49 protein-coding genes and 2 pseudogenes (2 of these 51 running past the window's edge) are annotated in these 57,671 nt (G+C 58.7%); 25 read left to right on the forward strand and 26 right to left on the reverse strand.

Annotation, left to right across the window (positions count from 1 at the left end; all coding sequences use genetic code 11):
- Window positions 1-243 carry the 3' portion of an SRPBCC family protein gene (locus D3Y57_RS13995; protein ID WP_121153554.1) on the forward strand. It extends 201 nt beyond the left edge of the window, so only the last 243 of its 444 coding nucleotides appear in the window; the start codon falls outside the window, past its left edge; the stop codon is at window positions 241-243.
- Window positions 230-553, forward strand: a complete 324-nt coding sequence (locus tag D3Y57_RS14000; protein WP_121153556.1) for an ArsR/SmtB family transcription factor — start codon at window positions 230-232, stop codon at window positions 551-553. Before D3Y57_RS13995 ends, D3Y57_RS14000 begins: the two co-directional genes overlap by 14 nt.
- 44 nt (window positions 554-597) lie before the next feature.
- Here D3Y57_RS14000 and clpS read toward each other — a convergent pair whose 3' ends face one another.
- The 3 genes from clpS to D3Y57_RS14015 all read right to left on the reverse strand — a co-directional run bounded on the left by clpS (window position 598) and on the right by D3Y57_RS14015 (window position 3,503).
- A complete protein-coding gene (gene clpS, locus D3Y57_RS14005) occupies window positions 598-942 on the reverse strand; it encodes an ATP-dependent Clp protease adapter ClpS (RefSeq protein ID WP_121155956.1) in 345 nt (114 codons plus the stop codon).
- A 111-nt stretch (window positions 943-1,053) separates the two neighbouring features.
- Window positions 1,054-1,863, reverse strand: coding sequence for a phasin family protein (locus D3Y57_RS14010; RefSeq protein WP_239025846.1), 810 nt, complete (start codon window positions 1,861-1,863; stop codon window positions 1,054-1,056).
- Window positions 1,864-1,973: 110 nt separating this feature from the next.
- The gene (locus D3Y57_RS14015; protein ID WP_430739047.1) at window positions 1,974-3,503 is read right to left on the reverse strand and encodes a PHA/PHB synthase family protein; all 1,530 of its coding nucleotides are present in this window, start codon (window positions 3,501-3,503) and stop codon (window positions 1,974-1,976) included.
- Window positions 3,504-3,661: 158 nt separating this feature from the next.
- Between D3Y57_RS14015 and D3Y57_RS14020 the strand changes: the two genes are divergently transcribed.
- From D3Y57_RS14020 to recF, 4 genes and pseudogenes are all read left to right on the forward strand, one after another.
- A complete protein-coding gene (locus tag D3Y57_RS14020) occupies window positions 3,662-4,867 on the forward strand; it encodes an LL-diaminopimelate aminotransferase (RefSeq protein ID WP_121153560.1) in 1,206 nt (401 codons plus the stop codon).
- 173 nt (window positions 4,868-5,040) lie between these two features.
- On the forward strand, window positions 5,041-5,796 hold the full coding sequence (locus D3Y57_RS14025; RefSeq protein ID WP_239025848.1) for a class I SAM-dependent methyltransferase: 756 nt from the start codon (window positions 5,041-5,043) through the stop codon (window positions 5,794-5,796).
- Window positions 5,793-6,272 carry a DUF2721 domain-containing protein gene (locus D3Y57_RS14030; RefSeq protein ID WP_121153562.1) on the forward strand — a complete coding sequence of 160 codons (480 nt, stop codon included), beginning with the start codon at window positions 5,793-5,795 and terminating at the stop codon, window positions 6,270-6,272. The genes D3Y57_RS14025 and D3Y57_RS14030 overlap by 4 nt, the downstream gene beginning before the upstream one ends.
- Before the next feature lie 12 nt (window positions 6,273-6,284).
- Window positions 6,285-7,366 (forward strand): annotated as a pseudogene (gene recF, locus D3Y57_RS14035) (DNA replication/repair protein RecF).
- On the opposite strand, the gene D3Y57_RS14040 reads toward recF, so the two are convergent.
- The 6 genes from D3Y57_RS14040 to msrB form a co-directional block, all read right to left on the reverse strand.
- A complete protein-coding gene (locus tag D3Y57_RS14040; protein WP_121153564.1) occupies window positions 7,346-8,056 on the reverse strand; it encodes a GIN domain-containing protein in 711 nt (236 codons plus the stop codon). The pseudogene recF and the gene D3Y57_RS14040 overlap by 21 nt on opposite strands.
- Window positions 8,057-8,122: 66 nt before the next feature.
- Window positions 8,123-8,842, reverse strand: a complete 720-nt coding sequence (locus tag D3Y57_RS14045) for a head GIN domain-containing protein (protein ID WP_121153566.1) — start codon at window positions 8,840-8,842, stop codon at window positions 8,123-8,125.
- A gap of 112 nt (window positions 8,843-8,954) precedes the next feature.
- Window positions 8,955-9,500 (reverse strand): CarD family transcriptional regulator, encoded by a 546-nt coding sequence (locus tag D3Y57_RS14050; protein ID WP_121153567.1) that lies wholly within the window; start codon window positions 9,498-9,500, stop codon window positions 8,955-8,957.
- A 205-nt stretch (window positions 9,501-9,705) separates the two neighbouring features.
- Window positions 9,706-11,094 carry an MFS transporter gene (locus D3Y57_RS14055; protein WP_121153569.1) on the reverse strand — a complete coding sequence of 463 codons (1,389 nt, stop codon included), beginning with the start codon at window positions 11,092-11,094 and terminating at the stop codon, window positions 9,706-9,708.
- 109 nt (window positions 11,095-11,203) lie between these two features.
- Entirely contained in the window at window positions 11,204-11,713 is a 510-nt protein-coding gene (gene msrA, locus D3Y57_RS14060) for a peptide-methionine (S)-S-oxide reductase MsrA (protein WP_121153571.1), read from the reverse strand.
- Window positions 11,710-12,159 carry a peptide-methionine (R)-S-oxide reductase MsrB gene (gene msrB / locus D3Y57_RS14065; protein ID WP_121153574.1) on the reverse strand — a complete coding sequence of 150 codons (450 nt, stop codon included), beginning with the start codon at window positions 12,157-12,159 and terminating at the stop codon, window positions 11,710-11,712. Before msrB ends, msrA begins: the two co-directional genes overlap by 4 nt.
- 145 nt (window positions 12,160-12,304) lie before the next feature.
- On the opposite strand from msrB, the gene D3Y57_RS14070 reads away from it, so the two are divergent.
- From D3Y57_RS14070 to D3Y57_RS14085, 4 genes are all read left to right on the forward strand, one after another.
- The gene (locus tag D3Y57_RS14070; RefSeq protein WP_121153576.1) at window positions 12,305-12,961 is read left to right on the forward strand and encodes a glutathione S-transferase family protein; all 657 of its coding nucleotides are present in this window, start codon (window positions 12,305-12,307) and stop codon (window positions 12,959-12,961) included.
- 516 nt (window positions 12,962-13,477) lie between these two features.
- Window positions 13,478-15,940, forward strand: a complete 2,463-nt coding sequence (locus D3Y57_RS14075; protein ID WP_162987125.1) for a TonB-dependent receptor — start codon at window positions 13,478-13,480, stop codon at window positions 15,938-15,940.
- A 30-nt stretch (window positions 15,941-15,970) separates the two neighbouring features.
- Window positions 15,971-17,287, forward strand: coding sequence for an amidohydrolase family protein (locus D3Y57_RS14080; RefSeq protein WP_121153580.1), 1,317 nt, complete (start codon window positions 15,971-15,973; stop codon window positions 17,285-17,287).
- 61 nt (window positions 17,288-17,348) lie between these two features.
- A complete protein-coding gene (locus D3Y57_RS14085) occupies window positions 17,349-18,641 on the forward strand; it encodes a metal-dependent hydrolase family protein (RefSeq protein ID WP_239025849.1) in 1,293 nt (430 codons plus the stop codon).
- A 45-nt stretch (window positions 18,642-18,686) separates the two neighbouring features.
- On the opposite strand, the gene D3Y57_RS14090 is transcribed toward D3Y57_RS14085, so the two are convergent.
- From D3Y57_RS14090 to D3Y57_RS14105, 4 genes are all read right to left on the reverse strand, one after another.
- A complete protein-coding gene (locus D3Y57_RS14090) occupies window positions 18,687-19,184 on the reverse strand; it encodes an Lrp/AsnC family transcriptional regulator (protein ID WP_121153584.1) in 498 nt (165 codons plus the stop codon).
- Window positions 19,177-19,650 (reverse strand): hypothetical protein, encoded by a 474-nt coding sequence (locus D3Y57_RS14095; RefSeq protein WP_121153587.1) that lies wholly within the window; start codon window positions 19,648-19,650, stop codon window positions 19,177-19,179. Before D3Y57_RS14095 ends, D3Y57_RS14090 begins: the two co-directional genes overlap by 8 nt.
- A gap of 165 nt (window positions 19,651-19,815) precedes the next feature.
- Window positions 19,816-23,937 carry a translocation/assembly module TamB domain-containing protein gene (locus D3Y57_RS14100; RefSeq protein WP_239025850.1) on the reverse strand — a complete coding sequence of 1,374 codons (4,122 nt, stop codon included), beginning with the start codon at window positions 23,935-23,937 and terminating at the stop codon, window positions 19,816-19,818.
- 23 nt (window positions 23,938-23,960) lie between these two features.
- Complete coding sequence (locus tag D3Y57_RS14105) at window positions 23,961-25,337, reverse strand: autotransporter assembly complex protein TamA (RefSeq protein WP_239025851.1); 1,377 nt, start codon at window positions 25,335-25,337, stop codon at window positions 23,961-23,963.
- 366 nt (window positions 25,338-25,703) lie between these two features.
- Here D3Y57_RS14105 and D3Y57_RS20925 point away from each other — a divergent pair, with 366 nt between their 5' ends.
- From D3Y57_RS20925 to D3Y57_RS14135, 8 genes and pseudogenes are all read left to right on the forward strand, one after another.
- Window positions 25,704-25,976: a hypothetical protein gene (locus D3Y57_RS20925; RefSeq protein WP_239025852.1), complete on the forward strand. Its 273-nt coding sequence runs from the start codon at window positions 25,704-25,706 to the stop codon at window positions 25,974-25,976.
- A 292-nt stretch (window positions 25,977-26,268) separates the two neighbouring features.
- Entirely contained in the window at window positions 26,269-28,407 is a 2,139-nt protein-coding gene (locus D3Y57_RS14110) for a TonB-dependent siderophore receptor (protein ID WP_239025853.1), read from the forward strand.
- A 4-nt stretch (window positions 28,408-28,411) separates the two neighbouring features.
- On the forward strand, window positions 28,412-28,771 hold the full coding sequence (locus D3Y57_RS14115) for a hypothetical protein (protein WP_239025854.1): 360 nt from the start codon (window positions 28,412-28,414) through the stop codon (window positions 28,769-28,771).
- Window positions 28,768-29,961 (forward strand): PepSY-associated TM helix domain-containing protein, encoded by a 1,194-nt coding sequence (locus tag D3Y57_RS14120; protein WP_239025855.1) that lies wholly within the window; start codon window positions 28,768-28,770, stop codon window positions 29,959-29,961. The genes D3Y57_RS14115 and D3Y57_RS14120 overlap by 4 nt, the downstream gene beginning before the upstream one ends.
- Window positions 29,958-30,344 (forward strand): hypothetical protein, encoded by a 387-nt coding sequence (locus D3Y57_RS20930; protein ID WP_239025856.1) that lies wholly within the window; start codon window positions 29,958-29,960, stop codon window positions 30,342-30,344. Before D3Y57_RS14120 ends, D3Y57_RS20930 begins: the two co-directional genes overlap by 4 nt.
- A complete protein-coding gene (locus D3Y57_RS14125; protein ID WP_121153591.1) occupies window positions 30,341-30,616 on the forward strand; it encodes a hypothetical protein in 276 nt (91 codons plus the stop codon). Before D3Y57_RS20930 ends, D3Y57_RS14125 begins: the two co-directional genes overlap by 4 nt.
- A 340-nt stretch (window positions 30,617-30,956) precedes the next feature.
- A pseudogene (locus tag D3Y57_RS14130) lies at window positions 30,957-32,776 on the forward strand (hybrid sensor histidine kinase/response regulator).
- A 69-nt stretch (window positions 32,777-32,845) separates the two neighbouring features.
- A complete protein-coding gene (locus tag D3Y57_RS14135) occupies window positions 32,846-34,060 on the forward strand; it encodes an SAM-dependent methyltransferase (protein ID WP_239025857.1) in 1,215 nt (404 codons plus the stop codon).
- 6 nt (window positions 34,061-34,066) lie between these two features.
- Here the strand turns inward: D3Y57_RS14135 and D3Y57_RS20935 are convergent, their stop codons facing one another.
- The 8 genes from D3Y57_RS20935 to D3Y57_RS14165 all read right to left on the reverse strand — a co-directional run bounded on the left by D3Y57_RS20935 (window position 34,067) and on the right by D3Y57_RS14165 (window position 44,058).
- Window positions 34,067-34,642 carry a Gfo/Idh/MocA family protein gene (locus D3Y57_RS20935; protein ID WP_239025858.1) on the reverse strand — a complete coding sequence of 192 codons (576 nt, stop codon included), beginning with the start codon at window positions 34,640-34,642 and terminating at the stop codon, window positions 34,067-34,069.
- Window positions 34,585-35,175, reverse strand: coding sequence for a Gfo/Idh/MocA family protein (locus tag D3Y57_RS20940; RefSeq protein WP_239025859.1), 591 nt, complete (start codon window positions 35,173-35,175; stop codon window positions 34,585-34,587). Before D3Y57_RS20940 ends, D3Y57_RS20935 begins: the two co-directional genes overlap by 58 nt.
- A 58-nt stretch (window positions 35,176-35,233) precedes the next feature.
- A complete protein-coding gene (locus tag D3Y57_RS14145; protein ID WP_205590060.1) occupies window positions 35,234-36,862 on the reverse strand; it encodes a M20/M25/M40 family metallo-hydrolase in 1,629 nt (542 codons plus the stop codon).
- Window positions 36,863-36,986: 124 nt separating this feature from the next.
- Window positions 36,987-37,910 carry a LysR family transcriptional regulator gene (locus D3Y57_RS14150; protein ID WP_121153593.1) on the reverse strand — a complete coding sequence of 308 codons (924 nt, stop codon included), beginning with the start codon at window positions 37,908-37,910 and terminating at the stop codon, window positions 36,987-36,989.
- 9 nt (window positions 37,911-37,919) lie between these two features.
- Window positions 37,920-38,591, reverse strand: coding sequence for a CocE/NonD family hydrolase (locus D3Y57_RS21170; RefSeq protein WP_205590061.1), 672 nt, complete (start codon window positions 38,589-38,591; stop codon window positions 37,920-37,922).
- Window positions 38,498-39,718, reverse strand: coding sequence for a CocE/NonD family hydrolase (locus D3Y57_RS21175; RefSeq protein ID WP_205590062.1), 1,221 nt, complete (start codon window positions 39,716-39,718; stop codon window positions 38,498-38,500). Before D3Y57_RS21175 ends, D3Y57_RS21170 begins: the two co-directional genes overlap by 94 nt.
- Window positions 39,719-39,731: 13 nt before the next feature.
- Entirely contained in the window at window positions 39,732-41,144 is a 1,413-nt protein-coding gene (locus D3Y57_RS14160; RefSeq protein ID WP_121153595.1) for a YfcC family protein, read from the reverse strand.
- A 22-nt stretch (window positions 41,145-41,166) separates the two neighbouring features.
- On the reverse strand, window positions 41,167-44,058 hold the full coding sequence (locus D3Y57_RS14165) for a TonB-dependent receptor (RefSeq protein WP_205590063.1): 2,892 nt from the start codon (window positions 44,056-44,058) through the stop codon (window positions 41,167-41,169).
- A gap of 161 nt (window positions 44,059-44,219) precedes the next feature.
- On the opposite strand from D3Y57_RS14165, the gene D3Y57_RS14170 reads away from it, so the two are divergent.
- Window positions 44,220-45,323 carry a CapA family protein gene (locus tag D3Y57_RS14170; protein WP_162987126.1) on the forward strand — a complete coding sequence of 368 codons (1,104 nt, stop codon included), beginning with the start codon at window positions 44,220-44,222 and terminating at the stop codon, window positions 45,321-45,323.
- A gap of 80 nt (window positions 45,324-45,403) precedes the next feature.
- On the opposite strand, the gene D3Y57_RS14175 is transcribed toward D3Y57_RS14170, so the two are convergent.
- A complete protein-coding gene (locus D3Y57_RS14175) occupies window positions 45,404-45,679 on the reverse strand; it encodes a TonB-dependent receptor (RefSeq protein ID WP_162987127.1) in 276 nt (91 codons plus the stop codon).
- A 14-nt stretch (window positions 45,680-45,693) separates the two neighbouring features.
- Window positions 45,694-47,712, reverse strand: coding sequence for a TonB-dependent siderophore receptor (locus D3Y57_RS14180; protein WP_162987128.1), 2,019 nt, complete (start codon window positions 47,710-47,712; stop codon window positions 45,694-45,696).
- Window positions 47,713-47,804: 92 nt separating this feature from the next.
- Between D3Y57_RS14180 and D3Y57_RS14185 the strand changes: the two genes are divergently transcribed.
- From D3Y57_RS14185 to D3Y57_RS14195, 3 genes are read left to right on the forward strand one after another with little or no spacing between them, the layout of a single operon-like run.
- Window positions 47,805-48,167, forward strand: a complete 363-nt coding sequence (locus D3Y57_RS14185; protein WP_162987129.1) for a hypothetical protein — start codon at window positions 47,805-47,807, stop codon at window positions 48,165-48,167.
- Window positions 48,164-49,759 carry a PepSY-associated TM helix domain-containing protein gene (locus tag D3Y57_RS14190; RefSeq protein WP_162987130.1) on the forward strand — a complete coding sequence of 532 codons (1,596 nt, stop codon included), beginning with the start codon at window positions 48,164-48,166 and terminating at the stop codon, window positions 49,757-49,759. The genes D3Y57_RS14185 and D3Y57_RS14190 overlap by 4 nt, the downstream gene beginning before the upstream one ends.
- Window positions 49,749-50,057 carry a DUF3325 family protein gene (locus D3Y57_RS14195; RefSeq protein ID WP_121153608.1) on the forward strand — a complete coding sequence of 103 codons (309 nt, stop codon included), beginning with the start codon at window positions 49,749-49,751 and terminating at the stop codon, window positions 50,055-50,057. Before D3Y57_RS14190 ends, D3Y57_RS14195 begins: the two co-directional genes overlap by 11 nt.
- Window positions 50,058-50,159: 102 nt before the next feature.
- Here D3Y57_RS14195 and D3Y57_RS14200 read toward each other — a convergent pair whose 3' ends face one another.
- Together D3Y57_RS14200 and D3Y57_RS14205 are read right to left on the reverse strand one after the other, a co-directional pair.
- Window positions 50,160-53,294 (reverse strand): efflux RND transporter permease subunit, encoded by a 3,135-nt coding sequence (locus tag D3Y57_RS14200; protein ID WP_121153610.1) that lies wholly within the window; start codon window positions 53,292-53,294, stop codon window positions 50,160-50,162.
- Window positions 53,291-54,436: an efflux RND transporter periplasmic adaptor subunit gene (locus D3Y57_RS14205; RefSeq protein WP_121153613.1), complete on the reverse strand. Its 1,146-nt coding sequence runs from the start codon at window positions 54,434-54,436 to the stop codon at window positions 53,291-53,293. The genes D3Y57_RS14200 and D3Y57_RS14205 overlap by 4 nt, the downstream gene beginning before the upstream one ends.
- A 143-nt stretch (window positions 54,437-54,579) precedes the next feature.
- Between D3Y57_RS14205 and D3Y57_RS14210 the strand changes: the two genes are divergently transcribed.
- Both D3Y57_RS14210 and D3Y57_RS14215 read left to right on the forward strand, forming a co-directional pair.
- A complete protein-coding gene (locus D3Y57_RS14210; protein ID WP_162987131.1) occupies window positions 54,580-54,870 on the forward strand; it encodes a hypothetical protein in 291 nt (96 codons plus the stop codon).
- A 52-nt stretch (window positions 54,871-54,922) separates the two neighbouring features.
- The gene (locus D3Y57_RS14215; RefSeq protein WP_121153617.1) at window positions 54,923-55,141 is read left to right on the forward strand and encodes a hypothetical protein; all 219 of its coding nucleotides are present in this window, start codon (window positions 54,923-54,925) and stop codon (window positions 55,139-55,141) included.
- Between the two features lie 210 nt (window positions 55,142-55,351).
- Here D3Y57_RS14215 and D3Y57_RS14220 read toward each other — a convergent pair whose 3' ends face one another.
- The gene (locus D3Y57_RS14220; protein ID WP_239025860.1) at window positions 55,352-56,098 is read right to left on the reverse strand and encodes a helix-turn-helix domain-containing protein; all 747 of its coding nucleotides are present in this window, start codon (window positions 56,096-56,098) and stop codon (window positions 55,352-55,354) included.
- 167 nt (window positions 56,099-56,265) lie between these two features.
- Here D3Y57_RS14220 and D3Y57_RS14225 point away from each other — a divergent pair, with 167 nt between their 5' ends.
- Window positions 56,266-57,671 carry the 5' portion of a marine proteobacterial sortase target protein gene (locus D3Y57_RS14225; RefSeq protein ID WP_121155971.1) on the forward strand. It continues 739 nt past the right edge of the window, so the window shows 1,406 of its 2,145 coding nt (coding positions 1-1,406); the start codon lies at window positions 56,266-56,268; the stop codon falls past the right edge of the window.

The raw sequence follows: 57,671 nt of genomic DNA on the forward strand, positions 1-57,671 counted from the left end.
GCACCGGAACATTTCGCATTCACCTGGCATCCCTATGCCGTCGGTCCGGACCGCGACTATTCGGGCGAACCCCAGACGCTCATCGAATTTACGCTGAAAGCCACCGACACGGGGACGCACCTGACAGTCGTGGAATCGGGCTTTGATTCGTTGCCTGAAGGACGTCGCGAAGAGGCTTGGCGTATGAACGATGGCGGCTGGACTCAGCAGCTCGGAAATATCCGCGACCATGTCGAGGTCTGAACTGAATCAGGCATCGGTGTTTGCCGCGTTGGGCGATCCGACGCGGCTCGCGCTGCTGGCAAAAATTTCGACCGGCGGTAACCAGTCGATCGCACGATTGGCATCGGGAAGCGCGGTCAGTCGTCAGGCGATTACTAAGCATCTGCGTGTGCTGGAGGACGTCAAGCTGGTGAAGAGCGTTCGGGCCGGGCGGGAAATGCACTTTGCATTTCAGCCCGAAGCCGTAGCCGCGTCGCGTCGGTATCTGGATGAAGTGTCGCGGCAATGGGATGCAGCGTTGGACCGGTTGCAGTTGTTCGTGGAAGAGTAATCAGGCCTTTTTCCGACGTGGTCCCAGCTTTTCCACAGCGCGGCTTAAGCTTTTTCCAGCGTACATTGCAGCGGATGTTGATTCTGGCGCGCAAAGTCCATGACCTGCGTCACCTTGGTTTCGGCAACCTCATATGTGAAAATGCCGCAGACGCCGACGCCTTTTTGATGGACGTGGAGCATTACGCGAGTCGCATCCTCGATGCTCATGCGAAAGAAAGTTTGCAGGCATTGCACGACGAATTCCATCGGCGTGTAATCGTCGTTCAGCATCAACACCTTGTAGGGCGAAGGCTTTTTGGTGCGCGTCCGCGTTCGGGTTGCGACACCAAGACCGGTCCCGTTTTCTTCGTCATTGCCGCGACGTTCGTTGGCCGATGTAATTTGCATATCGCCAGAATATGGCATCGCCGCGCACTGGGGCAATAGCGCACCGGGTTTGGCGCACAAAAAAGCCGTCCCCGCAGTTTGCGAGAACGGCCATTTCGATAGCGAATTGAATTAAGCGGAGACGGCAGTCTTCACTTTTTCGACGGCTAGCGCGTAGCGGCTCTGGATCGGCTGGGCGATTTCGCCGAGCAGCTTCATGTAGTTCTCACCGAACTTCGAAGCTTCACCAACAAACGCATCGAGCGACGATTTCGCCAGCTCCGACTGAAGCTGAAAGAATTCGGTCGGCGATTTCAGACCGGCAAACTGCTTGGCAGTCGCATTGGCTTTTTCGATCGAGGTGCGGCCGTAGTCGGTGGCGTATTTCGCGATCTCTTCGGCACCCTTGGCTGCAACGCGGCCCGATGCGACGACGGCTTCAAGATTACCCTTCGAAAACTCGACGAGTTCCTCGACGTTCTTCGAACCCTTTTCCATAACCGACTTTACGCGAGCGGTGGCATCGGCGGTGAAGTTCTGGACGCTATTTTCAATCTTAGTGAAAGTCTCAGTCACTTTGGCTTTTCCTTCGGTGATGAGCGGCGCAGAAACGGGCGTCGCGCGTTTTAACGGGGGAACGGCAGCGGTCGGGGCTTTTGGCTTGGGCTTCGTCACCGGTTTGGCTGCGACTGCCGGCTTCGGCATCTTGCGGACAGGTGGCGCGATCGACGGCTTGGCAGGAATCGATTTGGCAACAGCAGGTGCTGCCTTTGCCGTGACCGTTGGCGTCAACGATTTAGCGCCGTTCGACGGCGCTGGCTTGGCAACAAGCGCCGGTTTCGCGACGAGAGCTGGTTTCGCGAAAAGCGAGATCGCGTCGGCGGGAAGCGGCGTTTTCACGGCTGCGGCGAATGGTAATTTCAAAATAGGTTTATCGGCCAATTCGGCCTCCGAGCCGTTATGTTGCAATGCACCATATACGCCATAAAAAAGAGAATGCAAGAGAATTGGTGCGCTGCAACATAAGCGACTTGTCGTTGTAAAAGAACGAGTTATCGGGTTTTAACGTAGCGACCCGGAGCATCCTCAATTGCTTTCAGCGCACCGTCTCCGGGGATTCGTGCGCCGCTCGCGGTGACGTCCTCAGTGCCGAACGCGCGGACCCAGGAAATCCAGTCCGGCCACCAGCTTCCCTTTGTCTCGGTTGCGCCTGCGATGAAATCGTCAAGCGATCTGACCCGATTCTCGTTGGTCCAATATTGGTATTTTTGTGCGGACGGGGGATTAACGACGCCGGCGATATGACCCGATCCGGCCAGGACGAAACGCAACGGACCCGCAAAATGTTCAGTGATTTTCCATACGCTGCGCAATGGGGCAATATGGTCTTCGCGGCCGGCCTGAATATAGGCAGGGGTCTTGACGAGCGAGAGGTCGATCGGCGTGCCGCCAATGCTGAGGCTTCCCCGCTGCGCCAGGCGATTGTCACGATACAGATCGACCAGATAGCTTTTGTGCCATTTCGACGGCAGGTTCGTCGTGTCGCCGTTCCAGTGCAGCAGGTCGAACGCTGGATACTCCTGTCCCAACAGGTAATTGCTCACCACGTTGTTCCAGATCAGATCGCGACCGCGCAGCAGGTTGAATGTCATCGCCAGATACCGGCCGTCGAGGAACCCGTCCTTCGACAGCTTCTCGATCATCGCGATATTGGTATCATCGACGAAGTTCAGCAATTCCCCTGCTTCGGTAAAGTCCACTTGTGCCGTAAAGAAGGTCGCGCTCTTCACCTTTTTCGCCTGCTTGCGCGCGGCGAGGACCGCGAGCGTTGCGGCAAGTGTCGTCCCCGCGACGCAATAGCCGATGGTGTGAACGGCTTCGACCTTCAGGCTTTTACGCACCGTGTCGATTGCGTCGATCTGGGCATCGACATAATCGTCCCAGATCACGTCCTTCATCGACGCATCCGCCGATTTCCAACTGACCATGAACACCGTCAGTCCCTCTGCCACCGCCCAGCGAATAAAGCTTTTTTCGGGTGACAGGTCGAGGATGTAGAACCGATTGATCCACGGCGGAAAGATAACCAGCGGTGTTTTGCCGACCGTCGGCGTGGTCGGCGCATATTGAATCAACTGATACAGCGGGGTTTCGTAAACGACCTTGCCCGGCGTGGTCGCAATGTTGACGCCGACCTGAAAAGCGGTCGGCGATACGTGCGTGAGTTGACCGCGCTGAAGGTCGGTCATCAAATTCTGAAAGCCCGTGGCAAGACTCGCGCCGCTGGTTTCGAGCGCCTTGTTCAACGCAACCGGATTGGTGAGCGGTGAATTGGCCGGACTCATCGCCTCAACCAGCGTCCGCATCGCAAACGTCATGCGCGACTTTTGCGCGGGGTCGAGGCCGGGGACGGTGTCGACCAGCGACATCATCGCCTCCGACATCATGCCATAGCCCTGACGCACCAGATCGAAAACCGGGTGTTCCCATTCCGGTCCGGCAAACCGTTTGTCCTTCGGGTCGACGCTGTCACGCCCTGCGGCCGCGATCGGAGCCAGCAACTGACCCCATCCGTCCAGAATTGCGCGAACGCCCGCTGCTGCGTCGGCGTTCGGTATTGAAGTAGGGGCGTCTTCGCTCACAACCGAATCCTCAGCCGATGTTCCGTTGCATATACCATCAGGGCTCAAGTCTGTTACAAGCCCTCGTTCAACTTCAACCTAATTGTAGAAAGATCGAAATGTCCGACGAATTCTACCGCATGAAGCGGCTGCCGCCCTATGTCATCGCCGAAGTGAATGCGATGCGGGCAGCGGCGCGCGCGGGCGGGGAGGACATTATCGATCTGGGCATGGGCAATCCCGATCTGCCCCCTCCGCAGCACGTCATCGACAAGCTGTGCGAAGTGGCACGCAAACCCAATGCCCACGGCTATTCGGCGTCAAAAGGTATTCCGGGTCTGCGCAAGGCTCAGGCCAACTATTATCAGCGCCGCTTCGGGGTCGATGTCGATCCCGACAGCGAAGTCGTGGTGACGATGGGGTCGAAGGAGGGCCTCGCCAGCCTCGCCACCGCCATCACCGCACCCGGTGACGTCGTTCTTGCGCCGAACCCGAGCTATCCGATCCACACCTTCGGCTTCATCATCGCTGGTGCCACCATCCGCAGTGTTCCGACCACGCCCGACGAACGGTATTTCGACAGCCTCGAACGCGCGATGCAATATACCGTGCCGCGCCCGAGTGTCCTCGTCGTTAACTATCCATCGAACCCAACGGCGGAGACGGTCGATCTCGCTTTCTACGAACGCCTTGTTGCATGGGCGCGCGATGCGGGTGTGTGGATCATCAGCGATCTTGCCTATTCGGAACTCTATTATGACGGCAATCCGACCGTCTCCATCCTTCAGGTAAAGGGTGCCAAGGACGTCGCGATCGAGTTCACTTCACTGTCGAAAACCTATTCGATGGCGGGCTGGAGAATCGGCTTTGCGGTCGGCAATCAAAAACTGATCGCGGCAATGACGCGCGTGAAGTCCTATCTCGACTACGGTGCGTTCACGCCGATACAGGCCGCCGCCTGTGCCGCGCTGAACGGCCCGCAGGATATCGTCGCCACCAACCGCGAGCTTTATCATAAACGCCGCGATGTGCTGGTCGACAGTTTTGCCCGTGCCGGGTGGGACATCCCGCCGCCACGGGCCTCGATGTTCTGCTGGGCACCTCTGCCGCCCGCGCTCGCGCATCTGGGCTCGCTGGAATTCACCAAGCAGTTGCTGACCCATGCCGGCGTCGCGGTCGCTCCGGGCGTCGGTTACGGCGAGGATGGCGAGGGCTTTGTCCGCATCGCGATGGTCGAGAACGAACAGCGTATCCGACAGGCGGCGCGAAACGTGAAGAAATATCTGACGAGCATGGGCGTCAATACCGGCGCAAAAACAGGCTGACCCGCTGCTGCCCAAAGCAGTGGTACCTTACGTTGGAAAGACGGGCGCTTCACCAGTTGGAGCGCCCGTTTTTGCAGGAGCGCCGACCGCCACTCCCGAACGCCCAACTGCCCCTTGAACGCACGCGTCCGCCGGTTCAGATACGGGGCATAATCGAACAAGGGAGATATGTGATGCGCCATACCATTTTCCTATCGTTGTTGCTTGCCACGGCAACGACCGCAGTAACAACCACGGCGATGGCCGCCCCGCGTGACTATGCGGCGGCCGTTGCGTTCAAGGGACGCCCGGCGGAAGCCATGGCAATGGATGCCGGCCGAAAGCCTGCCGAAATTCTCGACTTCATGCAGCTAAAGCCCGGAATGAAGGCGATCGATGTGCTGACGGGCACGGGCTATTATGCTGAAATCATGGCTCAGGTCGTGGGTGCCGGGGGCAGCGTCGTCGCCTTCGAACCACAGGCAATGATCGATGCCAAGGCAAAGACCGATCTGGATGCACTCGCCGCGCGTGAGCCGAATTTCCGGCTGACGACCAGTCTGCCAGCCGCGCTGACCCCCAACACTTATGATTTCGCGATGATCCATCTGAATTATCACGACTTTTACTGGGAGAGCGAGAAATATCATTTCCCGCGCATCGACCCGAATATGGTGCTCGCCAGCCTGTTCCGCGCCATGAAGCCGGGCGGGATCGTGAGCATCGTCGATCATGTCGGTCCCGCAGGCGACACGCGGGCGATCGTTGAGAAATTGCACAGGATCGACCCCGAAACAGTGAAGGCCGATTTCAAACGCGCAGGCTTCATATTGGAAGCGCAGAGCGATCTGCTGAAAACACCCTCCGACGATCATACGAAAATCGTGTTCGATCCCGCAGTACGCGGCAAGACCGACCGGTTCGCGTTCAGGTTTCGCAAGCCTGCATGATAGCAGCCACGCCCGCCGTTTCGGACATTGCCCATACTATCGCGCTGTCGGTTGCGCCGGTGTTCCTGCTTGCGGGTATCGGCAGCATCATCAACGTCATCGCCGGACGGCTGAATCGTGTCGTGGATCGTTCGCGATTGCTCGAAACGCTCCATCCGGCATCGAGCGGCGAAGAACATGAACGCCACGTCTGGGAATTGCGCCTGCTCGACCGGCGGATCGGCCTGGCGTCGAATGCGATATTCCTGTGCGTGGCGAGTGCAGTGGCGGTTTGTGCGGTGGTGACATTGCTGTTCGTTGCTGAACTGGCGAGCCTGAAATACGGGAACAGTGTGTCGCTGCTATTCGTGCTGGCGATGATCCTGCTCGCGGCCGGGCTGATCCTTTTCCTCATCGAGACGCGCGTTGCCGTGCAGGGAATCCGGGTGCGCGAACATCTCCTTGAGCGTGAGCGGCGTGGGCGCTTCCGGCTTTGACTTGCTGAAATAATGGCCATCGTGCGCCTCTCACTGGGCGATTTCCGTTCCTATCCCGATGCCCTGATCGAAGTGGGGCAGGGCATTGTCGTGCTGACCGGCGACAATGGCGCGGGCAAGACCAACATATTGGAGGCGGTGTCGCTGTTCGCTCCGGGGCGCGGGCTGCGCGGCGCTCCATTTCGCGAAATGGCGCGGAGCGGTGGCGGCGGCGGATTTTCGGTTGCCGCGCGGCTGATTCCACGGGGGGAGAGGCTCCCGTTGATCTCGGTACGGGTAGCGAGGGGGCGACACCCGACAGGCGTATCGTGCGGATCAATGGCGCGGCGTCGCCCTCGACGGGGCTGGGCGAATGGCTGTCACTGGTCTGGCTGACACCCGCGATGGACCGGCTGTTTGCCGATGCGGCGGGTGATCGGCGCAGATTCCTCGATCGGTTGGTGCTGGCCCGTAACCCGTCTCACGCGCACCATGCCACGCGGTACGACGCTGCAATGCGACAGCGCAATCGGCTGTTGAGCGGAGAAGCGCCCGACGGCGATTGGCTCGGTGCGCTTGAATCGGCGATGGTCGAACATGGCATTGCGCTGGCGGCGTCGCGGCAGGCGCTGGTCGATGAACTCGGCGCGCGCATCGCCGATGAGGCGGCAGGTCCGTTTGCGCGGGCTGGATTGACGCTCGAAGGGTGGAGCGGGGGCGATTTCGCGCGCGATTTACGAGAAGGGCGAGTGCGTGACACAGCCGCCGGACGCACGCTCACTGGCCCGCACCGGCAGGATTTGATCGTGACTCACATCGACAAGCGGCAGGCTGCGGCGCGCTGTTCAACGGGCGAGCAAAAGGCATTGCTCATCGGGATCGTACTGGCCCATGCCGATCTGGTCGCGCACGCGGTCGGACGCGCGCCGATATTACTGCTGGACGAAGTGGCGGCGCACCTTGACCCGGTGCGAAGGGCGGCGTTGTTCGAACGGATTGCGGGTGCGGGATATCAGGCGTGGCTGACGGGCACCGAAGCGGTCCTGTTCGACGCTGTGCCGCGACCCGCTACCATGTTGAAGGTTGAGGGCGGATCAGTGACCGCAACTGACTGAACCGCTGCCCTTGTTGACGACGGTGCAGGCGGGTTTGCCCGCGACCGTGACTGTTCCCGTGCCGGTGGCGACAATATTGGCCGATCGTTTGGCGGCAACCTTGACGACCGCAGAGCCATCGGAGCTGAGCCGAAGATCACTGATAGCAAGTGCGCTGGCGTCGAGGATGCCCGCGCCCCGGACGGCGATATGGGTTTCGGCGCCCTTGCCCGCGATGGTCAGGCTACCCGCCCCGGCCATGCCGATATCGAGCGTGTCGGCTTCTACCGACCCGATGGAGAGCGACCCCGACCCGTCCTGAGCGATGGTAACCGAAGCGCCGCGCATATGGTCGATTTTGACCGTCGATGCGCCGCTGGACCCGATGGTCCTTAATTCGGCGGTCGTCAGCCGGATTGTGGCCGGACCGACGTCTTCGTCCTGCCAACCGCCCCAGGCATTGTGGCTGGCCTTGATAATCAGCATCTCACCCTGATTCTGGATGCTGGTGCGCTCGATCGCCTGTTCGGAACCGGAAATACGTGCAGAGGCACCGTGTCCGGTGACGATCTCAACGACGAAAGCCCCCTCGATCCGCACGCGGTTGAACGCGGTCACCGTCACCGATCGTTCCTTCGCAAAGGCCGGCCTGGCAATCAGCGTGACGGGCAGCGTAATGGGCAGCGCAAGGAGAAGGGCCAGATATTTCATGCCTTCATCCTGCACTGCCAGAACAGCTTAGGGAACCCAGAACGGCTTAGGGGGAGCCAGCGCGGTTCAGGGAAGGCAGCGGGCATCACCCGATCCGGTTTTTGAAATTGCGCAATTGGCTGTGCCCTTGACGGTGATATTGCCCGATCCGGCAATAGAAAGCGACGCATGACCTCGCGCCGCCGCCTGTGCATTCCCAGATCCGCTGATCGAGATGTCGGCAGTCTGACTGACAAGACCGGCGGCCGAAAGATTGCCCGATCCGCCAACGGCCATTTTGGCGTTTTGTACGGCTCCAGACGCTGACAGATCGCCCGACCCGGCAAGGTCGAGCGCAACATTGGTAACGCGAACGTCTGTAAGGATCAGCTTGCCCGACCCGGCCAGCGATCCCTTGAAGCTTTCACCAGACGCGCGGTCGACCGTCAGATTTCCCGACCCGGCCAAAGCGGCGGCGTCGATACCGGGTGTGGTTACCGTAACGACCGCGCCGCGCGAACTGCCCCAGCTCATGTTCCAGCCGCCGCGCTTGCGGTTGATTTTAAGAGTATTTCCCTCGACGCGAATGTCGAGCCGGTCGATGACGCTGGCGGGGCCGGATGCCACCACGCCGACCCGATCGCCGCGCACGACATGAACATTGTCCGATCCGGCAAGCTCCACCGATCGAAAGCTGCCGATCGGAAAATTGCGTGTGATTTGCGAACCGTCGTCATGGGCCGCGCTGGCATTGCTACCGCAAGCGGCGATGGCGAGGGCTGGGGCAAGGATGACGAAATGGCGCATATTCACTCTCCGACTGTATTGCCTTAGTAATACACTGAATCGAGCGGGGCCGCAAACGAAAAAGGGCGAGCCTTTCGACCCGCCCTTTCGATTTCGATACTGACGCCCGCGTTTATGCAGACGCAGCGGTCTTGTTATAAATCGCCGCCGAAGCCCGCAGGATTTCAAGCAGCTTTTCGAGCGCCTTTGGCTCGTCGAGCTGTTCCATCGCCGCCAGTTCGCGCGCGAGACGGCTTGCCGCCGCTTCGAAAATCTGACGCTCGGAATAGCTCTGCTCGGGCTGGTCGTCTGCACGGAACAGATCGCGGACCACTTCGGCGATCGACACCAGGTCGCCCGAATTGATCTTGGCTTCATATTCCTGCGCACGGCGCGACCACATCGTCCGCTTGACGCGTGGCTTGCCCTTCAGGGTTTCGAGTGCTTCTTCCATCTGCTTGTTCGACGAAAGTTTGCGCATCCCGACGCCTTCGGCCTTGTTGGTCGGTACGCGCAGGGTCATGCGTTCTTTTTCAAAGCGCAGGACGTAGAGTTCGAGCGCCATTCCGGCGATTTCGGATTTCTGAAGTTCGATTACGCGACCGACGCCGTGCTTTGGGTAAACGACATAATCGCCGACATCGAAAATCAGGACAGTGGCGGGGGCATTGGCAGCCATGTATTGCGACCTTTCTAGCGGAAACAGCGCGGCGATTCGTCGAGGATGCTGCGTGAGGGGCGCGGCATGAAATCGACGATGGGCTGATCCTATTGTGACACTCCGAAGGCTGGCGCAGCAGTTATGCCGCGCCGCTTGCGATGTCTTTTAACAGATTCGCCACAAAAATGCCAGCGCTGGGTAGAATGTTGCGCGGATAACGCCCCTAATTCAACGGGGCGACGGTTTTTACGGTGTCGACTTCACGCGTGTTCGGTTTGCGAATGGCCGGATTCAAACGCGCGATACTGCACAGTCCGGCAATGACCGCCAACCCACATGCGACCAGCGCGGGGACTGAGCCGCCACCAAGGCCCAGCGCCAGCAATGCCGCTACCAGCGTCGCTCCGATCGTCTGTCCGCACAGACGGATCGTGGAGATCAGTCCACCGGCAGATGCCGCACGCTCACGCGGGGCAGACCCGATGATAAGCCGGGCATTGGGTGACATGAACAGGCCAAAACCGGCCCCACACAGGGACATGCGCCATGCCACGTCGAAATAGGTCGGATGCCCCGGCATGAAAGCGATCAGCACGAGAGCGACGATGGCGATGCTCATGCCGATGCCGCCAAGTATGCCCGCCGGATATTTGTCCGACAGCGTCCCGGCCAGTGGAGCGACGAACAATGTCGTCAGGGGCCACGGAGCCATCATCGCACCGACATGTTGAGGGGTGAAGCCAAAGCTGTGTTCCAGCCGAAACGGCATAGAGATAAGCAGCGTCATCGACGCGATAAACACGGTAAAACCGCCAATTGCTGATAGGGCAAGGACCGGCCGCGCCAATAAATCGACCGGCAGGACAGGGCGCGGCTCCCTTTTCTGGTTGCGGACCAGTGCTACGGCGAACCCGACCCCGATGGCGGTTATGAATGCCGACACCATCGGTGAACTGCCATGCACAGCACTCTCAAGCCCACCGATCAGCAACCCGAACGTCGCCGCACACAGTAAAGCTCCAGCAAAATCAAAGGGTTCGACCCGAGGAGGCGGGTTCGGCAGGAACGTCCCCAGCGCCAGAGACCCCAGCGCAAACGGAACAGCAGCGGCAAAAAGCCAGGGCCAGCTTGCAAAAGCCAGCAGAAAACCCCCGGCAGTAGGCGCCAGTGCGGCAGCACTCGACACCACCACACTATTAAATCCCAATCCCCGCCCCAGTTTCTCCGGAGAGTACAATGTCCGCAACATCGCCGACGTAACACTAAGCACAGCCGCCGCGCCGAGCGCCTGAAGCGCGCGGACAACCAGCAGGAAGGGCAGGGTATTGGCAAAAAACGCGAGCAGGCTCGCTGCCGCAAACAGGATCTGGCCGTATTGATACAGTCGCCGCAGCCCGATGCGGTCGCCGATTGCCGACAGCGGTAGCAATGTCATCACCAGCACAAGCTGATAGACCGTCACGATCAAAACCGCCGCCGATGAATCGACGTGGAGGTCGTGGGCAATTGTCGGCAAAGCTACGTTGGCGATACCGCCATCCAGGATTACCAGCGCCGTCCCGAACGAAATACCCGCTATGCCCGCGACGGTTCGAAGACGTTCGTGATTCATCGCGTGGGCTTTCAACGTGAGCGGGCACCTCTGCAAGCCCTGTTCGCTTGCGACAACGGTATATATTATTTCAAGCCCGTACCCCCTTCCGCCCCCGCTAATCGTTTCGTCAGCCCGCAAGCGTCCGATGGGGGAGTTTCCAGTTCGGACGCACAAAATGGCAAGTATAGCCATTCGGAATACGCTCGAGATAATCCTGATGCTCGGGCTCTGCGGCCCAAAACTCACCAACCGCAGCAACTTCGGTCACAACCTTTCCAGGCCAGAGACTCGACGCTTCCACATCGGCAATCGTATCCTCCGCTACCGTTTTTTGCGTGTCGTTGGTGTAATAGATCGCCGACCGATAGCTCGCACCAACGTCATTCCCCTGCCGGTTTTTGGTCGTCGGATCATGGATCTGGAAAAAAAATTCCAGGATCGCCCGGAAGCTAGTGATCGCAGGATCGAAGATAATCTCGATCGCTTCGGCGTGGTTCCCGTGATTGCGATAAGTCGCGTTCGGCACTTCGCCGCCCGAATACCCAACGCGGGTCGAAATCACGCCCGGTTGTCGACGCACCAAATCCTGAACGCCCCAAAAGCAACCACCTGCAAGAACGGCACGTTCGGTACTCACTTCACGCGCTCCACTTGAGGCAAATAGTCGCCGTAACCTTTGGCCTCCATGTCGTCGCGATCGACAAAGCGCAGCGATGCCGAGTTGATGCAGTAACGCAGCCCACCGCGGTCGCGTGGTCCGTCATCGAAGACATGGCCGAGGTGGCTGTCGCCATTCGCAGAGCGCACTTCGGTGCGGACCATGCCGAGCGACACATCACGAATCTCATTCACGTGCGCAGGCTCGATGGGTTTGGTAAAACTGGGCCAGCCGCAACCGGAATCATATTTGTCGGCAGACGCGAACAATGGCTCGCCCGATACGATATCGACATAGATGCCGTGTTTCTTGTTGCCGAGATATTCGCCCGTACCGGGCCTCTCGGTCCCGCTTTCCTGTGTCACGCGATATTGTTCCGGGGAAAGTGCGGCAACGGCTTCATCAGTCTTGCGATAGTCTGTCATCTATGCCTCCATTAGTGGCAGATATGGGGACACGTTTCGGGCATTTCTACCGGGCAAGGACAGAAAGCCGTGGTCTCATGGCCTTCTGCACGATCATTGCGGATGATGTATCGGGTTAACGTCCGCATAATAGGAATGCTTTGAAATGACATTAACCCTCTATGCCCACCCCTTCGCCTCTTACTGCTGGAAAGCGTTGATCGCGCTTTACGAGAGTGGCACGCCGTTTACGTTTCGCTTGATCGACCTTGGAGATGCAGCCTCGGCATCTGAGCTGGAGCGCCTTTGGCCGTTCAAGAAGTTCCCGGTGTTAATCAACGGAGAAAAGTCGGTGATCGAATCTACGATCATCATTGAGTATCTCGACCTGCATTATCCGGGTCCGGCTCGACTGGTTCCGGTCGATGCAACGGACGCGCTCGACGTGCGGTTCGCCGATCGGTTTTTCGACAATTATGTTCAAACGCCCATGCAGGCGATTGTCTCCGATGCGCTGCGAGGCGACAGGCGCGATCCCGATACCGTAGCTCATGCTCGCGCTAACCTCGACACAGCTTATGCCTGGCTGGAGGGCCGCATGGCGAACCGTGAATGGGTGTCTGGCGATCACTTCAGCCTTGCCGATTGTTCGGCAGCGCCCGCCTTGTTTTACGCGGACTGGGCCCACCCGATTGGCAATGCTTTCCCCAGCGTGCGGGCCTATCGCGCCCGTCTTAATGCGCGACCGTCGGTCGCACGAACTATCGACGAGGCACGTCCCTACCGCCATTTCTTTCCCCTAGGTGCTCCCGATTGCGACTAATAACACCTGTTTGCAAAGGGGGGTGATCATGGAAGATGCGAATGTGATCGCGATTACGGGATTCCGCTTTTTGTCTGACTGTATCGAGCGACGGTTGCAGAGCTAAATCGGCCCACAACGGAGAACACCGTGCTGATAGCCGTAGCCAGAGAAATGCTGAGCGAAGATCGGGATCCGTCATGCACATCCATCTCATCAGCTATATCGCGATCATGAAACAAACAAAAATGCCTAAAGTTATGAAAATTTTGGGTGATATAACCTAAATTCACCCAAATTTTTCGCAATTTTTGGGATTGCACGCTCTATTGAAATGTATCACACTTCCACTCGGGAGTAGATAAAGCAGTGGCATCGGGTTAGTTGCCAATAAACGGGGCATTTGGAAAGAGTTGGTTAAGTCCAAAGGTATCTGAAATATGATGCTGGATTTATCAATACAATAAAACTTTAATTATGTGACCATTTATTGGATTGCCGACTGCTGTCTACAATAGTTTGCTTGGGGGCAGAGTTGTGATTCGACGCGTCTATTTTTCGAGCCGCTTTAAGTTTATCCGAATTACGTTGCTAGTTTCCGCGAGTTTACTTGGCTCATCAACTGCTATCGCTCAAGAAGCGGCAGCTTCAATCGGGCTGAAAGGTGCCGATGCCGAAACCATAGCCGAACGGGCAAATCAATCTTCTGAAGCGAGCGGCGGCAACGAGGGTGAGATTGTCGTCACTGCCTTGAAACGCGCAACGAATATCCAGGACACGCCACTCTCCATCTCTGCCATCGGAGCTAAAACCCTCACTAACATGGGCATAACGGATAGCACCCAACTGGCACGATCAACCCCTAGCCTGGTGTTCCGTGAAAACGGCAATGGCCCTGGCACGCGCGTCATTATTCGCAACATTCAGAGCTCGGGCGAGCCAGTGGTCGGCGTTTATTATGATGAGACTCCGGTCGTTGGATCAGCCGGTGTCAGCAACGATGCGGGTGGCAGTTCGCCGGAAATTCGCTTGTTCGACGTCGAACGGGTGGAGGTACTGCGTGGTCCGCAAGGCACACTTTACGGATCGGGATCGATGGCAGGCACGCTTCGACTGATCTTTAACAAGCCGAATATGAACGAGACTCAGGGTGGGGTCGCGGGTCAGGTTAGCACTACGGCGCACGGTGGCCCCGGCTATGAAACCCAAGGATTCATCAACCTTCCGCTTATCGAGGACAAGTTGGCGGTTCGCGCCGTCGGGTTTTATCGCGACCGCGACGGTTATCTCGATAACAGTCGGCTTGGACTGAAGAACTTTAACGACACGACGAGCAAGGGCGGTCGTTTGATGGTTCGGTTCAAGCCGACCTCGGATATCACTTTCGATGGGCTTGCTGTAATTCAGGATACAGATACTTTTCATTCCAACTGGTTTTTTCCAACCTACGCCAGCGGTGGTCAGCCGTATGACGCCAGCTACGAATCTGTACAGCCGCAGAAAGACAATCTTCACCTCTACAGCGGCACGTTGAACTGGGATCTTGGTGGCGCGATTTTAACCGGTGTTGCTTCGTATTCGAAACGTGCCCTTGAGTATAATTACGACACATCGCAATATTTTCGGAATGCCTCAGCTAACGCTACAGTCAATTCCGCAGGATGTCGCAACTATGCTGGGAGCGGAACTGCTGCCTGTTCTTCTGCTCAATTAGGGCAATACCGTCAATACGCACTTTCAATGGCGCCATCGACAGCATATTCGCCGCAAGACACCAAAAACTCGACCCAGGAATTGCGCCTGTCGTCGAGCGGGAAAAGCGCGCTGAACTGGACCGTTGGAGCTTTCCACGCCGTGCGCAAGACCGGGATCGTCAGCGACGTTAACGCCGTCGATCCTGCGACCGGACAGATGATTGTTCCGTTGACGACAGTGCCAACTGTCGCAGGCAACGTAACCCGTCCGGCAACAGTCTTATTCCGTCGGGTGATCGAGGACGAATTGAAGCAAGTCGCTTTTTTTGGAGAGGTTGGCTACGCAATTACCAGTCGATTGAATGTAACCGCAGGCGGACGGTATTTCGATTATTCGAAGACCGTGACGGGATCGGTTACCGTTCCGAACATCGTTATTGGCAATGGTCTGGAACCGCCGACGACGTCCAAAGCGTCCGAAAATGGATGGGTGTTCAAGTTCAGCGCCGATTATCATCTGACGGACGACGTGATGCTTTATGCTCAGGCCGCCCAGGGTTTCCGTCCGGGCGGCGTCAACCAGGTAATCGGGCTGCCGTCGGCGCTTGGGCCATATACGTCGGACAGCCTGTGGAACTATGAAGGTGGCATCAAGTCATCGTGGTTCGACCGCGGTCTGATATTGAACGTAGACGTTTTTCAGGTTGACTGGTCCGACATTCAATCGTCGGCGCAAACTTCTAATGCTCAGGCAAACGGCAGCACATTTTCGTTTATTACCAATGCCGGAAATGTTCGCATTAGGGGAATCGAGCTTGAGTCCACAATTCGGCCTCTGCGCGGACTGATTCTACAGGCATCGGGTTCGTATATCGAGGCGAAACTTACTGAAGATCAGCGCCCGGTTAATGGCATTACCATCGCGGGTGCGGGGCTAAAAGGTGACTTCGTTCCCAACACGCCAAAAATCACGGCTCAGGCATCCGCGCAATATACTTATCTACTTGCTGATAACATTGAGCTGCTGACCCGTGCGGACATGAATTACGTCAGCTCTGCCTGGAACCTGTACCAGCGAACCAATGCGTTTCAGCAGCGGCTACCCGGGTACGCTACAGTTGGCTTGCGTGCTGGGGTCCAGGCGGAAAACGGTGACTGGGGAATTTCCCTGTTTGCGAACAACCTGTTCGACAAGGTCGGTCTTTCCACAAAGGGCAACGGTGCCTTGTTCGGCGGCGGCAACAACGTCCGCACGGTTAGCATCGCGCCACGTACGATTGGCATCGATTTCCGAAAGAATTTCTGAGGTTTGTCAGTTTCATCTGAAAGGATCATAATGGTTTACGTTTCGACAAAACTTCGTGCTTCGGCGGCAATGGCCCTGGCACTCACAATGGCGGCAACACCGGCATTTGCAAAAGATGTGGTTATTCACGCCGGAACTTTGATCGACGGCATTTCCGCTACGCCAAAGACCAAGGTGTCTATTATCATCAAGGACGAACGGATCGTGGGCGTCCAGAACGGCTTCGTAACGCCGACGGGGGCTGAAATTATCGACCTGTCCGGTTCGACCGTCTTGCCGGGTTTCATTGAATCGCACGATCATATTTCTTCGTCTGGCGACCGTCGGCCAATGAATCGCTTTACCCAAACCGAGGGTGATGCAGTGGTGGCGGGCGTATTGAACGCGCGCCGGGAAATCGAGGAAGGATTCACCACCGTCCGCGATCTGGGATCGGGTCCGCTGACCGCGCCGGCGCTCATTCGGGGGATCACTGCGGGGCAACTGGTTGGTCCACGCCTCTGGACGGCGCTCGAACCCCTTGGCCCAACGGGCGGCCATTCTGATCGGGCCAACGGTATGCGCCCCGACATAACTTTCGGTGGCCGGGATGCCTCGATCGTGGATAGTCCCGAAGAAGGTCGCATCAAAGTGCGCGAGCATCAGCGGCGAGGGGCAACGGTTATCAAGATTATGCCTAGCGGTGGTGTTGCCTCCATCGGCGATGATCCCAATCATATGACGATGACCAAGGACGAAATGGTCGCGATCATCGATACGGCGCATGAACTGGGCTTGAAGGTTGCGGCGCACGCTCATGGCAAGAAAGCTATCGATACAGCCATTTTGGCTGGCGTGGATTCAATCGAGCACGGCACTTATGCCGACGCCGAAAGCTACAAATTGATGAAATCGCACGGAACGTTTCTTGTCCCGACGTTGCTGGTGGCCGACGAAATCTACCAGACTGCGACCAAAACACCTGATTTGCTGCCACCGACGGTCGCAGCAAAAGCGATCGCAGTAACTCCGACGATGATCGGCAATGCCGGTCGGGCTTATCGGGCAGGCGTAAAGATCGCGTTCGGTACAGATCAGGGCGCGACTTCTCGGCGAAACAAAGCCGAGGAATTCGGCCTTTTGGTAAAGGCGGGGCTTACTCCAACCGATGCAATCTATACGGCAACCCGTAACGCTGCCGAATTGCTTGGCGCAGCGCAGGATGTCGGATCGGTACAGGCCGGTCGTTATGCAGACATTGTGGCCGTCAGCGGCGATCCCCTGGCCGATATCACGCTGCTGGAGCGGGTCCAGTTCGTGATGAAGGGCGGCGAGGTATTGAAGGCCGAAGGCAAGCTCCTCCGTTGAGATAACGAACATACCGCCGACAGATTGGGAGAGAGTAATGTTCAGCAAAAATAGATGGTTCATGACCATTGCAATAGCTGTCGTGGCAATGGCCGCGTCACCTGGCCTGGCGAACGATGTCGTCATTCATGCGGGTACGATGTTCGACGGTGTGTCGAAAAAGCCCCGCACAAAGGTCAGCATTCTCGTCAAGAACGACCGTATCCTGGCCGTCCAGGAAGGTTTTGTGACGCCAGCGGGCGCTGAAGTGATCGACCTGTCCACATCGACCGTGCTTCCGGGTTTCATCGACGTTCACAATCACCTGACAGGTGGCGGGCAACGACGTGATCGACTTCGGGGTACACAGGAGCAGCAATCGTTCCAGTCGGTTTGGAACATGCGCGAAATCCTGAAGGGTGGCTTCACGAGCGTGCGAGATCTCGGCGGTAACATAGATGTCCTTGCCGCGCTGACGGGCGCGATTAACGACGGCTTGATCCCCGGCCCAAGGATCATTTTCGCGGGCTCCGGGCTTGGGCCAACCGGCGGCCATTCAGATCCGAGCAACGGCATCGACCCGCGTTGGCAACGCAGCGATAACTGGAAACTGTCGGTTGTCGATGGCCCGACTGAGGCCACTCGCGCCGTTCGCGAGCTTCGCAAGCGCGGCGCAAGAGTGATCAAGATTCACTCATCGGGCGGCGTCGCCAGCGTTGGCGACGATCCCAACCTTCAACTGTTGAGCAATGATGAGTTGAAAGCCATCGTGGACACGGCGCATTCGCTCGGAATGAAGGTCGCGTCACACGCGCATGGCAAGGCGGGCATCGATGCAGCGATCCGGGCAGGCGTCGATTCCATTGAACATGGCACATATGCTGATGCCGAGACTTACCGACTGATGAAGGAACGGGGAACTTTCATGGTTCCGACGTTGTTCGCCGGGCGCGAAATTTATGAAGTTGCAATGACGAAGCCGGATAGTTTGCCGCCTACGGTCGCGGATAAGGCCATTGCCGTGACGCCAACGATGCGGGCCAATGCAGTTAATGCATACCGTGCCGGGGTGAAGATAGCTCTTGGCACCGATCAGCTAGGATATCGCCCTCTGGGCCAAAATGCCCATGAGTTTGAATATATGGTGGAGGCAGGAATCCCGCCGATAGATGCTATTCTGGCTGGCACCGGCAATGCTGCCGAACTGCTGGGTCAGGAAGGAGATGTAGGATCGATCCGCACGGGTCGATATGCAGACATTGTCGCTGTCAGCGGCGATCCCCTGAATGACATAAAGGAACTGGAGCGTGTTCAGTTCGTGATGAAGGGCGGAAAAGTCTATAAAGCAGAAGGAAAGATGCTTGCTCAGGACTGAACTGGAAGTGGGGCCGTGGTCATGGAGAGCACGCTCCGCTCAGGTTTATGTAGCCGTCGTCATGTTCAGCACGCGCGAGCTTCGTTGAATGAGTGCCTTTAGGGCAAAGCTCGTCTGAACATGGGCGACATGGGGTAAAGCCGTAAGCTTGCGTAGCAGCAGTTGGAAATGATCCAGATCCCGGACGACAACCTGAATGAGATAATCGGCCGTCCCGGTCATCATGTAGCAGCCCATGACCTCGTGAAACGTCGTGATCTCTGTCTCGAATAGTGAAAGTGCGCTGTCGGACTGTCGTTCGAGCGTTACCGAGACGAACGCGTTGACCGAACCGGTCAAGCGATGTTCGTTGAGGATGGCTGTATAGCCCTCGATATACCCTTCGGACTCCAGTCGACGGACGCGCCTCAGTGTCGGCGTCAGGGACAGACCTATCGTATCGGCAAGGTCGCGCCACCCAATCCGTCCTTGCTTCGTTAATGTTTGCAGAATGCGGATATCCAGCGCGTCCAGGGTGCCATCACCGGCGGCTGAACTACTCACGAATTGAAACTGGAGCCGCCCCGACCAGTCGGTAGAAAACTCCGCCGCGATCGGCTTTTACGAGTTCGAATCTGCCCGCCAGCAGCATTGGTTTGTCGCCGATTGCTAGTGGCTTGGCAACCTCCACTTCGACAAAACCGTTAGGGCCAGAGTTCATGTGAAATAAACAGTCGGGTGCCTGGGCGAATATCAGGAACTTCCTGTGCTTAGAGCCTTCTTCGAGCTGCATGGGAAAGCCGGAGATGGTCACCTGGGTGCCATCCAGCGCGTTTGCATCGGGCGAAAAGCCGGGCCGCAAGTAAGCGCGCCCGCTGACTTCATCCTGCCACTCGATCGCTTGTGTCTGGGCCAGAACGTCCCACGAAAGTGCGCCTTCGACCTTTGGGGCACGGGTGCCCTCATGTGCTGCTGCTGGTACAGCCGCCAAAAGAAGCAGAACGGACGCGATCGACGCACTGGGTTTCATGTATCATCCTTGTTGACCCGAGTATCCAGCGCCATCGATAGACTGTCAAAGACTTACTGAGTATTAGGACGGCGGTGCGTTAAACATTGTAGACCACCCGTTGACGTGCCGGATCGCAACCATGGCAGATTTGTGAAATGCCCACGGAGTATCTAAAAACTGTCTCTAAAAATCCTTCGAGTAGCGGATCGTTGCATTGGTTCCGCCTGAACCACCCGCCTGTGACAGGATACTCAGCGCTTTTGACAGAGAGATCTGGAGCTGGGTGGCGGTAAAGCCTTTCGCATCGGTCACGATCTCTATGTAGATGTTGTTCGAGATATATTTGCCCGCCGCGACCGCGGTGCCGCGGCCTGTCGAAGCATCGGCACCAAGCACGCGCAGCCGGTCGATGCCGGTCGCCGAACGCAGCTTGCCAAGTGGATTCAGGCCACCACCAGACCCACGCAGTGAATTCAGGGCGGCAGCAAGCTGGAGTGCCTGTGTCGCCGAAAGCGACGTGACGGATGTTCCGAACAACAGGCGCGACAGAATTTCGTCCTGTGGCAGCGTCGGTGTCGATCCGAATACGATCTGCGGACGTTGAGCGGTCCCAGTAATATTGATTGTCGCTGTTACGCCGTTGACCGTCGTGGACGCCGCGATCGCAAGTTCGGGATTGATAACCGGGCTGCCAAGGAATGTGATCTTGCTCGACGTATCAAGGTCGAACCGTCGCCCTGCAAAACTATATGTTCCGCGCACCAGCTTGACATCGCCGGTCACGACCGGCGCCGAAGATGTTCCCCCAACGCGCAGGTCGGTTGCCCATTCAGCCTCCAGTCCCATGCCGCTGACGAAAACGCTGTGATCGGCATGAACGCGCAGGTCGAGCTTGAACAGGCCCGGGACGCTCGACGTGGCGTCCGCAGGCTTTACAGGAACAGCCCCGCGCCGACGCACCCCCGACAGTTCGGAGATTTCGGCTGCACCCTGTCGGATAACTTCATAGCGGGCTTCGGGAAGCCGCAAATCGCCACGGATCAACGCGCCGTTGGCCTTGTCATTGGTAACCGCCAGCGTTCCTGAAACGGTCGCGCCCAGCGCATCGCTGCGCGCCAGTTGTGCATTGGTAAAGGTCGCACTGACGTTGATTGGAAAGCCGCTGTCGGCTGCAAAACCGACGTTGCCCTTTGCCTGCACGGTACCTTCGCCAGCTTTTCCGCTGAAATCGCTAATCTCGAACCGATCGTTGGTGAAGCGCCCACTGAGCTTTATCGCACGAATACGCGTTCCGTAGGTCTCGTTGTTATAGGTGAGGTCATTGGCTCGAACGACACCTGTCAGTTGCGGCGCGGAAATGCGGCCTGCAAAATCAGCGGCGATTCCGATCTGGCCGGAAAGTTGCTGATCGGCGATGCCGGACAGAGACCAAAGTACGTCGGCGGGACCGTTGTAGCGGATGCCGCCACCAAGGCCTGCATTCATCAGGCGCGCGCTCAGGCTGGTATCTGACCCGAGCGGTTGCAAGCGAGCCTGCACCCGACCGATCATAGCCCCGTTGCGACGGACAAGCGCGTTGAGCACTGCATCCTGCGCACGAAGCTGGCCGATGGCGGCGATGTTGACCGGTGCCGATACCGCAGTAGCGCCGGATCGGGTGAACCCGGCAACGTCGAGGCGAAGGTCGGCAATAGGGAGAGCGCCCGCCGATGCCTGTGCATAATCGAGCGAGCCGGTCGCTTTACCGCCAACACCGGCTCCGGCGGCAAAGCTGTTCAACAGGCTGAGATCGAGGTTCTGGAACCGGGCGTGTGCATCCATGCCGTTGCCATAACGACCCGACACGACGATCTGCCCCTGTTGCAGGGTGATAGTCGCAGGTTCCAGCGTGTAGATGCCGCGGTTGGCGCGGATCGTGGCGGGCTGAGCAAGGCGGAAGGTGATGGCGTTGATCCGCCCCTGCGCCGCTACGGTGTAGAGATCGGGTGACAAGCGAGTGTTGATTGCGGCCTGAAAAGGAGCGCCGTTCGATCCAGTGGCAACCAGTTGAGCCGATCCGCGCCCACCGCGATAGTCGATCTTCGCGCGGGCGGTCTGGATGACGAACGCGCCCTGTCGCAACCCGGCGACCTGGGCATCGCCGACTATTGAAGGTGCGTTTGGATAAAGGATCGCGACCGCTTTTATGATGGCGCGGTCGATCGTGATCGGGCTTGCGCCGGGAATGCGGGCGTTGTTCGCCGTGGCGTCGATGTCGGCGCGCTGGACTTTGCCCTGTGCAGCGAGTGTCACGATGCCCGCAACTCCCGCGCCGTTGGCGGTCAATCGCCCGGCAAATGGTCCTGGGGCAGTTTGAACGATGCGCCCGGCAAAGTCGATATTCGCAAAGCGAGCACGGTTGATGTCGATGGCAAGTGGCCCCTTGCCCGAGTGGATCAGGACGTCGGCATTGAAAGGGCCATAAGGCGATCCGCCGGTTGCTTTTACCGAATAGCCGGTCCCGGTCCCCCGCACGACGGCATCGACGTTGGTAAGCTGGACGCCGACGTTGGGACGGGCGGCTTTCAGATGGATCAGTGGTTGGGTGGCGGTGCCGGTGATCGCAAGGACGAGTGGGCCATATTGTTTCGAGGTGGCCGCACTATTGAAGGCGATGCGACCGTCTGAACGGTATGTGCCTTCGCCCGACAGGATGCGGAACGAAGGTGCGTTGAGTCGCAGATTGCGGACGGCGATCGTGCCTTGCGGATCGAAGCCAACGTCCGCGCCGACAATTGCCGGACCGCCGAGAAAGTCGCTCGCCGATTTGTTGAAGATGCGGACGGTCTGCGCGACAACATGGCCGGTCATGCCGAAGCCGCCCGAGGGGACGGTGACAAGCTTGACGTCGGTGTTCAGGTTTATCCGGCCGATGCCGTCGATCAAATAATCGTTGACCCGACCTTTCAATGCTCCCCGATAAATGCCTTTGGTCAGGTCAGTGACGACGAGTGCTGTCGCATCGACCTTGTCCGAGTGGATTTTGAGATTGTCGGACAGGATCGATTTGCCGGTGACGGCGAGCTGGCCGTTGATCGTCAGGTTGGTGAGCAGACCGCCGGCGGCTGGGTTGAGGCCGGTGACCCGGCGGGCGCGGGCGTTGAGGGGGATTAATATGTGGTCGGTATCGACCGTTGCGCGACCTTCGGCGTGGAGGCCCTCTACGATGGTAGTACCGAAGCCGATGGCGGCAGCATCCAGCCGGTAATCGATGAGCGGACGGGCGAATGCACCATCGAGCAGCAATGCGATCCCTACGTCGCGGCCATTGAGATTGGGGGCGATCGCGCCGGGGGTTAGCAGGCGGGCATCGACTTTCAGATTGTCGAACCGGGATTTGGCAAGGTCGATTGCCCCGGAGGACACGACGACAAGAGCATTGGATTTCAATGTGATGCGCGTATCAGCGCGTCGGTTTGCGACGGTCGCCGAGGCATCGACGTAAAGGTTAGGCGCGGTCAGGCGTTCGACAGGGCCGGTCAGGATCAGGCCGGGCCGGGTCGGCCCCTTGACCGTAAACGCGCCCGAATGTGCAGTTATGGCGAGGTCGGTAAGCGACTGCCCACCCAACAGGGCATTGGCGTTGCCCTGCCAGTTGGCCCAGCTTCCGCGTCCGGTGACGGTCGCGACCAGCGGCGCTTTCAGACCAGCAAGTTGCGTGACGACGCCACCTGACGGAGCCTGAAGCCGGGCGTCGATGATGAGGCGATTGTCGTCGGGAACTGCGTCCAGTTTCAGGGCAAGGTGATCGCCAGCGGTCGAGGCGGCGGTGCCGGTGATCTGGGCGCGGCGGTCGGCGATCTTTGCACGCGCGTCGATGGCGACGATGCGTTGCGCCCCGGTTACGGGAGCGGCAAGGACGAGGCGGTCGATTTTCAGACGGCCGATGTCGATGTCGAGATCGGGCAACGTCGGTGCGTTGGGGTCAGACGGGACCGGTTTCAGTTGCGGCAGGCGGCTGACTTCGATCAGTGGCGCGATCGCCGAACGCACATCGACATGGTTCGAGATAAACGCGAATGGCCGCCAGTCGAGACGTATTTCGGGGGCGGTAGCGAACACTCCCTTCGCATCATGAACGCGCAGATTGCGGATAATCAGATTGCCATAGAGCGAGCCGTCGAGTTGGCCGACTTCGAATCCGAGACCGGATGCCAGCGTATAACCGGCGATCTGGTTAGCAACGAACTTACGGCCCGGCGCAGTGTTAAGACCCAGCACGGCCAGTCCCGCCAGGACCAGCAAGCCGAAGAGTGTGAAACCCACCCATTTGGTGACCCGGCGAGCGGTCAAAATGCCTGACCGATCGAAATATACAGAGTGATGACTGATTCACCGGGGCGGCGCGCGATGGGGGTGGCGACATCGACGCGCAGGGGGCCGAAGTTCGTGTAGAGCCGCCCGCCGATGCCAGCCCCGTAACGCAGGTTGGAAAAGCTTGGTATCGAACTGTTCGTGACCTGTCCCCCGTCGAAGAACGGTACGATCCCGTAATCGCCAAAGCGATAGCGCGCCTCGATCGCAAATTCGGTCAAGCCACGTCCGCCCAGTGGATTGTTGCTGGCGTCGCGTGGGCCGAGTTCCTGATAACCATAGCCGCGAACCGAGCCGCCGCCGCCTGCATAAAGCCGCCGTGATGGAGCAATGGCGTCGCTGCTGGCCCCTGTGATCGTGGCAAAGCGTACGCGACCTGCAAGGACGATGCTGTCGCTGAAGGGATAATATGCGCTGCCGTCGATCTGGGCGCGCACATAGGTAGCGGTGCCCCCGCCCGCATTGGCGCGTTGCGAAAATTCCGGACTGATCCGGCCGAGAAGTCGGAAGCCCTTGGTTGGATTGAGAATATTGTCCGACCGGTCATAGCCGATCTGGCCGGGCAGCGCGGCAATGAAATAGGTGCCGTCGTCTTGCAGGCGGGCCGGGTCGGCGCGCTTTTCCTTCGAGGCGATCAGTTCGAAACCGTAAGCATAGGTCCAGCGTTTTTGCCAGATCGGCGTGGAGTCACTTGAAATGCGCCCGCTCAATGTTGCGGTAGTCGCTTCATAAGCATCGAAATTGTCATGTTCGGCACGCAGGGTCGCTTGAACCGTCTTGTCCCGTTTGCCTGCGTTCGACCGGCGAAACGTTACTCCTGCACCCTGTTGCTGTGTACCGGCGATGGCATCGAGAATCAGAGCGCCTTCGGGTGGGAACAGGTTGCGAGGGGTGTAGCTGGCTTGCAGCTTGAACCCTTCGCCGGTCCCATAGCCTGCGCTGCCAGCGAGCGTTTTCGATGGGCCAGCCTGCTGCAGGACGAGAAGATCGACGATCTCTGTGCCGTCCGCGCCGGTACGGCCGGTTTTGACCGGTTCGACGGCAACCGACGACAATAGTCCGGTTGCGACCATTGCCTCACGCAGATCCTCGACGCGGCGATTGTCGTAAAGCTCGCCGGGTTTGAACCGCGACAGGACGGCGACGTGGTGGGCGTCGAAGGCTGTTTTGCCGGTCGTGGACAGCGTGCCAAAGGACGATCGCGGTCCGGGATCGACGGGCAAAGTATAATCGCCGACGGGTTGGCGATCGTCGAGCAAGATGTCGCGCGGGCCGACGACGACGAAGGGATAGCCCTGTTGGGGAAGGCGCAGGCTGACGGCGGCCTCTGCGCCCTCGATCGCTGCTGCCACGATATCGTCGCCGGTTTTAAGCTGGAGCGCCTTTCGGGCGAGGCCGGGGGCAGGGTGTCTGTTCCGGTAACGGCGACATTGCGTAATTTGTAACGCGCACCGGGGACGACCGTGACCGTTGCCGTCACGCGGTCGGACTGGTTCGGCACAGGCGCTACGTTCGATGTTGCGCTGGCGTCGTAATAGCCTTCTGATTTCAACAGGCGGATGGCGAGGGCTTCGTCTTCGCGTGCGCGTGCGGCGATGACTGCGCCATTTGCTCCCTTGCCATCGCCCTTGTCGAGCGCGGACAGGCTGCGAAAGCGGCCTTCGAGATCGATTGCTTTCAGTCCCTCTACGACCACCGAGTAACGAACCAGAACGGGTTTGTCGGCAGTTGCAGTCGCGGTCTCGGCGGGCGGCGTCGTGACGTCAAACGAGGCAAGCGGCGTCAGGGGCTGCGACAGGCTGGGGTCCGGCGATACGGGTGTCGTAACTTCGGACGGCATCGGTGCCTGTTCGATCGGCGTCAAAGGAGCGTTCAGCGCGGGATCGACAGGGGGCAAAGCGGCATCGAATTGCGCATCGGGGACGATGGCGGTGGGCGCAGCGGTATCGGCGGGGGACGCGTCGCGTTGCTGCGCGTTGGCAGGACCATAGCCCAGCAGCGCTGCAACACCGACCAAATATAAATACTTCTTCACCGCCACCCTGGCAGGCTCCCCCGTTGTCCGCATCAAAACCCAATGGTTTTGAGATGGTTCCCTATCGAGCGGCCTATAAGCGCCGAATGTGAGCCTGGCGACGGCCAACCACTGTCTATTCCTCATCCTCGGCCCCTGAGTAACCGATAATCCGAGTAATCGATTACCCAACGTCGTTCAAAATCTTACTATTGCGAATCGTTATCATTATTATTATGCGGCGCCGCGACCAACAGGGAAAACCGTTCATGAAGATCAAAATGCGAGTGTTGCTCGCTTGCTCCAGTCTTATGCCGCTTTCGGCAGCTCACGCCGCGGATGTGATGGACGCTGCAGAGGATATTCTTGTTACGGGGCAGCGCCCGGTGAGCGAAGCAACCAGCGGCACCAAGACCGCTACGCCACTTGTTGAGACGCCACAGTCGATATCTATCATCTCTCGCGCCGATCTGGACGTGCGCGGAATTCAAAGCCTTAACTCAGCCCTTCAGCTAACCGCAGGTATCACCCCCGATACGCGTGGAGCCGACGCAGAGGTTTATGACCAGTTCAAGCTGCGCGGCTTCGATGCGCCGCAATATCTGGACGGCCTGAAACTGTTTGGCAGCCCGACCGGTTATGCCGTGCCGCAGGTTGACGTTTCGCGCATCGACCGGATCGAAGTGATCAAGGGGCCGGCATCGGTTCTTTACGGTCAGTCGAGCCCCGGCGGCCTTATCGCGATCGGCAGCAAACTACCCGGTTCAGCCGCCAGTTACGGGAGCGTCGAGGCGACCTATGGCACCTACAACCTCTATCGCGTCGATGGCGACGTCGGGGGTGCGCTTTCGGCCGACGGCAAGACGCTCTATCGGGTGTATGGATCGGTAAACGGTGCCGATACCCAGCAAAGCTTTGGCAAACGCCGCCGCTACACAGCCAGTGCTGCTGTCACTTTCGGGGCGGGAACCGATACGACGCTAACTCTGCTTGGCAATTATTCACATGATCCGTTCAACGGTAACTATGGCTCGGTGCCGCGACTGGGCTCGCTCGACCCTAACCCCAACGGAAACATCCCGCGCGACTTTGCCGATGGCGATCCCGCGACGACGGTTATCCGGCGTAATCAGGGGGCCGCGACATATTTGTTTGAACAAAAACTGGGTGATGCCTGGGTATTTAAATCGCGCGGCCGTTATACCGACATCACGACGCGCATCAGCGGCCCGTACAGCACCGGCGTGCCTACCGATGCGACCCTTACGACGTTCGAGCGCGGTTCGTATCAGACAAGCGAGCGTTTGAAGAACGGCACCTTCGACAACCAGATTTCGGGTAAAATCAAGACTGGGGCACTGACGCATAATCTGCTGTTCGGTGTCGATGTTCAGGTTGCGCACGCGGTCGAAACCGGCGGGTTCGGGGTCGCTCCGCCGATCAATGTTTATCAGCCCGACTATAGCATCCCGATCACGCTGCCGGACGACCAGTTCACATACAATGTCCATCAGCGGCAAATCGGCATTTACGCGCAGGATCAGATCGAGCTGGGCGGACTTCGACTGACGGCAAGCGGACGTTATGACTGGGCTTATGGTCATGTGGCAGTTGCCGCTTTTGGTCAGGACGACGTGAAGCGGGACGAAAAGTTCACTTATCGCGTCGGCGGCCTGTATTTGTTGAACAACGGCTTTGCGCCCTATGTCAGCTACTCCACGTCGTTCGAACCGCAGGCAACTCGGCTTGTTACCGGCAATATCGCCGATCCATCGACCGGGCGTCAGTTCGAGGCAGGGATCAAATATCAGCCGCCGGGCTCGACGATCCTCCTGACCGCGGCCTATTTCAACGTCACACAGGCGAACGTCGTTGTCAGCAACCCGATCACCTTTGCGGCAACGCAAAGCGGCAAGGTGCGCTCAAAAGGCATTGAACTGGAAGCCAAGGTACCGGTCTTCGAAGGTTTCAGCCTCACCGCGAGCTACAGCCGCCAGAAGATCCGTAATCTCAAGGATGATGATCCCCTTAACGTCGGTCATCCGCTGATCGGCACAGCCAAGGAGAATGGTGGACTGTTCGGCCTTTACTCGCTGACCAACGGCCAGCTTGCAGGCTTTGGCATCGGCGGCGGCGTGCGATATGTCGGCAAGGGTTATGGCGGATATTACTTCGACGCCGCAGGTGCCGCGCAATATGTCACAACACCGTCCTATGCGCTGGTCGATGCAGTGATGAGCTATGATCTGGGTCGCGCCAGCCCAAGCCTCAAAGGGTTCGAGGCAAGGATCAATGCCGCGAACATCTTTGACAAGCGCCATATAACGAGTTGCTACGTCAACGGCGTTGAATGGTGCTGGTACGGATCGCGCCGGACGGTAACAGGCACGATCGGTTTCCGCTGGTAATAGAATGCGTGCCGTAACGTCGGTCGCAATCGCTTTGAATAAGGACATCCCGGTTATCATGCCTGGCACTATGACGAAATGGATCAGGATCGGTTTTGCCGGCCCCGGTGCGGTGATCGTTGCGCTGGTTGTGATGGCGGGAATGGCCCTTTGGCTTCCTCGTGGGGCGGCGGGAATCGATAATCTAGTCCTGCCGCTGATCCTCGTCCCGCTGATATGGGCTGCGCTGTTCTTTCATGCCTGCCTGGACAGGCGGATCGGGCGTGTGGCGTTGATCGCGATCAGTCTGTTCGCAGTGCACGCTACGTTGATTGCCGCCAAATTCATCGACCGACCGGCCGTAGCCGTGGAGCCGCGTTCATGATTCACCTGCCCAAGCGTGAGACAAAGCTGCTCGTCGCGATCCACGGATGGTCGGGCATCGTGCTAGGCTTGCTGCTGTACGCGGTTGTCATCACCGGGATGACGGCGGTATTTGCGACCGAAATCGGCGTCTGGTCGGCGGGAATCGTTGAGTCACGGTCGGCGTTCGAGCGGCCTGTCGACAAATCTGTCCGCGACCTCAGCGCCCGAACCCCGGCAAAATATCGCAATGACATCAGCCTTTTCGAGGTGGGCGACCACGGTCTCGGTGCGTTCTTTCACCATGATGAAATCGCGCCCAGCGGACAGCCCATCAGCCGCGGCATCTATTATCAACTAAATCGTGCGGGAAAGATTATCAGCGCGCATGAAGGCACCGGCGAAGAAGTGTTCGGACCGCGCAACGACGATGCGCTGAGCAGCTTCCTAGTGGACACCCACGTCCGCCTGCATCTTCCAAATCCGTGGGGACTGTTGCTGACAGGGATACTCGGTCTCACGATGCTGGTCGCCGCGATCTCTGGCCTGTTGATCCACCGGCACTTGTTCAAGGATATCTTCACACTGCGCCGGAACGCCAATCCAGTGCTGGTCAACCGCGACCGTCACAGTGTTGCGGGCACTTGGAGCCTGCCGTTTGCGTTCGTTCTCGCCTTCACCGGCAGCTTCTTTTCATTTTTTGGCACGATCGGTGTGCCGATTGTTGCGATGGCGGCTTTCGGTGGTGATCAACAAGCGTTTAGCGAGGCGGTTTTCGGCAACCCAGCAAAGCCTAATCCGAGCGTGACTCCGATGGGCAATCTCGATCTTATTACTCAGGATGCGATCCGGCGGACGGGAGCCGCTCCGACGTTCATGAGCATCGAGAAATACGGTCGCGCGGATGCGGCTGTCACAACCTTCCACCCACCGCACCAAGGTGGCATCGCACCCATGTCCTTGGGCTATCATGGTGCCAACGCGAGTTTCGACCGCGTGAAGCCGTTGATCGGTCCCAAGCCATCGATGGGCGGAACTGCCGCGGCAATCATGCAGCCGCTTCACTTTGGTAACTTTGCCGGGCTTTTTTCCAAGGCTGTCTGGTTCGGGCTGGGGTTTGCGATGTGCTATGTCACGCTGACGGGCCTCCGCCTCTGGCTGGTACGCCGCCGCGAGCGTCAGAGGTCGCTTGATTGGCTCGAGCGGGGGTGACCGTCGTTGGCTTCGGCCTGCCGTTCGCACTCGCATTTTCGGCTGTCGGGTTTCTTGTTGCAATGCCACGGGAAACCGCCGTTTTCTGGACCCCGGCAGCATTCATCATTGCATCGGCCCTAGCCATTGTTGGGGGCCTTGCGGCGCGATCGAATGCGCAACTGGATTACGGACTTAAGGCGATAACGGGCGTAACCCTGCTGGTGCTCCCGTTCGTCCGCCTTGTCTCTGGCGGCCCCGGCTGGCCGCTCGCGGCCGGTCAGCCAATCATCATAGCCATCGATATCGCAATGGCGGCGGCGGGCGGCTGGATGCTCTGGTCGTTGCGGGCCAATTCACCCGGCAACGTCGCACCTGCACCGGTATTGCAGTTCGCCGAATGACCTATGCTCCGCTCGTCACAATTGGCTTTTCGACAATCTTAATCATCTGCCTGTGCCTTGGAGACCCCAAGCGGCGTCGGGCGGCGCGGATCGGCGGCGCGGCACAGCGCAACACTGTCCGGCGAACAATCGCCGCAATTGCCTGTCTTCCCGGAGTTTATTTCGCTTTGAACGGCGATCCCGCCGCTTTCCTCAACTGGCTCGGCGGCTGTGGGGTGCTGGGTTGGTTCGTGACACTGGCGGCTGGAACTTTCGGTCGGGACGGTCGGTAAGGGAATAGCCGAAGCGCCGTTGCAACTGGTTGAAAGCTAACAGATCGCTTTTTGATGGAAATTTGCAGCAACAGGCGAACTTTTCGCCTGTTGCTGCGTTTACGGATAAGATCCGCCAATTCCATTATGAGCAAAGATATTGACTCACATTGCTCCCGCCCCTGCTCTGGCTCGAATAGTTCAGGGGTCAGGTGAGCTTGCAACGATGATCCGCGCCTTTGACTGGTCAACAACACCATTGGGCGCGATCGAAAGCTGGCCGCAAAGTCTTCGCAGTGCCGTCAATTTCGTGGTCGGCTCACAGACAGCGATCGTCATGCTGTGGGGTGAAGATGGCGTAATGATCTATAATGACGCCTATTCCGCCTTTGCGGGAAAGCGGCATCCAAAACTACTTGGTTCTCATGTGCGCGAAGGTTGGCCCGAGGTCGCGGACTTCAACGACAATGTGATGAAAGTTGGCCTAGCCGGCAAATCGCTGTTTTATAAAGATCAGGAACTGACGCTGTATCGGCATGGAGAGCCAGCGCAGGTTTGGATGAATTTATCCTATTCGCCGCTTTATGACGAAGCCGGAAAGGCTGTGGGCGTTATTGCGATTGTCGTCGAAACGACCGAACGCGTGATGGCAGATCGCTTAGCGGAGGCTGAAAGAGAGCAGCTCTGGACCCTGTCACAGGATATGCTTGGCCGCGCCGGGTACGATGGCAAGATGAAGGCTGTAAATCCGGCCTGGACCACGATCCTCGGGTGGTCCGAAGAAAAGGTGCTTGCCGACCCTTATGCCGACATAACGCATCCCGACGATGCCAATACGACGTCTGCTGCCCTGCAACAGATGGCGCAATCGTACCAGCCGACAAGGTTTGAAAATAGGATTATGACGTCCGAAGGGGGCTGGAAACCCATCGGCTGGACTTTGACCCCTGCCCCTGATGGCGTGCATTTCATCGCCGTTGGCCGCGATCTGACCGACGACAAGCTGCGCGAGCAGCAACTGAGAGAGGCTCAGGACGCCCTGCGGCAATCGCAGAAAATGGAAGCGGTGGGCCAGCTAACCGGCGGCATTGCGCATGATTTCAACAATCTGCTGGCAGGTGTCAGCGGCAATCTCGAGCTTCTGGAGTTGCGGCTCAGCCAGGGACGGACGACGGGGCTCGAGCGTTATATCAATGCAGCGCAAGAAGCTTCGCGGCGCGCGGCGGCTTTAACCCAGCGTCTTCTTGCCTTTTCGCGTCGACAGACCCTCGATCCCCGGCCAACCGATGTGAACAGGCTCATTGCTGGAATAGAAGAGCTGATACGGCGAACCGTGGGTCCGGCGATCGAGCTGGAAGTCGTGGGTGCCGGCGGTCTGTGGATGACACGCGTCGACCCATCCCAGCTTGAAAACGCGCTTCTGAATCTGGTGATCAATGCCCGCGACGCGATGACGACAGGTGGTCGTATCACGATCGAGACAGCCAACAAATGGCTGGATGAGCGCACCGCAAAGGATCGTGAACTTACGCCCGGACAATATATCTCCCTCTGCGTCACCGACACCGGGTCCGGTATGGCCCCGGATGTCATCGCCAAAGCCTTTGACCCATTTTTCACGACAAAGCCGCTGGGGCACGGCACCGGTCTGGGCCTGTCGATGATACATGGATTTGTGCGGCAGTCGGGGGACAGGTCAGCATATATTCGGAAGTGGGCGCGGGTTCGACATTGTGCCTTTATCTGCCGCGATATGCCGGAACGCTTGAAGCCCCGAACGAGAAGGAAGAGATGGTTTCGTTCGATCACGGCCATGGCGAAACCGTACTGGTGATCGACGACGAGGAGGCCGTACGGAACCTCGTGACAGAGGTGCTCGCAGACACCGGCTATGCGCTCATCGAAGCAAATGATGGGCCGTCAGGTCTTAAAATTCTCCAGTCCGGCCAGCATATAGATTTGCTCGTGACCGATGTCGGGCTGCCCGGCGGCCTCAATGGCCGTCAGATTGCCGACGCGGCGCGAGTTTCGCGGCCTGATCTCAAGGTGCTATTCATTACGGGTTATGCCGAAAACGCCGCCGTCGGAAACGGTCTGCTCGACAGGGGGATGGAGGTTATCACAAAGCCGTTCAACGTCGTCGCACTCGGTAACAAAGTCAGGGAGATGCTGGATCGTTAAGACCGTGAGTTGACCCGATGCAGGCGCGCTCTGGCGTTATCTGACTCGCGAGAGTGAACGGAGAAGATCTTGATTTTGTTCAATCGACTCTTTCGCGCGCTGATTGTGGACGGCCCGTTGACCGTGATCGATGCACGTGGGCGCGCATGGCACTATGGACGAGTGTCGTCGGCTATCAAGCCAGTGACAATACGGTTTCACGATTCCTCCACGCCCCTTCGGATCGCGCGCAACCCCGCCAAAGGCACGGGTGAAGCGTATATGGATGGGCGCATGACGGTCGAAGTTGGCGACATTCGCGATCTGATCGACCTCATCGGATATAATACCCGATGGGGCGTGGACAATCCGACGCGTGTTATCCTGTGGCGGCCGCAGCAGCTTGCTTCGATGTTCGATACTTTTAACTGGCAACGACGGTCCAAACGCAATGTGGCGCATCATTATGACCTGTCCGACAGGCTCTATGACCTTTTTCTGGACGCTGACCGCCAATATAGCTGTGCTTATTTCACCGACCCGCTGAACTCTCTGGATGAGGCGCAGGAAGACAAAAAGGCTCATATCGCGGCAAAGCTTTTGTTGAAACCGGGCCAGCGGGTTCTCGACATAGGCTGCGGCTGGGGCGGTATGGCACTCTATCTCAATCGCGTAGCGGACGTTGATGTGCTTGGCATAACCCTGAGTGAAGAACAGCTAAAAATTGCCCGTGCCCGTGCGGAAGCTGCCGGTGTTGCCGAGCGCGTGAAGTTCGAGTTGATGGATTATCGGAGCGTCGCAGGGACGTTCGACCGCATTGTTTCGGTGGGTATGTTCGAACACGTCGGGCCACCGCATTACGTGACATTCTTCAAACAATGTTGTGAACGCCTGTCTCCCGATGGTGTTATGTTGCTGCATACGATCGGTCGCGCAGATGGACCCGGAGCAACCGACGCGTGGCTGGCTAAATATATCTTTCCAGGAGGCTATGTTCCCGCTCTCAGCCAGATGATGCCTGCAATCGAACGGTCTTATCTCTGGCTCAACGATCTCGAAGTGCTGCGGCTCCATTATGCCTATACTCTCGAACGATGGTACGATCGGGTCGCGGCAGCGCGGGCCGAAATTATAGCTCTGTACGACGAGCGTTTCTTTCGGATGTGGCAATTTTACCTTGCCGGAGCGATCAGCGCATTTCGAAACGACGCTCATGTCGTGTTCCAGCTTCAACTGACTCGCAAGCGCGACACGGTGCCTATTGTGCGTGATTATATCGGGGTATCGGAAGCCAAATTGCATTAGGGCCGATCAGGCAATATCTGACATCTCGACCCACGTCCTTCGTTCCGCCGATTGCCGGGCCGCTTCTAAAATACGTTCAACGGTCCACGCCTGGTCGAAATCGGGTGCGGCTTTGCCATTGCCGTCGATGGCGTGTTTCATGCTGAGCATTGCCAAAGACATTGGGTGCGATGCCTGCGGTTCGGCGTTTGCATTGAGGCCGGTTTCGGGTGTGTCTAAAAACATGGAGGGAATTTCGACCGGTTCGAGAATGGTCGAGCCGATCTTGGCGGCATGTAGGGTCGTGTCGCGGCTCGTCGGAAACTGAGCCGTCGATGCGATAACGATGCGACCCTCGCTGCCAAAAGCTTCCAGAGACCAGCCGGATCCGACCGTCGCGCTCCAGGAAACCTGGAGTTGCAGGATCATGCCACTGCGAAAACGCAGCGTGAGATTCGCAAAATCGTTGGTTTCTGGTTTGATGCTGCTGCCATCGGGGAATCGCCATTCACTTAGCAACTGACGGTCGTCCGCCATTACCTCAACTATTTCACCGAACAGATGCACAAGCACGTGAAGCGAATGGCTGCCCAGATTGCGCATCGCGGATACGCCAAGCCCTGCTTCCCAGAACCAATTGAACGGGAAGTGAGGGTCGGGTTCGTTGAACAGCGATATGTTGAAGCGACAGGTGCCCCGAAGGGTTGCCCAAGATACCCTTCGTCGATCATCTTTTTGGCGAGCCTGTGGGCCGGAATCCATTGGGCGAAGGCATCGACCACCGCTATTGATTTGCTCCCGAGCCATGCATCATGGATCTCGCGCGCACGATCGATATCGGCCGCAAACGGAATTCCGTTATAGACGTGCTTGCCATGTCGCAGCGCGGCGAGAACCATGGCGTGGCGAATGTTCGGACGCGTGCCGCAATCGATCACATCTATATCAGGATCGGCGATCATTTCCCCGGCATTCCAGAAAGGTCGCGCGATGCCGTGCGTCGCAGCGGCAGCCTCGGCAGTTTCGCGCCGGGACGTGCAAATCGCAGTCACCTCGAAACCGGGAGTGGCACGCCATGCTGGCAGATGGGCATAAGCGCCCCAATTCGCGCTGATAATGCCCACTCTTAACGTCATCAATTATCCTCGAAATTAAGTGGGGTACGGGCGAGCGGCTTTCAGACTTTCAGAACAGTTATTGTATTCCGCGGCTGCGCGCACGTATCGCTGTAAACTCGGAATCGGCAGACCATTTCGGCCAGCGGGAGGATGTCGCAAGGCCGCGACCGACATCCAACGCAAGATCAACGTCAGCCGCTGCCCCGCGCAGATCCCAGTCGCTGCTCCAACTGTCGCACGCCTGATGATAGCAGGCCATATACGCTTGCAGCCATGTGTTACCCTTCGCGCGGCCACCATCGATCAGATCGGGTGCGCCGCTGATCGCCATGAAAAGCAGTGTAGGCACGCCGCGCTTGGCAAGCGAGAAGTGATCGGCGCGGTAGAACAGCCCTCGCTCCGGCAGAGCCTCGGGCGTCACAGTGCGACCCTGACGCGATGCCGCAGCGGCGAGACTTTGTTCAAGGTCGTTTTGCCCCTGCCCAACCAGCATTACATCCCTGGCGGGTCCGGCAGTCTGGAGAATGTCGAGCGTGATATTGGCAACAGTCTTGGCAACGGGAAAGACCGGATTGGTCGCATAGGTTTCCGATCCCAACAGCCCGCGTTCTTCGGCAGACCAGAAACCGAACACTACGGTACGCTCGGGGCGCGGCGCTGCCTTGAACGCTCGAGCTATCTCAAGCAGACCAGCGACACCAAGCCCGTCGTCATTAGCACCGGGCCGGATCGCATATGGGACTGCGGTTTCTCGTCCGTAGGCGTCCCAATGGGCACCATACATGACGACTTCGTCGGGGCGTTTGGCACCCGTTATCTTTGCAAGCACGTTCTGGCTGGCAACCGAACTGTGGCTTACGGCCAAACTGGCTGAAAATGTCAGGTTGTTCAGCGCGACGGGTTTGAACTTTGTGCTGCGTGCCTCGACACGAAGTTTGTCCAGATCCAGCCCCGCGCTTGCAAAAAGCCTGTTGGCAGCTTCGTTGCTTAGCCAGCCCTGTAGCGGTACGCGCGCATTTTCGCCGCGCTGAACGATATCATAGTTTTCGCCGTGCGGAGCGGTGACCGTTTCCCAGCCATATCCTGCACCGGCGGTGTTATGGATGATGAGCGCGCCTATTGCTCCCCGGCGCGCTGCTTCTTCGTATTTGTAGGTCCAGCGGCCATAAAAGGTCATGCGCCGTCCGCCGAATTTGCCGAACGCATCGTCACCTGCGGTCGCTTCGAAATCGGGGTCGTTAACAAGGAAGATCGCGACCTTTCCATGAAGGTCGACGTTTTTGAAATCATCCCATCCACGTTCAGGCGCTGTGACACCGTAACCGACGAAAACCATGGGGGCCTTGGTGATGGCGACGCTATCGACTGGCTTTAGCGTGCTGACATAGATGTCGCGTTCCTGCACCAGCGCTGTAGTCGTGCTGGGCTTTTCGATCTGCATCGTTGCCGACCCTATCTGGGTGCGAACCAGTGGCACCGGCTGTGTCCAGCTACCGCCCGGCCCACCGGGTTCGAGGCCAAGCGACTTTAACTGTTCGACAAGCCACGCAATGGTCATCTGTTCGCCCTTGGTCCCTGGCGCGCGCCCTTCAAATGCGTCGGATGCCAACACGCGGACAGCATCTGACATCCGTTGAGGTGAGGCGTGCTGAGTAGCCGGGGTTATCGTAGAGGCCATGGCCAGAAAGAACAGTGAGGCGTGCATTGCATCATCCTGAAAAGTCGATCTCGAGTCACGACCTGCGCAGTCACACTAAAGGTTAGTTTATGATATTTACCAGATACTATTATGCGCGCAGGGATAAATAGATACGAATTGATCTGCGAATTCAAAGATTAAGGTCGCTCAGAAAACGGCGAGCTTCGTCCTTGAAGTCCAGGGTTAAGCGGGACGGTCGCGATAACGACGATGTCACAAACGCGTATTCGTGGATGATGGGTGGCTCAAACGGTCGCTGGATAAGAGGCGGTCGGATATAGCTTTTGGCGAGGAGGCTGTTGACGATCGCGATACCCATGCCGAGCGCAGCTAGCGCGCAGGCCGAGCCGTGGGTATGAGTCTCGATTGCGACTGTGGGACGCAGACCATATTGAGAAAATGCATGATCGATCTGGGCACGCCACTGTCGACCCGACCCCAGCAAAACGAGCGGATGTTTGTGCAATAACGGCGGCGTCAGAACTTCATGTTTCGCCAGAGGATGACCGTCGGGCAGGACACAGACCGAACCGCTGGCGACGAGCGTTTCGGCATTGAGGTCCACGCCCACGATCGGCAGCTTCATAAAACCGCAATCGACGGCGCGCGTGGCGATCATTGTTTTGGTCGTCTCTATACCGCGAGAATCGAGATTGAAGCGGACGCCGGGATAACGTTCGGAAAAGCTTGCCACCATGTCGGGCAGCAAGCCTTCGGAAAAGCTGGGCGGGGCGACGACACGAAGTTCGCCGGTGGCAGAGACTGAAATATCGCGGATCAGGCTGTTGACGCGCTCTAGTCCAGCCAGCGCCAGTTCGACTTCCTCGGCGAGGGTGATGGCGTCCTTAGTTGGCACCAATCGTCCACGGTCGCGATAGAAAAGCTCGAAACCGACCGAGCTTTCGAGTTGCGCGATGATCCGGCTTACAGCCGACTGTGTCATGCCAAGGTTACGCCCGGCCGCAGTCGCTGATCCGGTGCGGATGATTTCGACGAAGCTGCGCAACGCGCGCACGCCGATGGTATCGCGCGCAATCTGCGCGACCTGCTTCACGCGCCAGGCTCAGTTGCGTGGTGGAACCACTGGCAGAACAATATGCGAAGGGTACGCGGCGTCGATATGGACCGCATTGTGAGCGATCTGTGGAACGGCCGCAGGGTCGCGCCAGTCGACGTTCGGGTTGACGTCGAAATGCGGGAAGTTGCTGCTGGATACCTCGACGCGGATGCGATGGCCCCGCGCGAACAGGTTGCTCGTCGGGAAGGCCGGAATGGTAAGGGCGTGGACAGCGTTTGGCTCCATCGGCTCGGGGTTCTCGAAGGAATGTCGGAACCGCGTGCGCAGGATGCCATGTGCGAGGTTCATCGCAAAGCCCTGTGGATAATCGTCGCTGGGAGGATAGACGTCGAGCAGCTTGATCGTGAAGTCCGTGTCGACCGCCGATGAACTGACATAGAGATGCGCTACCACCGTACCCGTCAATTCGACATCGGTGGAAAGCGGCAGCGTGTCGAAGACGAGTACGTCCGCACGATGCGCGCTGGCGCTCTGATCGAAAGCTCCGGCAACCATGACCGGCGCACCGGATGCAATGGCCCCGCCGACTGTGAGGACCGGGTTTGCCGGGTCGAAATCGAAAGTCAGGGGGCGAGATTCCCGCCGGGCATATACCTCGACAATTCTCCAGTTTCGTTGAGATAGAGCGTCGTTGGAACCACGTCTTCTGGTGGCCATGCCAGTTCGTCGCGCCACGACCCGCCATGCTCAAGCCGACCTTCTGGCGATCGCTTTCCGCTTCCTCCGCCCATGACGAACAGGCGGACCGGGGCCGGTAATGGCTCAGGCACGTCGAGTCCGCGCAAATGGCGATTGAACCAGTCGCGACGCAAGGTGAAATAGTCCGCCGCTAAATTTCCGTCCAACGGCGCATTCGGTCCGAAATCGACATCGCCCGCATGAGATACCGAACGCTGGCCGTGCGTCCACGGACCAAGGATCAATTTGACCGGCCCGCGCTTGATCGGCGCGAGTCCCAGAAAATTGTCGATCGCAGTCTGGGAATAGGGATCGTACCAGCTCGACATATGGACCATCGGCACGTCCGCATATTGGTCGTACCAGCCACGTGCATAGATGCCCAGTCGCCGCCAGAACGGTGAGAAACTGTCATTGTCCCATTGTTCCAGAATATAGCTTTCATATTCTGGCGCAGCGACGAGAGGGGAGACACCCTTGCGCCAGCGCCGCCCGATCCAGTCGTGAATGTCCTCGGCTTTTAGCGCGGCCTTGCGCACCGGATCGGCTTCGCTTTCGGGCGCAAGCAACGCGTGCTTGCGCGCCCAGGTGAGTTGTTTCAGTTCGAACGCGCCACCCTGTCGAGCGCCGCTGTGATAGGCGCTGGAAAATCCCCCGGAGTCCAGAAACATCGCACCCAGTCCGGGTGGATCGAGGCAGGCGAGGGCGCTTTGCACATGGGCACCATAGGACAGGCCAAGCGTACCAATGCGACCGTCGCACCACGGCTGGCTCAATATCCAGGCGAGCGTATCGGCTCCGTCCTCCGCTTCGTCGAGGTATTTGGTGAAGCTGCCTTCCGAACCGTAGCGGCCCCGGCAATCCTGAATGACAAAGATATAACCGGCAGCGGTAAAGTCGCGGGCAATTTCGGGTTTCGATCGAGGTGTTAGGTCGGCGACGGTGAAGTCGCCATGATTGGTTCCGGCCTTGTCGTAAGGGGTTCGTTCGAGAAGCACCGGCAATCGAGTGCCAGCGGTAAAACCATCGGGCATATAGACGTCGGTTGCCAGTTGGATGCCGTCGCGCATCGTCACGCGAACATCGTGCAACATTGTGGAATTCATGTCCGTTACCCGATCAATAACCGATGACGACGGCGAGCATCATCACAAGGACCGACAAACCGGTCAGCAACAGGAACAGCGGAAAGGCAAAACGAAACCATTGATTATAGGGGATGCCCGCCGCCGCGAGATAAGCGAGCAGCATACCGGAGGTCGGGGCGAGCATGTTGACCAGCCCGTTGCCGAGCAAAAAGGCGAGAACCGTCGACTGACCCGACACGCCTGCCGAAGCGGCGATTGGTCCAAGCACTGGAATGCTCAGTGCAGCCTTTGCCGAAGTGGAAGGGATGAGCAGGGTCAGCACCATTTCCACGCCCATGACGATCGGCGCGACGATGATCGGCGAAAGTCCCTTAATCTGTACCGAGACGGCCTCGATGATCGTGTCGAGTATCTGTCCCTCGCGAAGGATCACCTCGACCGCGCGGCCCATGCCCACCAGCAACGCGGCGAGCATCATCATCCGCATACCATCGACGAAGATATGCGCGGCGGCGGCGGGTTTTAGCCGGGCCACGGCGGCCATCGCCGCCGATGAAGCGAGGAACAGCGCGGAAAACTCTCCGTCGTCCCAGCCAAGCTTGATCGAGCCATAGACAAGCGCCGCGATTGCTGTGCCCGCGATCAACAGGATTGCGAGGTGGCGATGCGAAAGAGGCTCGGTTTCAATCGGTTCGGGGGCAGTCTTTACGCGACCGGCGCGCAATACGACGAAGATCGCGATGGCGAGGAAGGAAAGCCAGATTGCGAGCCGAAAGCCAAGGCCGCTGAATACGGGGACGCCGACGATCGGCTGGGCGATCAGCAACGCCACAGGGCTTGTCACCGATGCAAGATAGCCGATCTTGGCAGCGAGGGTCACGAGCGCGAACCCGAACATCCGACTGCGCCCAAGTTTTTCGGCGATGGCGATCACGATTGGGATCAGCAAAAGATATTCGGATATCAGGCCCAGAAACGTGCTGCCCGCAGACAGCGCGACCATCAGAACCGGAACCAGGATGCGGATATCGCCCCGACTGATGCCGATCAGCCGCTGTATGCCTGCGTCGAGGGCTCCGGTCGCACGCAGGACGCCGAACATGCCGCCCAGCATCAGGATCATGAAGATCAGCGGTGCGGAGCGTTTCAGCCCTTCGGGGATCGCGGTCGCCAGAGCCACCGGACTGACCGGCCGGGCGACATTGGGTCGCGCTTCACGCGGGATCAGTCCGTCAATGCCGAGCGACTTCGGCAATTCGCGATACGTCCCCGCGACGACCGGCGCATTTTCCTTTTCGGAAGTACGGTCGTGGCGGCCCGACGGGATGATCCAGGTCAGCGCGATTGCCAGCAGCATCGCCGCGAGCATCATCAACACGGGATCGAGTGCGCCGTGGCGCTGGGGGCGACTGGCCGGAATTACCGGTTTGTGTGCTTCCGACATGTCGCCCCCCGATCCCGATCGACTACATCTTCACCGAAAACCGGGCGTAGAGATAGCGACCGCGCGCGTCGTAAGTGTAGATGTCGTAGTTGATCGGCGCGTTTGCATAAGAGGCTGGCGGCATCACATCGAACACGTTGTTCATGCCGATGCTGAAGCGCGCACGATCCTTGTCCACCGAAAAGCCGACTTCGGCATCGGTGTAGATGACCGCAGCAGTCCGCGAATCCTTGACTGGATTGGCGACGTCGGTTGACGATCCGATGTAGCGTGCACGCACGACGGTATCGACCGCTTCTCCGGTCCAGCTAAGCGAAGCCTGACCCTTCCAGCGTGGATAGGTCGAGCGTGGCTGATCGCCCTTGCCAGCGCGGTCGTCGATGATGTCTGCACCACCCGCGGGATTTGGCGAAATGGTACGAAACTGACCGAGATAACTCGTATCCAGCACCGCGCCGATCCGGCCAAAGCTTGTCGAGAAGTCATAGCGCAGCGTCGCATCCACGCCGCTCGTCTTGATCGACGCGAGATTTTGCGCGCCCTGCAACAACTGCAGGATGGCACCCGTGCTGGCATCGCGTGTCACGAGATCGCAGAAAACACCGCCGCGCTGCGCACACAGTGTCAGGATCTGGGTGGCGCTTTGCGAGGCGATAGCATCGTGAATGACGATGTTGTAATAATCGACAGTCAGCGCGAGGCCCGGAACCTGACGCGGCGTGATGGCAATGCCCAGGCTGATGCTGTCCGACGTCTCAGGCTTCAGATTCTGGTTGCCACTGATTACACCGGCAATCAGCCCGTTGAGGTTGTAGTTTGCCTGATTATAGCCGGTTGGTACGCCCGCACAGCCTGTAAGCCCCGCGCCGCCACCGTTGCATGGATCGTTGCCCTGAAAGCTGGTCTGACGCGCCCCCTGATAGAGTTCGAGGATCGACGGTGCGCGGAAACCCTGAGCATAGGTGCCCCGCAACAACAGTCCTTCGAATGGGCGATAACCTGCGCCAGCCTTGAACGTCATCTTGCCGCCCACGGTCGAATAGCGGGAATAACGTGCTGCCAGATCGAGATCGAGGCTCTTGGCGAACGCCTTGTCGGCAAAGATCGGAATGGCAAGCTCGCCATAGACTTCGTGTAGATCGTAACTGCCCGAGGTCGCCGTGCGCGTCTGGCCGGTCGTCTTGGTATAAGCCGACGTCAGATAGGTCGAAGCCGCGTTGACCGTGGTGTCGGGGTTGTCGACGCCACGGTTGCGGCGATATTCATAGCCAACGGCGAGAGCGAGTGGACCGGCAGGCAGGTCAAACAGTGTGCCGGTGGCGTTGACTGTGCCGTTATAAAGCTCGGTGAAGTTGGAGTCGCGACTGGTGAAGCGGATATAATCCGCCTGCGCCGCCGTCATTGGTCCGAACAGGTTGATCGGAACGCAGCCCGCAGCGGCTGCGCAAGCGGCTGGCGATCCCAGAGCCAGGAAAAGATTGTCGTAGTTCACGCCATTCAGCGCGACCGCGTTGATCTTGTTCTTGGAATAGGCCCCATAGGCATCCCAGTTCCAGCGATTGCCGAACAGGGAGAAATGCCCGTCCAGACCACTTGCCACGCGCATCGTTTCCACGCTCTGCTGGTTGTCGCGATTACCGACTGCCGTCAGCACTGTGCGGATGCGCCAAGCGGAGTTCGCAGCGAAGCCGAGCGCGTTCGCCGTGGGGACGCCATTGGCAGTACCGAACGGGTTAAAAGCCTGGTTTGCAGGAATTGCGAAGCCGCGCACGGTGCCCGCTGTGCCGCCGATGTCGAGCAGGACTGGCGAGAAAAGCTGATCCGAAGTGCGCTTGTTATACGTTGCTTCGATGTGCAGATTGATGTCGTTGGTGACTTCGTAACCGAACCGGCCGTAAAAGCCGAAACGCTCTGACGGACCTGCGCTGTAGATACCCTGCGCCTGAGTGTTGTACGCGTCGCCCGGCAACGATGCGACATGGTAGCTATTATCGGCCGCCGATCCCGCACCGTAACCAGCGCCGCCGTTGAACGCGATCGGGGAGTTCGTGCCGGCAAAGCCTGCTGCTGTCCCGAAATAGCCGTTGTTGGCAAGACCCGGCAGGATGAACAGCCCGTTGGGACTGGTGCCCACCGCCGTCTGTGGCACCAGCGTGTTGGCGGTCAGTGCGCGATCCGATGTCAGGATCGGGTTCGACTTGTAATAGCTGCCAGTCACGATCAGCGACGCGCGACCCATGCGCTTGCCGACAGCCAGATTGGCCGAATATTCGCCGCCATCGCCCTTGTCCGTGATCCCGGTCTTTACGTTGGCCCGGATGCCGTCGAACGGCTGGATGGTCTTGATATTGATGACACCGGCGATTGCATCGGCACCGTAAATGGCCGACGCGCCGTCTTTCAATACTTCAATGCCGTCGATCATTGCGGCGGGGATCGTGTTCAGATCGACGAAGTCGCGAAAGCCGCGCTGTCCGACCGCATCGACCCAGCGATGGCCGTCGACCAGCACCAGCACGCGGTTGCCGCTGCCTTCGCCGCCGCCAAGATAGCGCAGATTGATCGACGATGCGCCGTAGGATGTGCCCTGCGTGCCGTTCGAGTTGAGGCTGACGCCCGCCGATGGCAGCTTTTGCAGCAAGTCACCGACCGATGTCGCACCCGATTTTACGATTTCGTCAGAAGTGATGGTGAGCAGCGGTCCGAGGTTATCGGCATCGTGGCGCTGAATGCGCGATCCGGTGACCGTGATTTCCTGCACGCTGTCATCTTCAGCAGGGGCCGCAGTGTCGACCACCGGCTGGCCCTGTTGGGCATAAGAAGGCATCGCCGCGGTAAGCGCCAGAAAGCTGGCTCCCATCATCGCGCCACGAATGGCCATAAGTTCACGACGTGTCTTGGATAGCTGCTGCATGATCGTTGGTTCCCCCCGATGATCGATTCGCACGAGGGATAAGGAACCGGCACGCAACCGGAAACCTGATGGCGACATTTCATCGGCCCATTACATTTTTGGTATGGCCTATCCCGCAAACGACAGAAAAGGATATGCAGCCGAATAATGAGGGACGCCCTATGACCGATTTCCTGCTGCATCGCCGCGCTTTGCTTGGGGCTGCCGCGCTTTTGCCGGTCGGCCCCGCACTCGCGCGTGTGGCAAGGCGCCCGTTGCGCGTGACGCTGCTCGGTCAGTCATTAATCCAGCAGAACCTATGCGCGACGGGTTGGTCCGGTCAGGCGGCCCTTCTGGCCCGGCTGAAGATTGCCGACGCTGTATTCACCGATGTCGAAACCGCGATTGCCAGTCCTGGGGCCGGGGCGGCGACACGGGACGGCGAAGTCCTTCATGCAGCGCCACCTGTGGTGCTCGATTGTTTGCACCGTTTGGGCGTGACGCTCGTCACAACCGCAAACAACCATGCCTGGGATTTGGGGAGCGACGGGATCATCGGGGCTTTGGCCGAGCTTGACGCGCGGGGCATCATTCATGCCGGTAGTGGTCACGATCTTGCTACCGCTTCCAAAGCGGGATGGCAGCGTACCCCATATGGCGATGTTGCGCTCGTGGCGGCGGCAGCGGGGGCAATCCGTGACGGCGCGGCTGCTACGCCGCTTAGACCGGGCGTCAATGAGTTGCGTCGCAGTCCTTCCGGTATGCTCGACCCTGATGACGTTGCTCGCAATCTGGACTCGATCCGAAGCGCGCGAAAGCAGGGGGCGACGGTGATCGCGTGCCTCCACAATCATTACTGGGAACCCGATCCGGCGACCACCGCAGAGTGGCAGCGCAGCTATGCCCGGCAATGCGTCGACGCCGGTGCAGCAATCTTCGTCGCGCACGGCCCCCCGCTGCTTCAGGGGATCGAGCGATATAAAGGGGCACCGCTGTTGCACGGTCTTGGCAGTTTTATCTTCCAGACGCGGAAAGCGAGTTATGCGCCCCGGAACTGGCAATCGTTAATGGTGGAAGCGCATTTTCGCGATGGGCATTTTATTGATGCCCACCTGACGCCGCTGTTGCTCGACTCTAACCGGGCAACGCCGGAGGCGGAGTTCACGCAAGGAACGCCGTCGATCGCCACCGGCACAAACGGCCACGAAGTTTGCGCCAACGTCGCCAAGCTAAGTGCTGCGCTCGGCATGACCGTCGCTATAGAGCGGGGCTCGATCAAACTTTGATGCTCGAGTTGGCCCGCTCGAAACCCTAAATACCGTCGCGGATCTGGCGAAAGCAAATTCTTCACCAGGTCGGCCATGGCTCACCAACGATATCTGAGTGAACCGGTCACAGTACGTGGTGCGCCATAATAGCAACTGTTGTTGAGCGGGCATGCGCTGATGTGCGTTTTATCGAACAGGTTCGCCGCGTTGACGGCCACCGTCCAGCCTTCGAGCGCACGCGACGCCTGGCCTATATCGTAGCTAAGCAGGGCATCGATCAGGACAAAGCCTTTGGTATGGAAACGCTGGAAAGTGGTCACGTTGTTGATCACCGCATAGTTCGTGGTCCCGTCGGAGCCTGCGACGTAGCGCACGCCCCCACCAAAGCTCAGTCCCGATAGCGGTCCTGCAATCTTGCCCCCTTGCCCAGATCATAGGAGAGGAAAGTTGATGCCATATATTTGGGCGTGGCGAGCTGACGAGTACCTGTCGTGGTCGGCGTCCCGCTGTTGATAGGCGTTGGCGCGACCGCCGGTGTGCCCAGTGTAATGATAGCATCGGTATAGCTTGCGGCTCCGATGACATCGAAACCGGGAAGAACCTCACCGCGCGCCTCAAACTCCACTCCGCGCACGCGGACCTCGCCGATCTGAATTTGTGCGTTCGTGGGAATGCCTCCAGTCCCGGCGGCCGGGTCGGTTACTGGCACGTTCTGGCGGCGCAGATCATATGCGGACAGGGTGAATATGGCGTTGGTTCCCTTTGGCTGGAATTTTACGCCGCCTTCATATTGCCGCCCGGTCACTGGACTGAACGGCACCCCCAAATAAGTTGTGCCTGCCTGTGGTTCAAAGGATTCCGAATAGCTGAAATAGGGAGAGACGCCGAAGGGCAGTTCATAAAGAGCGCCCAGTCGCATCGTGAACGCCGTTTGCGCAAACGACGTCTGCGTGTTGTTCTTTTTGTTGACGGTGATCTGATTATACCAGTCATAGCGACCGCTCGCGATCAACTGTAGCCGGCCGATCGAAATCTGATCCTGGATATAGGCACCCGTCTGATCGCGTTTGCCATATGTATTGACATAGGCGCTCGACAATTTGGTCAGGTCAAAGCTGGGCAGCGTTCCGCCATAGGTTGGCGCATATAGTTTAAGGTTCGGGATGCTGGTCAGTGGGTTGGTCGTCTGACCTGTGTTGAACTGCTGAACATTCTCGCCGGTGATGTGCTGATAGTCGATGCCGACGAGCAAATTATGCTTGATGCCTGCCGTTTCGAACTTCGCGTTCAGATGGTTGTCCATCGTCAGCGTATCATAATCCTCGTCGGCCCCGCCGCCACCGCGCGTAATGGTGGAAAAGTCGGTATTCCGGTTCACTCCTATACCCGTTGTCGCGAAGCCGGCGATATAGAGCTGGCGATACGACAGCTTGTTGTTCTGAAATCGAAAGTTCGAACGAAAGGTCAGATGCTCATCGAAATCGTGGCGAAAGAACGCTGCGATCGACTTCGCCTTGTGATTGTAGCGTTCGTACCCCGGATCGCCGGTGTTGACCTTGCGCGGCAAAGTGCCGTTGGCATTGAACAGCACCGTTCCATAAGCGGGAACCCCCGAGTAGCCGCCGCCACTCGGCGCGTGCTGATAGGTTGCGATCACGGTCAGATCGGTGCTCGCGTCGGGCGCAAAGGTCAGCATCGGGCTGATATGATAACGCTCGCTGAAGGTGCCGGATGTCAGGCCATCACCCTTTTGCCAGCCGCCGACGACGCGGGCGAGAAGCTTTCCGTCACCGGTAAGAGGCTGGTTGATATCGACCGCGCCGCGCCGCGTGTTGTAATTGCCCAACTGGCCTTCGATCTGGCCGAACGCCGTTGGCTCGGGCATCTTGCTGGTCAGGTTGACGAGGCCGCCCGGCGTAGAGTTACCGTAAAGGACCGATGCCGGCCCCTTCACGACGTCGATGTGATCGACCCGGTTGAAATCGATCTGCGGTGTGGAATAGGGGCCAGCGATCAGCCGCATTCCATCGAGGAACACCCCCGGCGTAAAGCCGCGAAGGATCAGTTGATCATAGCGCGTAACCATCCCGCCGCGCTGATTGGGGGAAACGCCGGCGACATAACCCAAAGCCTGATTGATCGACAGCGCGTTGCGGCGGGTCAGTTCCTCATTGTCGATTACCGTGATGCTTTGCGGCGTCTCCATCAGCGGCGTTTCGGTTTTGGTTCCGGAGCCGGCCTGCTTTTCCTTCAGGCCGGTCACGACGATCGTATCGTGCGCTTCGTCAACTTCGCTATCCGCTGCATTTTCGGCGCGACCCATAGTCGGAGCGCAGGCGAGTATTGCGACAGACGCCGCCAGATAAAAACGAAACTTACTGGATGGCCGAAGCCCCTGAACGATCAATTTATGCCCCCTAAATGCTAATGCGAACGATTCGTAATTGCAACTAAGGGGCCTCGCAGCTAAGGGCAAGCCGGGATTTCAGGAAGTATCGAATGTCAGCAAACAGACCATCGAACAGTGGGACGGCGAACAGCGGGACGGGCAGGGACACCGGGGTTTCGAATTTCAAAACGCCCCAACGGAAAATGGCGAAACTGAAAATGACATTGCGGTGCGCCACCGCGCTGCTCGGTAGCTATTTCGCTGCCGCCGGACTGGCGTCTCTGATGGCGCGGCTCCTGCCCATTGCACGCGCTGAAGCAACCGCGTGGGGCCTGATTCTGTCCTTCCTGTTCTACGCTCTGTTCGGCTTGTGGGCTTTTTTTGAGCAGCGTCTGTTGCGTGTGACCGGCGTGATCTGGGGGACTGCCGTCGCGACCATTACATGGGCTTTCCTGCTGGGCGTTCGCGCGTGAAGGCAGATGCTCCCGAAGCAAAGGGCCTGCGCCGGGCGATGGCGTGGATCCATACCTGGCTGGGATTACTCGCGGGCTGGATTTTATTCGCGATGTTCCTGACCGGAACCGCGAGCTATTTTCGTCCGGAAATCACCCGCTGGATGCAGCCGGAACTCAACCTTCGGACGGTTTCGCCGACGCGTGCTGCCCAGACGGCGGTCGCCCATATGCAGGCGTCATCGCCGAACGACGAACAATGGACGATCTACCTGCCCGACGAGCGGATGACCGACACCCGGATTCTTTCACGCGCGCGACCTGATCCCGATCCAAAGGCACCAACAGCGCCCCGGCGGCCCGAACTGAAACTCGACCCCGCGACCGGGAACGTGCTTGCCGCCCGTGAAACAAAGGGTGGCGAGCAGTTCTATCGCTTTCATTTCCAGTTGCAATTGCCACACCCCTGGGGGCGCTGGCTGGCGGGATTGTGCGCCATTTTCATGTTAGCGGCGATCATATCGGGTGTCGTTACGCACAAGCGGATTTTTGTTGATTTCTTCACGCTGCGTTGGGGAAAGGGTCAGCGTAGCTGGCTCGATGCACATAATGTATCTGCGGTTCTGGCGCTGCCATTTCACGCCATGATTACTTACACGGGCCTCATCACCTTGGTCGTGATGTACATGCCCTGGCCTATCGCCGCCAAATACAAGGCGCCTGCCATGTTCGGCACCGAAGCTTATGGCGCGGAACCTGTGCAAAAGGCATTGGGTCGTCCGGCACCACTGATACCCATCGCTCCGCTGGTGGATGCCGCTGAGCGCGAATGGCAGGGTGGCCAGGCCGACCGTATCGTTATTCGCAATCCCAATGATGCCGCCGCGACCGTTACCATCTTTCGCAATGGTGCCGAACGCCTGAACGCGCGTAGTGCGTCGATCAGTTATTCCGGCGCGGATGGCAGGCGATTGTCGTCGTCGCCAGAACCGGGGGCCGCGATCACCACCGCCGGTGTAATGCTGGGCCTGCATCTGGGGTGGTTCGCCGGGCCGGTTCTGCGCTGGACATATTTCCTGCTCGGTCTGACGGGTGCCGCCATGGTTGGGACCGGGCTGGTGCTCTGGACCGCGAAGCGACGGAAGCCGGGCACAAAACCGTTCTTTGGATTCAGGTTGGTCGAGCGGTTGAATATCGGCGCTATCGCCTGCCTGCCTGCGGGGATGGCGGCTTATCTACTTGCCAATCGGCTCATTCCACCGAACTTGCCGAAACGTGCGGATATGGAAGTCGCGGCGATGTTCTGGGTATGGTTCGGGCTTGCTGCACTGTCGCTGGTGCGCCCAATCCATCGTGCGTGGCCCGAGACGCTGGGCGTTGCCGCTCTCGCCTTTGCGGCGATTCCACTGGCGAACAGTCTCACGACCGACCGTGGATTTATTCATAGCATTGTTGTTGGCGACACGCTGTTTCTCGCGTTTGATCTTGTGGTTCTCGTGATTGCGCTGTTGCTCGGGTTTGCCGCGTGGCGCGCTGGTCGGCCCAAAACCATACCAACGCGACGGCGATTGTCATCCGCGCCGGTTGGCGGGGGAGCGACCCATGCCGGTTGATCCCGGCTTGATTGCCTATGCCGCGCTCGCCAGTTTCGCGGCAGGTCGAGTCAGGCATCGCGCGGCTGTTGCTCTGCCGCTGAAAATGTCGCCGTCCGTGGCTCGAATTGTTGGCACCCTGTTGCTGCTATTTTCGGCATGGGTTGCAACCTTGCGTTTCGGCGCAGGACTGGGGGCGGTGGCGTGGACGGGGCAGCTTTGCCTGGCAGGCGTGATCTTTGTGCTGCTCTTATCTTGGCGTCCGCGCGTTGCCCTGCTGCTTGCGGTGCCGGCACTGTTGGTCGGGTTTGCGCAATGATGCGGCAGTTGGACCAGCGTGGCGTTGGCGGAGTTTCACCATTGAACTCATCGGTGTCCGCGCAAATGGCGAAAGGCCAGAGTGCCTGTCGCTCTTGAAAGATCAACTCTGACTGGCGGGAACATCCGTAACCAAACCTGTTTCCGGGCGACGACGGCGACGCAGCCGATCGAGATAGATATAGACGACCGGCGTGCTGAACAGGGTGAGTGCCTGAGAGACGACCAGGCCGCCGACAATGGCCCAGCCCAGCGGTTGGCGGAATTCTGACCCGGTACCTTGCATCAGGATCATGGGAACGCCGCCCAGCGCGGCACAGGCTGTCGTCATCAGGATGGGGCGCAGTCGCTGATGCGATGCCTGCCTTGCGGCATCTTCGGCGGAAAACCCGTGTTCGCGCTGGAGACGAAGCGCGACATCGACGATCATAATGCCGTTCTTTTTGACGATGCCGATGAGCAAAATGATGGCGATAATGCCGATCACGTTGAGATCCTGCCCTACAGCTCTCAGCGTCAGTAAGGCACCAAGTCCTGCTGACGGCAGTGTCGAGAGGATCGTGAGCGGATGAATAAAGCTCTCATACAGCACTCCCAGAATGACATATACTGCCACCAACGCTCCAAGGATCAGCAGGGGTTCGGAGGATAGCGACTGCTGGAACGCCTGAGCGGTTCCCTGGAAGGCACCGGTGAGCGCCACGGGCGCCCCCAGCTTATTGCGGGCGTCCTGAACGAGCTGCGTCGCTTCGCCCAGCGATACGCCCGGCGCAAGGTTGAAAGACAGGGTGGCGGCCGGGAACTGGCTCTGGTGGCTGATTGTCAGATTACTGGTGCCGGACGGATCGATCGTCACGAACTGCGTCAGCGGCACTGTCTTTCCGGTGATGGGTGACAGGAGGCGTACGGTGTTGAACAGTTCAGGCGTGGCCTGCAACGTCGGCGGGCCTTCCACGACGATATGGTAGCTGTTGAGCTGGGTGAAATATTGGGCGACCTGATGCTGCCCGATCAGATTGTAGATCGCCGTATCTATATCGGTGGGAGAGATACCGAACCGCGCGGCGGCATCGCGATCGATAATCATGTTGACCGCGCCCGCCTGGGTTTGCTGATCGGAGCTTACATCCTTCAGTTGGGGCTGGCCTTGCAGCGCTGCGAGCAGCTTGGGTGCCCAGATATTCAATTCGCCGAGGTTGGCATCGGAAAGCGTATATTGATATTGTGCCCGTCCGGCCCGACCGCCGACATTGATATCCTGCGCCGCCTGAAGAAAGGTCTGCACGCCGACCAGATCGGCCAGCTTCGGCCGGAGCCGAGCGATGATCTGATCCACCGTTGCGGTCCGGCCACTGTCCTTGGGTCTCAGCGCGATGCTGATATTCGCCTGATTGGCGCTCGATGAGCCAATGAACATCCCAAAAGCGGCGATCCCCCGGTCCTGTTGCAGGACGGACGCAACGTCGTGCAGCTTCCGGGTCATCTTCGTGAACGAGGCATCCTGTGATGTGACCACGACGCCATTGATGAAACCGGTATCCTGTTGAGGGAAAAAGCCGGTGGGCACGGTGAGGTAGAGCACGACGGTCGCCGCCATCGTCGTCAGGAAGATACCGAGCATAAGGGGCATATGGCGCAGGACGACGTCGAGCGCGCGCGCATAGCCGGATTCCAGCTTCGTAAAGCCCCGCTCCAGCATCTTGGTGAAGCGGTTCGACGGCGGAGACGGTGCGCGGAGGAACTGGCCGCACAGCATCGGCGTCAGGCTCAGCGACAGTAGAAGCGAGAGGATGACCGCCGCGCTCAGCGTAATAGCGAATTCGCGCATCAACCGGCCCACTACACCGCCCATGAACATCAACGGCGTGAATACCGCGATCAGCGAGATCGAGATCGTCAATATGGTGAAACTGATTTCACCCGCACCAGCCAGTGCGGCGGCAAAGGGTGGTTCGCCCTGCTCGATGCGTTGCCAGATCACCTCCACCATGACGATCGCGTCGTCGACTACAAAGCCCACAGCAATAGTGAGCGCCATCAGCGACAGATTATCGAGACTGAAACCCAGCGCCAGCATGACAGCGGCCGTCCCGAGCAGCGCCAGCGGAATGACGACGCTCGGGATCAGGGTCGCGCGCAGATTACGCAGGAACAGAAAGATGACGGCGACCACAAGTGCGATGCTGATGAGAAGCGTCGTCTGCACGTCCCTGACCGACGCGCGGATCGTCTGGGTGCGATCCGACAAAACATGAATGGAAATGGCCGGTGGGATATCCGCCTGCAGACCGGGCAAAGCCTGATTGATCCGGTCCACCGTGTCGATGACGTTGGCGCCGGGTTGCTTGTACACGATCAGGAGAATGCTTTGCCCGGCCTTCAGACCCGGATCGGCATTGGCCTTGCCGGGAAAAGCCCAGGCACCGATCTGGTTGTTCTCCACACTCTGAACGGCACCGCCCACGTCTTTGACCCGAACCGGCGCGCCATTGTGATAGCCCACGATCAACTGTTGCCACTCCGCGGCATCGAGGATCTGGTCGTTGGCATAAACTGTCAGATTCTGGCTGGGACCGGTGATTGCGCCCTTTGGTGCATTGACCGTTGCGGCGGCGATCTGGGTACGGACGCCATCGATTTGTAGCCCAAGTGCGGCGACCTTTCGGGGGTCGATCTGGATACGCATGGCGGGCTTCTGCTGGCCGCCAATGTTGACGAGACCAACGCCGTCGATCCGCGAAATCTGCTGTGCCAGGATATTGTCGGCATAATCGCTTATTTGGGGAAGCGTTATCGTGTCTGAACTGAGCGAAAGGATCATGACCGGCGCATCGGCCGGGTTCACCTTTCGAAAGCTGGGCGCGCTGGGCAGGTTGGTGGGAAGCTGGCCACTCGCTGCGTTGATCGCCGACTGGACGTCCTGGGCAGCGGCGTCGATGTTACGCGAAAGCTCGAACTGGAGAGTGATGCTGGTTGTGCCCAGCGAGCTGACCGATGTCATCTGGCTGACGCCGGGTATGAGTGAGAATTGGCGTTCGAGCGGCGTGGCGACATTCGACGCCATCGTGTCGGGACTCGCGCCGGGAAGGCTTGCGCTGACCTGCAGCGTGGGAAAATCGACCTGAGGCAAAGCCGCCACCGGCAGGCTGATATAGGCGATGATGCCGATAAGCAGGAGCGCGATCGCGACAAGCGATGTCGCAACCGGGCGTTGGATGAAGGGACTGGATAGGCTCAACTAACCCGGCCTGCCTGTGGCGGCTGTCCGATAACGCGCACAGGCAGGCCGGGCATCAGCGTCATTTGTCCGTCGGTCACGACAGTTTCGCCCGCTTTTATGCCCGCTTCGATGACTGCGGTCCCGCCCTGGTTCCAGCCTACCTTGATCATCCGAACCACGGCCTTGCCCGCCACAACGACGTAAGCGAACGCGCCATTGGGGCCCTGGCTGACTGCGCCAGACGGGATCGTTACTTTTTGTTCCAGCGTCTGGAGCGTCAGCATGACATTGACGAACTGCCCCGGCCAGAGGCGCCGGCCCGCATTGTTAAAACGCGCTTTCAATTGCACCGTCCCGGTCGCGGGATCGACCTTGTTATCGGCAATACTCAGTTCGCCTGAGCCCAGCGAGGCGTTTGTGTCCTGGCTGAGCGCGACAGTGGTTAAGGGCTTCTGGAACCCTTCGGAAAGATCCGAAAGGTGTTGGAAATCGCCCTGGGGAACCGTGAAGGTTACTGCAATCGGCTCGATTTGATTGACGATGACGATCCCGGTCGTGTCACTCGTACTTACCAGATTGCCCGGATCGACCAGGCGCACGCCGGTTCTACCAGAGACAGGTGAAAGGATGCGACACCAGCGAAGATTGATTTGTGCGGCGGCCGCCACGCCCTCGTCGATATGGACAAGCCCTTCGTCCTGCTGGACCAGAGTAGCTTGAGTCGAAACCTGCTGGAGTGCGATCGAATCCTGTTTCGCAAGAGTCTTATACCGTCCCAGATCCAGGCGAGCATCGCGAAGCAAAGCCCTGTCACGTTCCAACGCCCCTCGGGCCTGAAGAAGCACCGCAACATAGGGCGCTGGATCGATCTGGGCCAAAAGCTGCCCGGCCCGCACATTGGTGCCTTCGACGAATGAGGCGCGGAGCAACTTGCCGTTGACTTGGGTACGAACGAGAACACTGTTCCAGGCTTGCGCCGCGCCCAGTGCGGTGAGGGAAACCGGCACATCCTTTACCGTTGCGACGGCAACCGACACCGGAACGGGGTGGGCTTTCGCGACGTCAGCTGGTTTTTTGTGAAGTATGAACCATGCGATCAGGACGATGGCGGCAAGGCCCAGTGCGGCGAAACCCCAATAAGATTTCCGAGGCAACGTCATAGTGCGTCGTATCCGGCGCGGGACAATTGATGATGCCCGTCGCCAGCTATAAAAGAGTTCAGAGCAGATTTAGTTCCTGTGCTGCCAATGGCGAGTGGCAGCGCTGTGCGTTTTGGTGCGGTTAAGCCAGTGCGGTGCAGCGGGTGGCTATGCCTCGATCAAGCCATATCCTGAATGCCGCGTCGAATCTGCTCGGCATCTCTCTGCTGATAATCGCTGGCCTCAAAATTGCGAATGCAGCTCAAAAAACCCTTGCCGATGAAATCGCGTGGGGCGCAACGCTGCTATTCGCACTGAGTTGCCTACTTTCTTATATTTCGCTGCGTACTGATTCACCCAAGCACAAGATGGCGACTTGGGCAGATCGGGCATTCCTTACGGGCTTGCTTGTTTTGATAAGTGCGGTTCTAGTGTTGGCGTTCACCGCAATCTAACGTTCATACTGGTGAACTAACAATAGCCTTTCCAACAGAGGAGCATTGGAAGATGAATATTACGAAGATCACTGGAATGGCGATGGCCGCCGTCGCAGCTATGGTCCTGACGACCGCGCCAGCCGCCGCCCAATCCCATCAACGCCCGACGCACGCGCAGAATTCGCACCATGCGGCGGCGAAGCACCATCGTGTACAAAAGCGGAAGGTCTGCAAGACCGAGCGTCACCACGGCAAGCGCGTTAAGGTCTGCCGCTGGGTTCGTCGCTAAAAGATCGGGGGCGACCGCTTGTCGGTCGCCCCATGAATCTGCTTGGCAGATCAGGCCGACCCGATCCGATTTCGCTGCAATTTTATCGGTATTAACTTTTCGATTCGCTAGAGCGTTTTCGAACCGGATGGAATCATCCGGTGACTCGGAAAACGCGTAAAATCAAAAGACTAGAGCAGCCGAACCGATGCAATCGGATCGGATACTGCTCTAAGTCACCGGATAAAAGCGTGCGAAATCGTCTGCCGTCGATCTGCGCAATCTGTCGCGATAAGCTGTATAAATTGCAGACTCCGGCATGATGAGCCCCATTGAGGCATCGTCGCTGGCCGAAAGTTTGGACAAAGACACCGGACAGGCAGCAGGCACCAGCTGAGAGCCGGGACCAACCTGCAAAGTCGTCAACACACCGTACAACACCCCGTCTATTGTTGGGCGACCAAGGATCATCAGCCGATGCTGGCCCGTCGTGTTGGTAACAAGATAGATATGGCCCGAAAGGTTGGGCATGGAAACGTGACCGCCTTGCTCGAAACGGGCATCGAGCCGTTCGGATTCTGCAAAACCAAGATGGCCGTCGTCAGGAAGCCAGCGGATTGTCGTTAGATAGGCGTAAATCGCGTTCGGCGTGCCAAAGCTTGGGCGCAACGTCAGATATCGGCCCTCGATCCAGCCGACTGCGGATCGGGCGTAAGCGCCCATGTCTTCTGGTGCGGTATCGGACCCTGTTGTTGCCTTTCCCCCGTGACGAAGCTTTACGCCAAGTGACTCCTCGATCCGCAACGTCGACGCCAAGGTGAAGGGACGCGTCCCGGCCAGCGCTTTTTCGAGCGTCGAGAGGCTTATTCTTGCCATGTCGGCGAGCGCCTGTCGTGAGATGCGGCGGCGTGCGATTTCCTCGCGCACAAGCACGCCAAACTCGTGGCTCTCGCTCTCGATCAGATTCTGGTCCTGCATGTCGCTCCTTGCCCGGACATATCCGCACATTTCCGGACTTATCGTCAACGGCCCGTAACACACCTCCGCGCTGGGCGCATGATGGCAGAAACAGGCCGAGACTGCTCGTGGTTGTCCGGCATGTCGTCATCATAGGGGAATGGCTCCCAACCGATGGAGTCCTGAAAATGCCCCGCTTCTTTCATTGCAGCCGCGCCCTGATCCCCGCGATCACGCTTATCGTCGCAGCACCCGTCGCCCTGATCGCATATACTTCGACCGCTGCGGCAGAGGCCAGCGACAGCGCAGTGGACGACGAGGGACCGGGCGCTGGCACATTGATGTTGCGCGGTTTGAAATCGACCGAAACGCTGCCTGCCGTCCGTTTGGGCACCAACATGGACGTTACCGTAAGCGGTTCGATTGCGCGGGTTCGTGTGACCCAGGTATTCCGCAACACGTCCGACAAATGGATGGAGGCGACCTATCTTTACCCTTTGCCAGAAGATGGCGCGGTCGACAGTCTGAAAATGGTCATTGGCCAGCGCGTTATCGTCGGCCAGATCGAAAAGCGCGCCGTCGCCCGCGCCCTTTATGAAAAGGCGAAGGCCAGCGGGCAGAAGGCCGGACTGGTTGAACAGCAGCGTCCGAATATGTTTACGAACAGCGTCGCAAACATCGGACCCGGCGAAACCGTGCTGGTCTCGATCGAGTATCAGATGCCGGTCAAACAGAGTCGGGGCAGCTTCTCGCTAAGACTGCCGCTGGTCGTTGGGCCGCGCTACACACCGCCGCACACGCTGACATCGGCAACGGCGGTCGCTGATGCGAATGCAGTGACATCTGCTCCCGTGCTTAATCCGAAAGCTGGGCAGACGCTAAACCCGGTTTCGATCACCGTGCGTTTGGCGCCGGGCTTTCGGCTCGCCAACGTTATCAGCCCCTATCACCGTGTCGCCATCACCGGCCACGGCGATGAACGCACGATCAAACTGGCGGCGGGCACGGTGCCAGCCGATCGCGATTTTGAACTCGATTGGCGCTCGGCCTCGGCCGATCCAACGCTTGGCTTGTTCCGGGAGCACACTGACTATGGCGATTTTGTGATGGCGACGATCAACCCTCCGGTCGATCAGGCCAATGCTCCGACCCCGCCGCGGGAGATGGTTTTCGTGATCGACAACAGCGGGTCGATGGGTGGCGCATCGATGGACGAAGCAAAGGCGAGCCTGATCTATGCGCTCAAGACCTTGCAGCCGCAGGACCATTTCAACATCATCCGTTTCGATGACACGATGACTCAGTTGTTTACGCACAGCGTGGCAGCGACGCCGGACCAGATCGCGCTGGCAACACGCTTTGCTGAGGGCCTTAAGGCGGCTGGCGGTACTGAAATGCTGCCTGCTCTGAAAGCGGCGCTGGCCGATGCTGCCAGCAGCGGAGGCCCAACCGCCGTGCGTCAGGTCATCTTTCTCACCGATGGAGAGATTTCGAATGAACAGGAAATGCTCGCGACCCTCGGCGAAGATGGCGGACGATCGCATATCTTCTTCGTCGGGATCGGATCTGCCCCCAACGATCATTTGATGACCCG

Origin of the sequence: Sphingomonas paeninsulae (genome assembly GCF_003660165.1) — a bacterium.
GTDB lineage: Bacteria > Pseudomonadota > Alphaproteobacteria > Sphingomonadales > Sphingomonadaceae > Sphingomonas_O > Sphingomonas_O paeninsulae.

What these genes read in the sequence shown, in the direction of transcription:
- D3Y57_RS14120 (WP_239025855.1), top strand. Translation starts at nt 28,768, where the DNA reads ATGATTCACCTGCCCAAGCGTGAGACAAAGCTGCTCGTCGCGATCCAC.
- D3Y57_RS14215 (WP_121153617.1), top strand. Translation starts at nt 54,923, where the DNA reads ATGAATATTACGAAGATCACTGGAATGGCGATGGCCGCCGTCGCAGCT.
- D3Y57_RS14055 (WP_121153569.1), bottom strand. Translation starts at nt 11,094, where the DNA reads ATGAATCACGAACGTCTTCGAACCGTCGCGGGCATAGCGGGTATTTCG.
- D3Y57_RS14030 (WP_121153562.1), top strand. Translation starts at nt 5,793, where the DNA reads ATGATAGCAGCCACGCCCGCCGTTTCGGACATTGCCCATACTATCGCG.
- D3Y57_RS14000 (WP_121153556.1), top strand. Translation starts at nt 230, where the DNA reads ATGTCGAGGTCTGAACTGAATCAGGCATCGGTGTTTGCCGCGTTGGGC.
- D3Y57_RS14045 (WP_121153566.1), bottom strand. Translation starts at nt 8,842, where the DNA reads ATGCGCCATTTCGTCATCCTTGCCCCAGCCCTCGCCATCGCCGCTTGC.
- D3Y57_RS20940 (WP_239025859.1), bottom strand. Translation starts at nt 35,175, where the DNA reads ATGACGTTAAGAGTGGGCATTATCAGCGCGAATTGGGGCGCTTATGCC.
- D3Y57_RS21175 (WP_205590062.1), bottom strand. Translation starts at nt 39,718, where the DNA reads ATGAATTCCACAATGTTGCACGATGTTCGCGTGACGATGCGCGACGGC.
- clpS (WP_121155956.1), bottom strand. Translation starts at nt 942, where the DNA reads ATGCAAATTACATCGGCCAACGAACGTCGCGGCAATGACGAAGAAAAC.
- D3Y57_RS14220 (WP_239025860.1), bottom strand. Translation starts at nt 56,098, where the DNA reads ATGCAGGACCAGAATCTGATCGAGAGCGAGAGCCACGAGTTTGGCGTG.
- D3Y57_RS14185 (WP_162987129.1), top strand. Translation starts at nt 47,805, where the DNA reads ATGTCAGCAAACAGACCATCGAACAGTGGGACGGCGAACAGCGGGACG.
- D3Y57_RS14050 (WP_121153567.1), bottom strand. Translation starts at nt 9,500, where the DNA reads ATGGCTGCCAATGCCCCCGCCACTGTCCTGATTTTCGATGTCGGCGAT.
- D3Y57_RS14160 (WP_121153595.1), bottom strand. Translation starts at nt 41,144, where the DNA reads ATGTCGGAAGCACACAAACCGGTAATTCCGGCCAGTCGCCCCCAGCGC.
- D3Y57_RS14110 (WP_239025853.1), top strand. Translation starts at nt 26,269, where the DNA reads ATGAAGATCAAAATGCGAGTGTTGCTCGCTTGCTCCAGTCTTATGCCG.
- D3Y57_RS14170 (WP_162987126.1), top strand. Translation starts at nt 44,220, where the DNA reads ATGACCGATTTCCTGCTGCATCGCCGCGCTTTGCTTGGGGCTGCCGCG.
- D3Y57_RS21170 (WP_205590061.1), bottom strand. Translation starts at nt 38,591, where the DNA reads ATGGCCACCAGAAGACGTGGTTCCAACGACGCTCTATCTCAACGAAAC.
- D3Y57_RS14205 (WP_121153613.1), bottom strand. Translation starts at nt 54,436, where the DNA reads ATGACGTTGCCTCGGAAATCTTATTGGGGTTTCGCCGCACTGGGCCTT.
- D3Y57_RS14085 (WP_239025849.1), top strand. Translation starts at nt 17,349, where the DNA reads ATGACCATTGCAATAGCTGTCGTGGCAATGGCCGCGTCACCTGGCCTG.
- D3Y57_RS14080 (WP_121153580.1), top strand. Translation starts at nt 15,971, where the DNA reads ATGGTTTACGTTTCGACAAAACTTCGTGCTTCGGCGGCAATGGCCCTG.
- D3Y57_RS14070 (WP_121153576.1), top strand. Translation starts at nt 12,305, where the DNA reads ATGACATTAACCCTCTATGCCCACCCCTTCGCCTCTTACTGCTGGAAA.
- D3Y57_RS14165 (WP_205590063.1), bottom strand. Translation starts at nt 44,058, where the DNA reads ATGCAGCAGCTATCCAAGACACGTCGTGAACTTATGGCCATTCGTGGC.
- D3Y57_RS14095 (WP_121153587.1), bottom strand. Translation starts at nt 19,650, where the DNA reads ATGAAACCCAGTGCGTCGATCGCGTCCGTTCTGCTTCTTTTGGCGGCT.
- D3Y57_RS14020 (WP_121153560.1), top strand. Translation starts at nt 3,662, where the DNA reads ATGTCCGACGAATTCTACCGCATGAAGCGGCTGCCGCCCTATGTCATC.
- msrB (WP_121153574.1), bottom strand. Translation starts at nt 12,159, where the DNA reads ATGACAGACTATCGCAAGACTGATGAAGCCGTTGCCGCACTTTCCCCG.
- D3Y57_RS14145 (WP_205590060.1), bottom strand. Translation starts at nt 36,862, where the DNA reads ATGCACGCCTCACTGTTCTTTCTGGCCATGGCCTCTACGATAACCCCG.
- D3Y57_RS14195 (WP_121153608.1), top strand. Translation starts at nt 49,749, where the DNA reads ATGCCGGTTGATCCCGGCTTGATTGCCTATGCCGCGCTCGCCAGTTTC.
- D3Y57_RS14115 (WP_239025854.1), top strand. Translation starts at nt 28,412, where the DNA reads ATGCGTGCCGTAACGTCGGTCGCAATCGCTTTGAATAAGGACATCCCG.
- D3Y57_RS20935 (WP_239025858.1), bottom strand. Translation starts at nt 34,642, where the DNA reads ATGCGCAATCTGGGCAGCCATTCGCTTCACGTGCTTGTGCATCTGTTC.
- D3Y57_RS14125 (WP_121153591.1), top strand. Translation starts at nt 30,341, where the DNA reads ATGACCTATGCTCCGCTCGTCACAATTGGCTTTTCGACAATCTTAATC.
- D3Y57_RS14040 (WP_121153564.1), bottom strand. Translation starts at nt 8,056, where the DNA reads ATGAAATATCTGGCCCTTCTCCTTGCGCTGCCCATTACGCTGCCCGTC.
- D3Y57_RS14025 (WP_239025848.1), top strand. Translation starts at nt 5,041, where the DNA reads ATGCGCCATACCATTTTCCTATCGTTGTTGCTTGCCACGGCAACGACC.